Annotated in this window: 58 protein-coding genes and 1 pseudogene (2 of these 59 only partly in view); 33 read left to right on the top strand and 26 right to left on the bottom strand. The window is 63.9% G+C overall.

Translation table 11 applies throughout. The features are described 5' to 3' along the window. The 3 genes from treS to K4A76_RS12740 all read left to right on the top strand — a co-directional run. A protein-coding gene (treS, locus tag K4A76_RS12730) for a maltose alpha-D-glucosyltransferase (protein WP_274410386.1) crosses the window boundary here: on the top strand, positions 1–68 show its end. The gene continues 1,999 nt to the left of window position 1, outside the view; only the last 68 of its 2,067 coding nucleotides appear in the window; its start codon lies beyond the left edge, outside the window; it ends in the stop codon at positions 66–68. Between the two features lie 125 nt (positions 69–193). Continuing rightward, positions 194–823: a riboflavin synthase subunit alpha gene (locus tag K4A76_RS12735; protein WP_274410387.1), complete on the top strand. Its 630-nt coding sequence runs from the start codon at positions 194–196 to the stop codon at positions 821–823. A 9-nt stretch (positions 824–832) separates the two neighbouring features. Further along, positions 833–1,534: a YoaK family protein gene (locus K4A76_RS12740; protein WP_274410388.1), complete on the top strand. Its 702-nt coding sequence runs from the start codon at positions 833–835 to the stop codon at positions 1,532–1,534. Here K4A76_RS12740 and proP read toward each other — a convergent pair whose 3' ends face one another. The 3 genes from proP to K4A76_RS12755 form a co-directional block, all read right to left on the bottom strand. Continuing rightward, positions 1,535–3,037 (bottom strand): glycine betaine/L-proline transporter ProP, encoded by a 1,503-nt coding sequence (gene proP / locus K4A76_RS12745; RefSeq protein ID WP_009682151.1) that lies wholly within the window; start codon positions 3,035–3,037, stop codon positions 1,535–1,537. It lies immediately after the preceding gene. A gap of 140 nt (positions 3,038–3,177) precedes the next feature. Further along, complete coding sequence (gene hemB, locus K4A76_RS12750) at positions 3,178–4,152, bottom strand: porphobilinogen synthase (RefSeq protein WP_274410389.1); 975 nt, start codon at positions 4,150–4,152, stop codon at positions 3,178–3,180. A gap of 174 nt (positions 4,153–4,326) precedes the next feature. After that, positions 4,327–5,220, bottom strand: coding sequence for a PA4780 family RIO1-like protein kinase (locus K4A76_RS12755; RefSeq protein ID WP_274410390.1), 894 nt, complete (start codon positions 5,218–5,220; stop codon positions 4,327–4,329). A gap of 181 nt (positions 5,221–5,401) precedes the next feature. Here K4A76_RS12755 and K4A76_RS12760 point away from each other — a divergent pair, with 181 nt between their 5' ends. After that, positions 5,402–6,082 carry a response regulator transcription factor gene (locus K4A76_RS12760; protein WP_047149773.1) on the top strand — a complete coding sequence of 227 codons (681 nt, stop codon included), beginning with the start codon at positions 5,402–5,404 and terminating at the stop codon, positions 6,080–6,082. After that, positions 6,060–7,451, top strand: a complete 1,392-nt coding sequence (locus K4A76_RS12765) for a sensor histidine kinase (protein WP_274410391.1) — start codon at positions 6,060–6,062, stop codon at positions 7,449–7,451. The genes K4A76_RS12760 and K4A76_RS12765 overlap by 23 nt, the downstream gene beginning before the upstream one ends. Before the next feature lie 1,129 nt (positions 7,452–8,580). Here K4A76_RS12765 and cysS read toward each other — a convergent pair. Further along, a complete protein-coding gene (cysS, locus tag K4A76_RS12770) occupies positions 8,581–9,963 on the bottom strand; it encodes a cysteine--tRNA ligase (protein WP_144188439.1) in 1,383 nt (460 codons plus the stop codon). 9 nt (positions 9,964–9,972) lie between these two features. Next, on the bottom strand, positions 9,973–11,676 hold the full coding sequence (locus K4A76_RS12775; RefSeq protein ID WP_009682158.1) for a glutamine--tRNA ligase/YqeY domain fusion protein: 1,704 nt from the start codon (positions 11,674–11,676) through the stop codon (positions 9,973–9,975). Positions 11,677–11,924: 248 nt separating this feature from the next. Here K4A76_RS12775 and K4A76_RS12780 point away from each other — a divergent pair, with 248 nt between their 5' ends. Both K4A76_RS12780 and K4A76_RS12785 read left to right on the top strand, forming a co-directional pair. Then, entirely contained in the window at positions 11,925–12,425 is a 501-nt protein-coding gene (locus tag K4A76_RS12780; protein ID WP_009682159.1) for a peptidylprolyl isomerase, read from the top strand. After that, positions 12,422–13,144, top strand: a complete 723-nt coding sequence (locus K4A76_RS12785; RefSeq protein WP_274410392.1) for a UDP-2,3-diacylglucosamine diphosphatase — start codon at positions 12,422–12,424, stop codon at positions 13,142–13,144. Before K4A76_RS12780 ends, K4A76_RS12785 begins: the two co-directional genes overlap by 4 nt. A gap of 100 nt (positions 13,145–13,244) precedes the next feature. Here K4A76_RS12785 and pvdQ read toward each other — a convergent pair whose 3' ends face one another. Beyond that, a complete protein-coding gene (pvdQ, locus tag K4A76_RS12790; protein ID WP_274410393.1) occupies positions 13,245–15,554 on the bottom strand; it encodes a bifunctional acylase PvdQ in 2,310 nt (769 codons plus the stop codon). A gap of 196 nt (positions 15,555–15,750) precedes the next feature. Between pvdQ and K4A76_RS12795 the strand changes: the two genes are divergently transcribed. Further along, positions 15,751–16,125, top strand: coding sequence for a hypothetical protein (locus K4A76_RS12795; RefSeq protein WP_009682163.1), 375 nt, complete (start codon positions 15,751–15,753; stop codon positions 16,123–16,125). Between the two features lie 36 nt (positions 16,126–16,161). Here the strand turns inward: K4A76_RS12795 and K4A76_RS12800 are convergent, their stop codons facing one another. Beyond that, a complete protein-coding gene (locus K4A76_RS12800; protein WP_003248064.1) occupies positions 16,162–16,350 on the bottom strand; it encodes a hypothetical protein in 189 nt (62 codons plus the stop codon). Positions 16,351–16,501: 151 nt separating this feature from the next. Between K4A76_RS12800 and K4A76_RS12805 the strand changes: the two genes are divergently transcribed. From K4A76_RS12805 to K4A76_RS12820, 4 genes are all read left to right on the top strand, one after another. Further along, complete coding sequence (locus K4A76_RS12805) at positions 16,502–16,960, top strand: hypothetical protein (RefSeq protein ID WP_274410394.1); 459 nt, start codon at positions 16,502–16,504, stop codon at positions 16,958–16,960. Between the two features lie 249 nt (positions 16,961–17,209). Further along, entirely contained in the window at positions 17,210–17,590 is a 381-nt protein-coding gene (locus K4A76_RS12810; protein WP_029884845.1) for a Mor transcription activator family protein, read from the top strand. A gap of 59 nt (positions 17,591–17,649) precedes the next feature. After that, entirely contained in the window at positions 17,650–18,357 is a 708-nt protein-coding gene (locus K4A76_RS12815) for a DUF2589 domain-containing protein (RefSeq protein WP_054913514.1), read from the top strand. 84 nt (positions 18,358–18,441) lie between these two features. Next, positions 18,442–18,996 carry a DUF2589 domain-containing protein gene (locus tag K4A76_RS12820; protein ID WP_009682168.1) on the top strand — a complete coding sequence of 185 codons (555 nt, stop codon included), beginning with the start codon at positions 18,442–18,444 and terminating at the stop codon, positions 18,994–18,996. A gap of 19 nt (positions 18,997–19,015) precedes the next feature. Here K4A76_RS12820 and K4A76_RS12825 read toward each other — a convergent pair whose 3' ends face one another. The 3 genes from K4A76_RS12825 to K4A76_RS12835 are packed head-to-tail and all read right to left on the bottom strand — an operon-like array spanning position 19,016 to position 25,132. Beyond that, a complete protein-coding gene (locus tag K4A76_RS12825) occupies positions 19,016–22,690 on the bottom strand; it encodes a translocation/assembly module TamB domain-containing protein (RefSeq protein ID WP_274410395.1) in 3,675 nt (1,224 codons plus the stop codon). Next, positions 22,687–24,429 (bottom strand): autotransporter assembly complex protein TamA, encoded by a 1,743-nt coding sequence (locus tag K4A76_RS12830; RefSeq protein WP_274410396.1) that lies wholly within the window; start codon positions 24,427–24,429, stop codon positions 22,687–22,689. Before K4A76_RS12830 ends, K4A76_RS12825 begins: the two co-directional genes overlap by 4 nt. A 52-nt stretch (positions 24,430–24,481) precedes the next feature. Further along, positions 24,482–25,132, bottom strand: a complete 651-nt coding sequence (locus K4A76_RS12835; RefSeq protein ID WP_274410397.1) for a GNAT family N-acetyltransferase — start codon at positions 25,130–25,132, stop codon at positions 24,482–24,484. 162 nt (positions 25,133–25,294) lie between these two features. On the opposite strand from K4A76_RS12835, the gene xthA reads away from it, so the two are divergent. Then, positions 25,295–26,107: an exodeoxyribonuclease III gene (gene xthA / locus K4A76_RS12840; protein ID WP_274410398.1), complete on the top strand. Its 813-nt coding sequence runs from the start codon at positions 25,295–25,297 to the stop codon at positions 26,105–26,107. A gap of 69 nt (positions 26,108–26,176) precedes the next feature. On the opposite strand, the gene K4A76_RS12845 is transcribed toward xthA, so the two are convergent. Together K4A76_RS12845 and K4A76_RS12850 are read right to left on the bottom strand one after the other, a co-directional pair. Continuing rightward, on the bottom strand, positions 26,177–26,929 hold the full coding sequence (locus K4A76_RS12845) for an anti-sigma factor family protein (RefSeq protein ID WP_274410399.1): 753 nt from the start codon (positions 26,927–26,929) through the stop codon (positions 26,177–26,179). After that, positions 26,926–27,447: a sigma-70 family RNA polymerase sigma factor gene (locus K4A76_RS12850; RefSeq protein ID WP_009685428.1), complete on the bottom strand. Its 522-nt coding sequence runs from the start codon at positions 27,445–27,447 to the stop codon at positions 26,926–26,928. The genes K4A76_RS12845 and K4A76_RS12850 overlap by 4 nt, the downstream gene beginning before the upstream one ends. Positions 27,448–27,575: 128 nt before the next feature. Between K4A76_RS12850 and K4A76_RS12855 the strand changes: the two genes are divergently transcribed. From K4A76_RS12855 to K4A76_RS12875, 5 genes are all read left to right on the top strand, one after another. After that, positions 27,576–28,622 (top strand): catalase family peroxidase, encoded by a 1,047-nt coding sequence (locus tag K4A76_RS12855; RefSeq protein WP_274410400.1) that lies wholly within the window; start codon positions 27,576–27,578, stop codon positions 28,620–28,622. Further along, positions 28,619–29,152: a cytochrome b gene (locus tag K4A76_RS12860; protein ID WP_274410401.1), complete on the top strand. Its 534-nt coding sequence runs from the start codon at positions 28,619–28,621 to the stop codon at positions 29,150–29,152. Before K4A76_RS12855 ends, K4A76_RS12860 begins: the two co-directional genes overlap by 4 nt. A 72-nt stretch (positions 29,153–29,224) precedes the next feature. Further along, entirely contained in the window at positions 29,225–30,430 is a 1,206-nt protein-coding gene (locus K4A76_RS12865; RefSeq protein ID WP_274410402.1) for an MFS transporter, read from the top strand. Positions 30,431–30,511: 81 nt separating this feature from the next. Beyond that, positions 30,512–31,057: a cupin domain-containing protein gene (locus K4A76_RS12870; RefSeq protein WP_003248033.1), complete on the top strand. Its 546-nt coding sequence runs from the start codon at positions 30,512–30,514 to the stop codon at positions 31,055–31,057. A 4-nt stretch (positions 31,058–31,061) separates the two neighbouring features. Further along, positions 31,062–31,379 carry a DUF7693 family protein gene (locus tag K4A76_RS12875; protein ID WP_154211170.1) on the top strand — a complete coding sequence of 106 codons (318 nt, stop codon included), beginning with the start codon at positions 31,062–31,064 and terminating at the stop codon, positions 31,377–31,379. On the opposite strand, the gene K4A76_RS12880 is transcribed toward K4A76_RS12875, so the two are convergent. Continuing rightward, entirely contained in the window at positions 31,316–31,930 is a 615-nt protein-coding gene (locus K4A76_RS12880) for a 2-hydroxychromene-2-carboxylate isomerase (RefSeq protein WP_274410403.1), read from the bottom strand. The genes K4A76_RS12875 and K4A76_RS12880 overlap by 64 nt on opposite strands. Positions 31,931–31,956: 26 nt before the next feature. Further along, positions 31,957–32,688, bottom strand: a complete 732-nt coding sequence (locus K4A76_RS12885) for an SDR family NAD(P)-dependent oxidoreductase (RefSeq protein ID WP_274410404.1) — start codon at positions 32,686–32,688, stop codon at positions 31,957–31,959. Positions 32,689–32,777: 89 nt separating this feature from the next. Between K4A76_RS12885 and K4A76_RS12890 the strand changes: the two genes are divergently transcribed. Further along, positions 32,778–33,338 (top strand): TetR/AcrR family transcriptional regulator, encoded by a 561-nt coding sequence (locus tag K4A76_RS12890; RefSeq protein ID WP_274410405.1) that lies wholly within the window; start codon positions 32,778–32,780, stop codon positions 33,336–33,338. Here the strand turns inward: K4A76_RS12890 and K4A76_RS12895 are convergent, their stop codons facing one another. Then, a complete protein-coding gene (locus K4A76_RS12895; protein WP_144188453.1) occupies positions 33,339–34,373 on the bottom strand; it encodes a bile acid:sodium symporter family protein in 1,035 nt (344 codons plus the stop codon). A gap of 119 nt (positions 34,374–34,492) precedes the next feature. Here K4A76_RS12895 and ampC point away from each other — a divergent pair, with 119 nt between their 5' ends. Together ampC and K4A76_RS12905 are read left to right on the top strand one after the other, a co-directional pair. Beyond that, positions 34,493–35,635, top strand: a complete 1,143-nt coding sequence (gene ampC, locus K4A76_RS12900) for a class C beta-lactamase (protein WP_274410406.1) — start codon at positions 34,493–34,495, stop codon at positions 35,633–35,635. A gap of 300 nt (positions 35,636–35,935) precedes the next feature. Beyond that, a complete protein-coding gene (locus K4A76_RS12905) occupies positions 35,936–36,268 on the top strand; it encodes a hypothetical protein (RefSeq protein ID WP_029884829.1) in 333 nt (110 codons plus the stop codon). A gap of 45 nt (positions 36,269–36,313) precedes the next feature. Here K4A76_RS12905 and K4A76_RS12910 read toward each other — a convergent pair whose 3' ends face one another. The 5 genes and pseudogenes from K4A76_RS12910 to K4A76_RS12930 form a co-directional block, all read right to left on the bottom strand. Then, positions 36,314–36,625: a hypothetical protein gene (locus K4A76_RS12910; protein ID WP_054904382.1), complete on the bottom strand. Its 312-nt coding sequence runs from the start codon at positions 36,623–36,625 to the stop codon at positions 36,314–36,316. Positions 36,626–36,754: 129 nt separating this feature from the next. Continuing rightward, positions 36,755–36,943, bottom strand: coding sequence for a hypothetical protein (locus K4A76_RS12915; RefSeq protein ID WP_003253897.1), 189 nt, complete (start codon positions 36,941–36,943; stop codon positions 36,755–36,757). 138 nt (positions 36,944–37,081) lie between these two features. After that, positions 37,082–37,401, bottom strand: a pseudogene (locus K4A76_RS12920) (YbjQ family protein). Between the two features lie 131 nt (positions 37,402–37,532). Continuing rightward, on the bottom strand, positions 37,533–38,417 hold the full coding sequence (locus K4A76_RS12925) for an EamA family transporter (protein ID WP_110675952.1): 885 nt from the start codon (positions 38,415–38,417) through the stop codon (positions 37,533–37,535). Between the two features lie 252 nt (positions 38,418–38,669). After that, positions 38,670–39,281, bottom strand: a complete 612-nt coding sequence (locus K4A76_RS12930; RefSeq protein WP_009685442.1) for an FMN-dependent NADH-azoreductase — start codon at positions 39,279–39,281, stop codon at positions 38,670–38,672. A gap of 133 nt (positions 39,282–39,414) precedes the next feature. Between K4A76_RS12930 and K4A76_RS12935 the strand changes: the two genes are divergently transcribed. Both K4A76_RS12935 and K4A76_RS12940 read left to right on the top strand, forming a co-directional pair. Then, positions 39,415–40,317, top strand: coding sequence for a LysR substrate-binding domain-containing protein (locus tag K4A76_RS12935; RefSeq protein ID WP_009685443.1), 903 nt, complete (start codon positions 39,415–39,417; stop codon positions 40,315–40,317). Positions 40,318–40,325: 8 nt separating this feature from the next. Then, entirely contained in the window at positions 40,326–40,670 is a 345-nt protein-coding gene (locus K4A76_RS12940; protein WP_009685444.1) for an MmcQ/YjbR family DNA-binding protein, read from the top strand. Positions 40,671–40,700: 30 nt separating this feature from the next. Here K4A76_RS12940 and K4A76_RS12945 read toward each other — a convergent pair whose 3' ends face one another. Together K4A76_RS12945 and K4A76_RS12950 are read right to left on the bottom strand one after the other, a co-directional pair. Further along, on the bottom strand, positions 40,701–41,114 hold the full coding sequence (locus K4A76_RS12945) for a DUF1294 domain-containing protein (RefSeq protein WP_274410407.1): 414 nt from the start codon (positions 41,112–41,114) through the stop codon (positions 40,701–40,703). Next, the gene (locus K4A76_RS12950) at positions 41,107–41,937 is read right to left on the bottom strand and encodes an undecaprenyl-diphosphate phosphatase (protein ID WP_054913654.1); all 831 of its coding nucleotides are present in this window, start codon (positions 41,935–41,937) and stop codon (positions 41,107–41,109) included. Before K4A76_RS12950 ends, K4A76_RS12945 begins: the two co-directional genes overlap by 8 nt. Before the next feature lie 298 nt (positions 41,938–42,235). Here K4A76_RS12950 and mcpP point away from each other — a divergent pair, with 298 nt between their 5' ends. From mcpP to K4A76_RS13000, 10 genes are all read left to right on the top strand, one after another. Then, positions 42,236–43,870: a methyl-accepting chemotaxis protein McpP gene (gene mcpP, locus K4A76_RS12955; protein WP_054912282.1), complete on the top strand. Its 1,635-nt coding sequence runs from the start codon at positions 42,236–42,238 to the stop codon at positions 43,868–43,870. 86 nt (positions 43,871–43,956) lie between these two features. After that, complete coding sequence (gene pnuC, locus K4A76_RS12960) at positions 43,957–44,523, top strand: nicotinamide riboside transporter PnuC (RefSeq protein ID WP_274410408.1); 567 nt, start codon at positions 43,957–43,959, stop codon at positions 44,521–44,523. After that, on the top strand, positions 44,520–45,089 hold the full coding sequence (locus K4A76_RS12965) for an AAA family ATPase (RefSeq protein WP_274410409.1): 570 nt from the start codon (positions 44,520–44,522) through the stop codon (positions 45,087–45,089). Before pnuC ends, K4A76_RS12965 begins: the two co-directional genes overlap by 4 nt. A gap of 338 nt (positions 45,090–45,427) precedes the next feature. Continuing rightward, positions 45,428–45,829 carry a hypothetical protein gene (locus tag K4A76_RS12970; protein WP_104148483.1) on the top strand — a complete coding sequence of 134 codons (402 nt, stop codon included), beginning with the start codon at positions 45,428–45,430 and terminating at the stop codon, positions 45,827–45,829. 1 nt (position 45,830) lies between these two features. Beyond that, positions 45,831–46,409, top strand: coding sequence for an adhesin (locus K4A76_RS12975; RefSeq protein WP_110675939.1), 579 nt, complete (start codon positions 45,831–45,833; stop codon positions 46,407–46,409). A gap of 50 nt (positions 46,410–46,459) precedes the next feature. Further along, positions 46,460–47,908 (top strand): heme utilization protein, encoded by a 1,449-nt coding sequence (locus tag K4A76_RS12980; RefSeq protein WP_274410410.1) that lies wholly within the window; start codon positions 46,460–46,462, stop codon positions 47,906–47,908. 60 nt (positions 47,909–47,968) lie between these two features. Next, a complete protein-coding gene (locus K4A76_RS12985) occupies positions 47,969–48,649 on the top strand; it encodes a C39 family peptidase (RefSeq protein WP_009685453.1) in 681 nt (226 codons plus the stop codon). Positions 48,650–48,694: 45 nt separating this feature from the next. Beyond that, the gene (locus K4A76_RS12990; protein WP_274410411.1) at positions 48,695–49,447 is read left to right on the top strand and encodes a hypothetical protein; all 753 of its coding nucleotides are present in this window, start codon (positions 48,695–48,697) and stop codon (positions 49,445–49,447) included. A 46-nt stretch (positions 49,448–49,493) separates the two neighbouring features. Then, complete coding sequence (locus K4A76_RS12995) at positions 49,494–50,774, top strand: hypothetical protein (RefSeq protein WP_054912286.1); 1,281 nt, start codon at positions 49,494–49,496, stop codon at positions 50,772–50,774. A 136-nt stretch (positions 50,775–50,910) separates the two neighbouring features. Further along, positions 50,911–53,112, top strand: a complete 2,202-nt coding sequence (locus K4A76_RS13000) for an LTA synthase family protein (RefSeq protein ID WP_274410412.1) — start codon at positions 50,911–50,913, stop codon at positions 53,110–53,112. 54 nt (positions 53,113–53,166) lie between these two features. Here the strand turns inward: K4A76_RS13000 and ureG are convergent, their stop codons facing one another. The 4 genes in view from ureG to ureE are tightly spaced (at most 18 nt apart) and all read right to left on the bottom strand, a layout consistent with a single transcriptional unit that may run on beyond the window. Then, positions 53,167–53,790, bottom strand: coding sequence for an urease accessory protein UreG (gene ureG, locus K4A76_RS13005; RefSeq protein WP_009685457.1), 624 nt, complete (start codon positions 53,788–53,790; stop codon positions 53,167–53,169). An 11-nt stretch (positions 53,791–53,801) separates the two neighbouring features. After that, the gene (locus K4A76_RS13010; RefSeq protein WP_009685458.1) at positions 53,802–54,476 is read right to left on the bottom strand and encodes an urease accessory protein UreF; all 675 of its coding nucleotides are present in this window, start codon (positions 54,474–54,476) and stop codon (positions 53,802–53,804) included. Then, positions 54,476–55,021, bottom strand: coding sequence for a HupE/UreJ family protein (locus K4A76_RS13015; protein WP_009685459.1), 546 nt, complete (start codon positions 55,019–55,021; stop codon positions 54,476–54,478). Before K4A76_RS13015 ends, K4A76_RS13010 begins: the two co-directional genes overlap by 1 nt. Before the next feature lie 18 nt (positions 55,022–55,039). Next, positions 55,040–55,277 carry the final stretch of an urease accessory protein UreE gene (gene ureE, locus K4A76_RS13020; protein ID WP_274410413.1) on the bottom strand. 260 nt of this gene lie beyond the right edge of the window, so only the last 238 of its 498 coding nucleotides appear in the window; the start codon falls outside the window, past its right edge; its stop codon occupies positions 55,040–55,042.

The raw sequence follows: 55,277 nt of genomic DNA on the forward strand, positions 1-55,277 counted from the left end.
TGCTGGTGAACCTGGACCCGTACGAAGCGCTGTGCCTGCGGATCGTCAACAGCACCGGGCATGTGTGAGCCGGCCAGCGCCCTGGGTGTGCCCGGCCGCATGCCTGGGCAGCACCAGGGCGCTGGCGCCTTGCTTTTGAGGCCGTACAGGCATAGCGTTCGGGTGTTTTCTTTTCGCGCCCAGGAGCAACACCATGTACACCGGCATCGTCCAGGCCGTCCGCCCACTGCTTGATGTGACCAGCTACCCGGGCCACAACCAGTTCACCATCGACCTCACCCCGGAACTGCTCGATGAGTTGAAGATCGGCGCCAGCGTCAGCGTCGAGGGCACGTGCTTGTCTGTCACCGAGATCGACGGCAGCCACGTCAGGTTCGATGCAATGACCGCCACCCTGGAACGCACGAACCTGCGCAATTTCAAGGCCGGCCAAGGGGTGAACATCGAGCGTTCGGCGAAGATGAACGCCGAAGTCGGCGGCCACCTCATGGCTGGCCACATTGCCACAACCGCAGAAATAGTCGAACTGTCGATCGAGCAGACCGGCGCCTTCATCCGTTTCCGCATGCCGCCGCCATGGGGCAAGTACGTGTTCCCGCGGGGCTTCATCGGGGTCAACGGCTGCAGCCTGACCGTGGCCGACGTGGAAGACAACCTGGTCACCATCAACCTGATCCCGGAAACCCTGCGCCAGACCACGTTCGCCAGCTACGCTGCCGGCGATCTGCTGAACATCGAGGTCGATCACCAGACCATGGTGCTGGTGGATGTGGTCGAACGCACCATCAAAGGCACCCTGGCCCGCGAAAACCTGTCGCCTTGAGGCCTGCCGGTGCTACCTCATCCCCTTACTACCCGCACAGCCAGGCGCTTGCGCCTGCAAGTGCTGCGTGGCCGCGTGGGCCTTGGCCTGGTGGCCGGCCTGTCGGTCCTGGCAGGCATGACCGACGCCATTGGCCTGCTGGCCCTGGGCGACTTCGTCTCGTTCATGAGCGGTAATACAACGCGCCTGGCGGTGGCGATCAGCCAGGCTGACCTTGCCCTGGTGCTGCGCCTGAGCGGCGCTTTGCTGGGCTTTGTCGCGGGTAACACGTTGGGCGTAGTGCTGGCGCGCAGCTTCCGTCGCCGGGCCTGGCCCGTGCTGGTGGTCGTGGCGGCGTTGCTGGCCGGCGCCGCAGCGTGGCCACTGGCGGCCACCTTCCCGGCATTGCTGGCCGCGACCCTGGCCATGGGCATGATCAACGCAGTCGTCGAGCAAGTGAACGGCCTGCCCATCGGCCTGACCTACGTCACCGGTGCACTGTCACGCTTCGGCCGCGGCCTTGGGCGCTGGTTGCTGGGCGAGCGGCGCCACGGCTGGCGGGTGCAACTGGTGCCGTGGGCAGGGATGCTGGTGGGCGCCGCGTTGGGCGCCTGGCTGCAACAGCACCTGGGCCTGCAGGCACTGGCCGGCAGTTGCGTGCTGGCGTGCCTGCTGGCCCTGGTGTCGGGGTTCATTCCACGTGCCTGGCAGCGTGGCTACATGCCGCGCTGATCAATCGATGCGCGGGTGCTGCTGGACCAACAACTTGCGCTTGGCCTCGAGCTCGGCGATCTGCTCGTCGATGTCCTCGATCTTCTGCTCGATGTTGTCGTGGTGCTCCTGCAGCAGCTCGCGCGCCTCGTCGATGTCCGATGCCGCCGGTGCGGCACCGCGCAACGGTTTGTTGGCGGTTTCCTTCATGGTCAGGCCGGTCACCAGGCCCACCGCGGCGATCACCATCAGGTAGTAGGCGGGCATGTACAGGTTGCCGCTGCTTTCCACCAGCCAGGCGGCGATGGTCGGGGTCAGGCCGGCGATCAGCACAGAAATGTTGAAGGCACTGGCCAGTGCGCTGTAGCGGATGTGAGTGGGGAACATCGCCGGCAACGTCGAAGCCATCACACCGATGAAGAAGTTCAGCAGCACCGCAATGATCAGCAGCCCCGAGAAGATCAACCCCAGCACACCACTGTTGATCAGCATGAACGCCGGAATGGCCAGGGCGAACAGCCCGATACTGCCGACCACGATAAATGGGCGACGGCCGAACTTGTCGCTCAGCAGGCCGATGATGGGCTGCACGAACAGCATGCCGACCATGATCGCGATGATGATCAGTACGCCATGGTCCTCGCTGTAGTGCAGGTTGTGCGAGAGGTAGCTGGGCATGTAGGTCAACAGCATGTAGTAGGTGACGTTGGTGGCGATCACCACGCCAATGCAGGTCACCAGGCTACGCCAGTGCTTGGTCGCCACTTCCTTGAACGACACTTTGGGCCCCGACGCCAGGCCCTCGCGGTCACCCTGCTCCATCTTGTCGACGTGCTGCTGGAACGCGGGGGTTTCCTCCAGAGCGTTACGCAGGTAGAGGCCGATGATGCCCAGCGGCAAGGCCAGGAAGAACGGCAGGCGCCAGCCCCACTCAAGGAACCTTTCTTCGCCAAGCACCGTGGAAATCAGCACCACTACCCCGGCGCCCAGCACGAAGCCGGCGATCGAGCCGAAGTCCAGCCAGCTGCCAAGGAAGCCGCGCTTGCGGTCAGGCGCATACTCGGCCACGAAGATCGAGGCGCCGGTGTACTCGCCGCCCACCGAGAAGCCCTGGGCCATTTTCGCCAGCAACAGCAGTATCGGCGCCCATATGCCGATACTGGCATAGGACGGTATCAAGCCAATGGCAAAGGTGCTGAGGGACATGATGACGATGGTGGCGGCAAGGATTTTCTGCCGGCCGAACTTGTCGCCGAGGGCGCCGAAGAACAGCCCGCCCAGGGGGCGAATGAGGAATGGCACCGAAAAGGTGGCCAACGCCGCGATCATTTGCACACTGGGGTCGGCGTTGGGGAAGAACACCTTGCCCAATGCATAGGCGACGAAGCCATAGACACCGAAGTCGAACCACTCCATGGCGTTACCCAGTGCAGCGGCGGTGATCGCCTTCTTCATCTTGGCATCGTCGACGATCGTGATGTCCTTGAGGCCAATAGGTTTGACGCTTTTCCTGCGAGATTTCATGCCTGTATCCCTGTCGATCAATGCTCTATGGCATCTGATACAACGGGACACAAAATAATTCAGCGCTCAATGAATTTTTGTAGGGAATTGCGCTGGGGGCGGGTAAGCCCGCCCCCAGGCCAGGGGAGCTGCTTTGCTGCTCAAATGCCTTCGCGGGCCAGGTCCATGGCGAAGTAGGTCAGGATCAGGTCGGCACCGGCGCGCTTGATAGCGCCAATGCTTTCGCGCACCACGCGGCCTTCGTCAATGGCACCGGCCAGGCCACCGAACTTGATCATCGCGTACTCACCGCTGACTTGGTACGCCGCCAGCGGCAGGCGCGAGGCCGCACGAATGTCGGCGATCACGTCAAGGTAGGCACCGGCCGGCTTGACCATCAGCACGTCTGCACCTTCCTGCTCGTCAAGCAGCGATTCGCGCACGGCCTCGCGGCGGTTCATCGGGTTCATCTGGTAGCTCTTGCGGTCACCTTTGAGCGCAGTGCCGCCTGCTTCGCGGAATGGGCCGTACAGCGACGAGGCGAACTTGGTCGAATAGGCCATGATCGCAGTGTCGTGGAAGCCTGCACCGTCCAGCGCGCTACGAATGGCCTGGACCTGGCCGTCCATCGCCGCCGAAGGTGCGATGAAGTCGGCACCGGCAGCGGCGGCGATCACCGCCTGCTTGCCCAGGTTGACCAAGGTGGCGTCGTTGTCCACGCCGTGGTCATGCAGTACGCCGCAGTGCCCGTGGCTGGTGTATTCGCAGAAACAGGTATCGGACATCACCACCATTTCCGGCACGGTGTCCTTGCAGATACGCGACATGCGCGCCACCAGGCCGTTTTCGTTCCAGGTGTCGCTGCCAACCGCATCCAGGTGGTGAGACACACCGAAGGTCATCACCGATTTGATACCGGCGCGGGCATAGCGCTCGATTTCCTGGGCCAGCCGCTTCTCAGGGATGCGGTTCACGCCGGGCATGCTGCTGATGGGCACGAAGTCGTCGATGCCTTCTTCCACGAAGATCGGCAGGATCAGGTCTTCAAGGCGGAATTCGGTTTCCTGGAATACGGTGCGCAGGGACTCGCTCTGGCGCAGGCGGCGAGGACGAACAGAGGGGAATTGGTTGGACATGACTGCTCCAGGGAATTTGAACGGCGTATACCTTATGCCTGTCAGGGGCCAGTGAAAAGGCCGGATGACGAGATATTGTCCTGCATCAAAGGTAATGGCCGCGCAGGGCACTGGCTGAGCCGGTGGCGCCCGCTTCGGTGGGGAACCTGCGAAGCGGGCTGCACCGGCAGCACATCATTGCAGCCAGGGCGGTGTCGGCTCCTCGGCCTTGGCCGGGCCGTTATCCGCCTCGGCACGCGCTGCCCGGCGCCGGGCCTCGTCCAAGCGGGCGGCGTCGATTTCCCGCATCACCCCGCCAACGTCGGCCTCATGCTCGTCGTCCTGGAATACCCCGGTCAACACGGTATCAGGCAGCAACTTGCCAGCCTCGTACAACGCCCACATTTCCTGGGCATAGCGCGTGCTCTTCAGCTCTGGGGCAAAGCGCCCGAAGTAGTGGGCCATGTTGTCCACGTCACGCTGCAGCATGTTGAATGCGTGGTTGTTGGCGGCGGCGTCCACGGCCTGCGGCAGGTCGATGATCACCGGCCCGTCCGGGCCGAGCAGCACATTGAATTCGGACAAGTCGCCATGGACCAGCCCGGCACACAGCATCAGCACGATCTGGCGAATGACGAAGGCATGGAACACCCGCGCCTCCTCGGCCTCCAGGTGCACGTCGTTGAGCCGGGGGGCGGCATCGCCATCGGCGTCGGTCACCAGCTCCATCAGCAACACGCCGTCCTGGAAGTCATAGGGCTTGGGCACCCGGACCCCGGCGCCGGCCAGGCGGAACAGTGCCGCCACTTCGGCGTTCTGCCAGGCGTCCTCGGCCTCTTTGCGGCCGTACTTGCTGCCCTTGGCCATGGCCCGGGCCTGGCGGCTATTGCGCACCTTACGGCCTTCCTGGTATTCGGCGGCCTGGCGGAAACTGCGCTTGTTGGCTTCTTTATAGACCTTGGCGCAGCGCACCTGGCTACCGCAACGCACCACGTACACGGCGGCTTCCTTGCCACTCATCAACGGCCGCAGTACTTCGTCGACGAGGCCGTCTTCGATCAGGGGTTCGATTCTTTTGGGTGTCTTCATCAGGCTGCGTTCGGGGTCCTGGCTGTGTTGACGGACATCCTCTCACAGCCTGCTGCGACATGCTCGTCTGTCTTCACAATGGGTGAAGCCAGGCGGGTTGTGGCAAGATGAATTTTTCTTAAATCGCCGGTTGTCTATTCTTTGGCACAATCGAGTCTCCATTAGATGCCCAGGAACCAGCATGCCTCGCGTACTGACCATCGAAGACGACGCCGTCACCGGCCAGGAAATCGTCGCCGAACTTACCAGCCATGGCCTTGAGGTGGAGTGGGCCGACAATGGTCGTGAAGGCCTGGCCAAGGCCATTGCCGGCGGTTACGACCTGATCACCCTGGACCGCATGCTGCCCGAGGTCGATGGCCTGACCATCGTCACGACCCTGCGCAACCTCAAGATCGCCACGCCGATCCTGATGATCAGCGCCCTCTCCGACGTCGATGAGCGGGTGCGCGGCCTGCGCGCCGGCGGTGACGACTACCTGACCAAGCCATTCGCCTCCGACGAAATGGCCGCACGGGTCGAGGTGCTGCTGCGCCGCAACAGCGTGCCGATGACCCAGACCCGCCTGCAGGTCGCCGACCTGCAACTGGACCTGATCAGCCACGAAGCGCGCCGCGGCGACAACACCCTCAACCTGCTGCCCACCGAGTACAAACTGCTGGAGTACCTGATGCGCCACAGCGGCCAGGTCATTACGCGGATGATGATTTTCGAGGAAGTGTGGGGCTACCACTTCGACCCGGGTACCAACCTGATCGACGTGCATATCGGCCGCCTGCGCAAGAAAATCGACTCACCCGGCCAGTCGCCGCTGATCCGTACGGTGCGGGGCTCCGGCTATGCCATTGCTGAACCCGTCTAAAGGCTGGAGTTCGTCCACCAGCCGGCTGCTGGCACTGTACAGTTTTCTGTTCGTGGCCTGGAGCAGCATCCTCATGGGGGTGCTGTACTTCGAGGTTTCCAGCTACCTGAACAAGCTCACCCGCCATTCCATGCTGCAGCGTCAGCACCTGTTCGCGCACATGAGCGGCAAGCAGCTGGACGACGCCCTGATCGCCAGCCAGGCTTTCGAGGAACGCAGCTTCGATGCCTATGGCCTGTTCGATGCACAACTCAACCCGCTGGGCGGCAGTGTTCGTGCCCTGCCCCCTGGGCTGCGGCTGGACGGCAAGATCCATGAGCTGAAGCGTTGCCTGGACGCCGATGATCCGCGCATGCCCCGCGACAGCTGCGATGCCGTGGCCATCAAGGTGCAGGATGGGCGCTGGCTGGTGCTGTTCCGCGATAACGGCTCATTGTTCGTCGTCACACGGATCATTCTCGATGCCTTGCTCTGGGGTATCTCGTTCACCCTGATCCCCGGGTTCGCCGGCTGGTACCTGCTGCGCCGCCGCCCCCTGAAACGCATCCGGGCCATTCAGGCCCAGGCCGAGCTGATTGTCGCCGGCGACCTCACGCACCGCCTACCGCTGTCGGCCCGGCGCGACGAACTGGACATGCTGGCCGCCATCGTCAATGCCATGCTTGACCGCATCGAGCGGCTGATGCACGAGGTCAAGGGCGTGTGCGACAACATTGCCCACGACCTGCGCACCCCATTGACCCGCCTGCGCGCCCAGCTGTACCGCATCCGCCAGCAAAGCGACAACGATTCCGCGCAAGCCGAGGCACTGGACCAGGCCATCAGCGAAACCGACACCCTGATGGCGCGTTTCCGCGGGTTGTTGCGCATCAGCGAACTGGAAGACCGCCAACGCCGGGCCGGCTTCGTGCAGCTTGACCCGCATGATTTGCTGGTAGAGCTGCACGACTTCTACCTGCCGTTGGCCGAAGATGGCGGCATTCACCTGGAGCTGCTCCAGCCGGGGCACTTGCCGGCACTGCACGGCGACCGCGAGCTGTTGTTCGAGGCGCTGGCCAACCTGGTGGGTAACGCGATCAAGTTCACCCCGGAAGGTGGGCAGGTGCGCGTGGCCGCCACCCAGGACGACGCTGGCGTGCACGTGGCCATTGAAGACAGCGGGCCGGGTATTCCGGAAGAAGAACGCACGGCCGTACTGAAGCGGTTCTACCGCAGTGATGAAGGCCACCGCCACGCCGGCTTCGGCCTGGGGCTATCAATCGTTGCGGCGATCGTCGACCTGCATGGGTTCGGCCTGGAAATTGGCGAGAGCCCTTTGGGTGGGGCCAAGCTGGTACTGCATTGCCCATTGGCCGGGCTGGCCAAATAACCATCGGGGCTGCTTTGCAGCCCATCGCGACACAAGGCCGCGCTGTAAGAGCAACTGTCTTTCTCAAAAATTTGAAAAGCCTGCGCGATTCACCTGTGGGAGCGGGCAAGCCCGCGAAGCAGGCGACGCGGAGTCTGGCACCGGCTTTGCCGGTGTTCGCGGGCATGCCCGCTCCCACAGGGGGTCTGCGCTGGCTTGGAGGCGCCGCCGTACCTGCAGGAGCAACTGTCTTCCTCAAAATTTGAAAAGCCTGCGCGATTCACCTGTGGGAGCGGGCAAGCCCGCGAAGCAGGCGACGCGGTGTATGGCACCGGCTTTGCCGGTGTTCGCGGGCATGCCCGCTCCCACAGGGGGTCTGCGCTGGCTTGGAGTTGCCGCCGTACTTGCAGGAGCAATGTCTTTCTCAAAATTTGAAAAGCCTGCGCGACTCACCTGTGGGAGCGGGCAAGCCCGCGAAGCAGGCGACGAGGTGTCTGGCACCGGCTGCGCCGGTGTTCGCGGGCATGCCCGCTCCCACAGGGGTCTGCGCTGGCTTGGAGTTGCCGCCGTACTTGCAGGAGCAACTGTCTTTCTCAAAATTTGAAAAGCCTGCGCGATTCAACCTGTGGGAGCGGGCAAGCCCGCGAAGCAGGCGACGCGGTGTATGGCAACGGCTTTGCCGGTGTTCGCGGGCATGCCCGCTCCCACAGGGCCTGCGCTGGCTTGGAGTTGCCGCCGTACTTGCAGGAGCAACTGTCTTTCTCAAAATTTGAAAAGCCTGCGCGATTCACCTGTGGGAGCGGGCAAGCCCGCGAAGCAGGCGACGCGGGATCTGGCACCGGCTGCGCCGGTGTTCGCGGCGGTTCGACGCCTCGGCATGCCCGCTCCCACAGGGCCTGCGCTGGCTTGGAGTTGCCGCCGTACTTGCAGGAGCAACTGTCTTTCTCAAAATTTGAAAAGCCGACGCAGTAAGCTGTGGGAGCGGGCATGTCGAGGCGTCGAACCGCCGCGAACACCGGCGCAGCCGGTGCCATGCAGCGCGCTGGTTTCTTCGCGGGCACGCCCGCTCCCACAAAGACCGTATAATCTTCGAGTCCTGCATTGCGGCCTTGTGTCGCGATGGGCCGCAAAGCGGCCCCAATTGCACCGATCAGTCAGCCAGACGCCAGGTAGTGGCACCCTTGCTGTCTTCCAGCACCACGCCCATGGCGGTCAGCTGGTCGCGAATGCGGTCGGACTCGGCCCAGTTCTTGTCTGCCCGCGCCTGCAGGCGCGCCTGGATCAAGCCCTCGACCTCGGCCGCATCGACCTTGCCTTCGGCGCCCGCACGCAGGAAGTCATCGGCGTCCAGCTGCAGCACACCCAGCACATCACCCAGCTCCCGCAGGCGACCGGCCAGGCCGGCAGCAGCGTCTACATCACTGTCGCGCAGGCGGTTGATCTCACGCACCAGGTCGAACAGCACAGCGCAGGCCTCGGGCGTGCCAAAGTCGTCATTCATCGCCACGCTGAAGCGCTCGACAAAGGCCTCGCCGCCCTTGGCCGACACGCGCGGCAGGCCGCGCAAGGCATGGTAGAAGCGCTCCAGGGCGCCCTTGGCGTCGCGCAAGCTGTCTTCCGAGTAGTTGATGGCACTGCGGTAGTGGCTGGCCACCAGCAGGTAGCGAACCACCTCCGGGTGGTACTTCTCGAGCACATCACGGATGGTGAAGAAGTTGTTCAACGACTTCGACATCTTCTCGCCATTGATACGGATCATGCCGCAGTGCATCCAGGCGTTGGCGTACTGCTTGCCGGTGGCCGCCTCGCTCTGGGCAATCTCGTTCTCGTGGTGCGGGAACTCCAGGTCGCTGCCGCCACCATGAATGTCGAAGCTCTCACCCAGGCAGCAGGTGGACATCACCGAGCACTCGATGTGCCAGCCCGGACGGCCCGGGCCCCATGGCGACTCCCAGCTTGGCTCGCCCGGCTTGACGCCCTTCCACAGCACGAAATCGAGCGGGTCTTGCTTGGCCTCGTCGACCTCGATGCGGGCGCCGATGCGCAGGTCTTCGATCTTCTTGCGCGACAGCTTGCCGTAGCCCACGAACTTGCCGACGCGGTAGTACACGTCGCCATTGCCCGGCGCGTAGGCATACCCCTTGTCGATCAGGGTCTGGATCATCGCGTGCATGCCGGCGATATGGTCGGTGGCACGCGGTTCCTGGTCTGGCGGCAGGATGTTCAGGCGGCGCTCGTCTTCGTGCATCGCGTCGATCATGCGCGCCGTGAGGGCGTCGAAGCTTTCGCCGTTCTCGTTGGCCCGGTTGATGATCTTGTCATCGATGTCGGTGATATTGCGCACGTAGGTCAGTTCGTAACCGCTCTTGCGCAGCCAGCGGGTGACCAGGTCGAACGCCACCATGCTGCGGCCGTGGCCCAGGTGGCAGTAGTCGTACACGGTCATGCCGCAAACGTACATGCGCACCTTGTTGCCATCCAACGGCTTGAAGGTTTCCTTGGCTTTGGTCAGGGTGTTGTAGATGGTTAGCACGGCGGTTCCTCAGCTGCCCCAGGAGTCACGCAGGGTGACGGTGCGGTTGAACACCGGGCGGCCCGGCTGGCTGTCTTTCAGGTCGGCGCAGAAGTAGCCTTCGCGCTCGAACTGGAAGCGGTCCTCGGGCTGCGCCTGGGCCAACGACGGCTCGGCACGGCAACCGCTGAGCACTTGCAGCGAGTCGGGGTTGATGTTGTCGAGGAAGCTGCCGCCCTCTTCGGTCTTTTCCGGGTTGGCCGAGCGGAACAGGCGATCGTACAGGCGTACTTCGCACTCGACGCTGCCTTCGGCCGGCACCCAGTGGATCACGCCTTTGACCTTGCGGCCTTCCGGGTTCTTGCCCAGGGTGTCCGGGTCGTACGAGCAATGCAGCTCGACGATGTTGCCGTCGGCGTCCTTGATGGCTTCGTCGGCACGGATCACGTAGCTGCCCCGCAGGCGCACCTCACCGGCTGGCTCGAGGCGCTTGTAGCCCTTGGGCGGCGTTTCCATGAAGTCGTCGCGGTCGATGTACAGCTCGCGGGAGAACGGCAGCACACGCACGCCCATGTCTTCCTTCGGGTGGCGTGGCAGCTCCAGTTGCTCGACCTGGCCCTGCGGGTAGTTGGTAATGACTACCTTCAGCGGGCGCAGCACGCACATGGCACGCGGTGCGGTGCGGTCCAGGTCGTCACGAATGCTGAACTCGAGCATCGACATGTCCACTACGCCATCGGACCGGTTGGTGCCGATCATTTCGCAGAAGTTGCGGATCGAGGCCGGGGTGTAGCCACGGCGGCGGAAGCCGGACAAGGTCGACATGCGCGGGTCGTCCCAGGCGTCGACGTGCTTTTCGTCCACCAACTGCTTGAGCTTGCGCTTGGAGGTGATGGTGTAGTTGAGGTTCAGCCGGCTGAACTCGTACTGGCGCGGGTGTGCCGGCACGGGCAGGTTATCAAGGAACCAGTCGTACAGCGGGCGGTGGCCTTCGAATTCCAGGGTGCAGATCGAGTGGGTGATGCCCTCGATGGCGTCCGACTGGCCGTGGGTGAAGTCGTAGTTGGGGTAGATGCACCACTTGTCACCGGTCTGGTGGTGGTGGGCATGGCGGATGCGGTACAGGATCGGGTCGCGCAGGTTCATGTTCGGCGAGGCCATGTCGATCTTGGCCCGCAGCACGCGCTCGCCGTCCTGGAATTCGCCGGCTTTCATACGGGCGAACAGGTCGAGGTTTTCTTCCACGCTACGGTCGCGGAACGGGCTGTTCTTGCCTGGCTCCTTGAGGTTGCCGCGGTATTCCTTGGCCTGCTCGGGGGTGAGGTCGCAGACATAGGCCTTGCCGCGCTTGATCAGCTCGACCGCCCAGTCGTGCAACTGGTCGAAGTAGTCGGAGGCATAGCGCACATCACCGGCCCAGTCGAAACCCAGCCATTTCACGTCGCGCTGGATGGCGTCGATGTACTCCTGGTCTTCCTTGGCCGGGTTGGTGTCGTCGAAACGCAAGTGACAGGCGCCACCGAATTCCTTGGCCAGGCCAAAGTTGACGCAGATCGACTTGGCGTGACCAATGTGCAGGTAGCCATTGGGTTCCGGCGGGAAGCGGGTGACGATGCTGCTGTGCTTGCCCGAATCCAGGTCGGCCTGGATGATCGGCCGCAGGAAGTTCGCAGGGACAGCGGGGGCGCCTTTGGCAGCGGCGTTGGGCGCGTTGTCGGCAGTGGGCTTGCTCATAGGATCCTTGAATGCACGTGTCCGGCCTGGGTAGGCCGATTGAATCAAAGGGCCTATCATAGCCGAAGCAGTCAAGCTGCTGACAGTCGGGCCCGGATAAACTGGCGTGATTTATCACGGCTTTTTGCCGCGGCGTGGCAAAATGGCCGGTGCGCGCCATGTGTCGCGAGCGCCCGAGCCTGCGTCAGGTGTAAGCACGCGCCCTGCGCGCCCTCATTCCCGTATGCCTTGAAAGAGCGAATTTCAGCATGTCCAAAGTCAAACTGAGCACCAACCACGGCGATATCGTCCTGCAACTGAACGCCGAAAAAGCTCCGCAAACTGTTGAGAACTTCGTTCAATACGTCAAAGACGGCCATTTCGACAACACCGTGTTCCACCGTGTGATCAAAGGTTTCATGATCCAGGGCGGTGGCTTCGAGCCTGGCATGAGCCAGAAGAAAACCCGCGCCAGCATCCAGAACGAAGCTGACAACGGCCTGAAGAACACCAAGTACAGCATCGCCATGGCCCGTACCATGGAGCCGCACTCTGCCTCGGCCCAGTTCTTCATCAACGCTGCCGACAACGACTTCCTCAACCACAGCGGCAAGAATGTGCAGGGCTGGGGCTACGCGGTGTTCGGTGAAGTGATCGAAGGCCGTGAAGTCGTCGATGCCATCGAGAAAGTCGCCACCGGTTCCAAAGCCGGCCACCAGGACGTGCCGAAAGACGACGTGGTCATCGAGAAAGCCGAGATCATTGAGTGATTCTGCTGATCTCTGATCTGCACCTGCAAGAAGAACGCCCGGACATTACCCGGGCGTTTCTTGATCTGCTCGATGGCCGCGCGCGCCACGCCCAGGCGCTGTACATTCTTGGCGATTTCTTCGAGGCCTGGATAGGCGACGATGCCATGACGCCGTTCCAGCAGTCGATCTGCCGTGCCCTGCGGCAGCTGGGCGACAGCGGCACGGCCATCTACCTGATGCATGGCAACCGTGACTTCCTGCTTGGCCAGCGCTTCTGCGAGGCGGCCGGCTGCACGTTGCTCGACGACCCCTGCGTGATCGAGCTGGGCGGTGAGCAGGTATTGCTGATGCACGGCGACACCTTGTGCACCCGCGACGTGGGCTACATGAAAATGCGCCGCCTGCTGCGCAACCCGCTGAGCCTGTGGGTTCTGCGCCACCTGCCGCTGTCGGCTCGCTACAAACTGGCACGCAAGCTGCGCAGCGAAAGCCGCACCCAGGGACGGATGAAATCCACTGAAATCGTCGACGTCACGCCAGAGGAAGTGCCCAAGGTAATGGCGGCGCATGGCGTGCGTACCCTGGTGCATGGCCATACCCATCGACCAGCGATTCACAAGCTGGTCGTGGACGGCCAACCGGCCCGGCGCATCGTGCTGGGCGACTGGGACCGCCGGGGCTGGGCCTTGCAGGTTGACGAGCAAGGGTTTCAGCTGGCGCCGTTCGACTTTTCCTGAAGGCAACGTCGCCGGCAAGCCGGCCCCCAATTCCCACCAGGCCTTCAATACGGTGGGGAGCTTGTGGGCGCTGGCTCGCCGGCGATCGGGCCAAACGCCCTTAGTGCTGTACCACTGCGCCCTTGTCGGCTTCACTGATCACCATTTCGCGGTACTGCGGGTCAGCCTTGATCTGAGCCTCGGTAAAGGGAATTACCGCCAGTTGCTTGGCCGCAAAGGCCTTGGTCTGATCGCTGGCGTGTGCCGATGCCGCCTCGCTGGACTGCGAAAACGCCAGTAACCCGCGGGCCTCTGGCCCCTTGTCGGTGAAACTGACCAGTTGCAGATAGCTGGTACCACTGACCACCAGGCGCTTGCCCTGCCCGTGCGGCACACTGTACATCGCGTTGTACACCCCCAAGGCCTGCGGGCCGCCCGGCACCGGCGTGCCATCGAGTGCCTGCTGCACCTGCCCCCACTTCACCTGTGGCGCCATACCGCTCTCGGCCACCTGCTGCAGTGAGGCCAGTGCCGCCTCGTGCACCCGCTTGCGCACGGCGGCCTGCTCCACGGCCAGCCCGCGCGGGGTGTGTTGCGGGTCGGCCGGGTCGAACGCCACCCGCCAGCTGTCCGGGTGCTCAGCCAAGGCGGTGAGCAGGTTGTGGAAATGCACCAGGCCCACGCCGCTCTCGAGGTCGGCCTTGCCATCCCAGTTCGCCAGGCTGGTGCATAGGGCCTGCACGTCTGCACTGGCGCCCTGGCACCACTGCAGCAAGTCGGGCAGCACCAGGCTGGCCAGGTAGACTTCGTCGTCGGTGACCATGCGCTGCAGGTCATCGACGCCCAACCGCGCTTTGCCCTGCAAGCGCTGCAGGGCAAAGCGGCCGCGCATGCCCAGCGGCTGGTCACTGCGGCTGACCAGCGGCGAAAACCCGGTCAGGGGCTGCGCCGGGTTGGCCAGCCAGGCCGGGTCGTTGGAGTTTTGCACGTAATCCTCGCGTTCAAGGCTTGGCAGCAGCCTTGCCGGGAAAATACCCGGTTGTGCCGCCTGGGCATCGACCTTCCACTGGCAGGCGCTGCGTGAGCCGTCCAGCACCACCAGGCTGCCCGGCGCTTGCGGGTTGCTGCAACTGTCGAGCATCTGCTGGTCCACATAAGGCATCACTGACTGGTTCAGGTACAAGGCCCTGCCCGCCTGGTCCACCGCAATGGTGTTGACCCACGGGATACCCTGCAATTGCTCGACCGAGCCGCGCAGGGCCGCCAGGCTTTCGGCGCGGTTGATCTGGTTCCATTGCTGCAGCACGCGGGTATTGTCCAGGTTGGCGTCACGCAGGCTGTAGGCCGCATGCGTGTCCCAGTCCAGGCGGCCAGGCCATTGCACCACCGGACCGAACTGCGAGCTGTAGACCTCACGCTGTACCTGGCTCAGTTGCCCATCCTCACCTTTGACTGCCACGCTGACGGGTTGCCGGGCCAGCGGCAATGACTTGCCGTCGAGCAGGTAACGGGTCGGGTCCTTGGGGTCGAGCTGCAGGCGATAGAGGGTGAAGTGCGTGGAGGTATCGACGGTATGGGTCCACGCCAGGTGCTGGTTGAAACCGATATTGATCAGCGGCAGGCCTGGCAGCGCCGCGCCCATGACATTCAGCTGGCCGGGGATGGTCAAGTGCATCTGATAGAAGCGCATGCCACCCATCCACGGGAAATGCGGGTTGGCCAGCAACAGGCCATGGCCATTGGCCGAGCGCTGGGCACCCACCGCCACGGCATTGCTGCCACGCTCCGTGGCAAACCGCGCCTGCCGGGCCAGGGCGGTGGCATAGCCAGCGGCCGCGAGCTGGCTGCCGGCCCCTGGCGGTTGCGCCCCCGCCAGTGCCTCCACGAACTGCCCAACCCCGCCTTCGGCCAGCAAGCGGCGGGTCAGCTTGACCAGGTCCTGGCTGCTGATCGGCCGCACCCACTCACCCGTTCCGCACTCGGCAGGCAAGCCCTGGCGGCGGCGCTCGGCCAGCGCGCGGTTATAGCCACTGGCATAACCGGCCAGCAGTGCCTGTACCGGCGCCGGCTGCGCCTGGAGGAACGCGTCGACAGCGGCCGGGCTGTTGAGCCAGGTGAAGAACAGGTCGCTGCTGAGGTTGTCGCGTTGCTCCAAGGTCTTGCCCGTGGCGCCGAAGTACCGGGAGCGCTCGCCATTGACGGTCAACACTTCGTTGGCCAGCAGGCACAGGTTGTCCTGGGCGTAGGCATAGCCGACACCGTAGCCCAGGCCGCGCTCGTCCTTGGCCACGATGTGCGGCACGCCGAAGCTGGTGCGGCGTATCTGGGCGCTGGCGTCGGCTGCAGCAGGTTGCGCCGGCGCAGTGGCACTCCAGGCCACCAGGGCGGCCGCCAGGCTGGCGCAGGTCATGGGACGGGACAGTGAAAACACGGGCATTCCTCGGGTTCGCGGGTTATCCCGTTCAGACGAATGGCCAGATGAAAATTTTACGTTTTACAGGGCGATGGAACGTCTTGATGAAAAACAGCCATTTTTTTAACGCGTGCGTTGCAGTTTTTGCGATCTCATTCGTCCTAGTAAGTGAGGCAACCACATTTCGGGTTCGTCCACGAAAAGGAGCATTCACATGTACAACCCGCAACCCTCATTACTGGCTGGGCGCGCCCCAGGCAAGGCGCCCAAGGGACAGGACGCATTTGCTGACGAGCGCACCGGCAACGAGCAGATCCGCGAATTGCTGCGCACCTTCGGCCTGCGCACCAGCCTGATCCGCCTGAAGGTGATCGACGCCCTGCACGCCGCCGACCGCAATGGCCGCAGCATTGGCGTGCGTGGCGTGCACGCGCAACTGGAGCAGCTGGATATTCCGCTGTCGTTCCTCAGCGTGCGCGAAGTGCTCAAGCGCCTGTGCAGCGAGGGGGTGATCCAGCTGGGCAGCGACAAGTGCTACAGCCTTGCCCCCCAGGCGCGCGCCATACTGGAACAAGCGCCCGCTCGCTGAGCGCCTGGCCGGCCAGGCTTGGCCGGCCCGCGCAGGTCAAGGCTTGACCTTGCGCCGCAGGATGCCATTGATCACCACCACCACCACGGCAATGGCGATGGCCAGCATCTGGAACGTCTGTTCACTGATAGTGCCCTGCTTCTGCAGGTGGGACAGGCCCAGCATCAGGCCCAGTACGACCAGTATGATCAGAAGTGAATATTTGAGGCGCTGCACGTGTGTCATCGAAGGTTCCTTGCAACATCAGGGGCAAATGGCTCGCAATGAGCCGCGGCAATGATACAACGGGCACCGGCCCCGGCGCTGCATTTCCTGCTGGGTCAGGCGGTGACAGCCTGAAAGCATGAAACCTCCAAGCACCCATGCCGGAGGCACCGTGTACAAACCCTTGCTCCTCACTTCGCTGTTTTTCTCCCCCGTCTACGTTCACGCCCTGGATACCCAGCAGGTACCCGCCGAGCACCTGCTGGAGCTGGGCCGCGAGCTGGCGACCCACGCCGGCACCAGCCAGTGGCAGCAACTGTGGCAACGGGTACGCCAGGCCGGCTACTTGGGCGGAGACAACAGGCCGCTGAACTTCACCGTGGCCACCACCCGCCTCCCCCACCTGGCCCGGGAAACCCTGGCCCAGGCCGACCAGGTGCAAGCCGTACGCCAGACCCAGGCCCTGTACCGGCGCAGCTTTGACGGGCAGGTGATCGGCCAGCGCGATGGGCAGCCCCTGTACACCCTGTGCCTGCTGGTGGATTGGCGAACGTTGCCTGCAAGCATGCGAACGGCGCCCCAAGCCTACCTGCACAGCGCCAGCTTGCTGAGCAGTTTCCCCTGCGACTAAGGGTTCAGCACCCTTTCGTTGAGAACGGCAGTGAGCGAGCGAGAAATTACCCTATGCAGCCTACCAGCAACGCCATTTCCTACATGCGCGGATATTGCTGCCTGCAAAACCTGTTCACCGAAGCTACAGCCGCCAACCCATATGCCGCCTAGCGACACGCCTCGGCTGTCGCACAGAATTTGCTCACACCCTCCGACATAACGCCACGGTGATCGGGTCGCATATCCCCTTATCCCGAAGGAGCGCCACATGCAAACGCCAGACTTGAGCCAGATCGATATCAGCCAATTGCCCCACTCGTTGCAGGCACTGATCACCTGCATCGGCATCGACAACGCCTACCAGCTGACCTGCGCGTTCGGCGGCAGGCCCAAATACATCCCCAAGCACCGCGAGCGCACCAAGCTCGCCGACGTACTCCCGCCCGAAGCGCTCGATGCGCTGATCAAGCGCTTTGCCGGGGTAGCCCTGGAGATCCCCAAGGCGGACCACTTCCTGCGCCAACTGCGTAACCAGCAAATCCAGAAAGAAAGCGCCAATGGCCTGTCCCGCAGCCTGCTGGCCAACAAGTACGGCCTGAGCCTGCGCCAAATCGGCAACATCCGCCGCCAGGAGGCGTGCGCCCGCTGACCCCCCTGCCGCCCAGAGCACCCTCGGCGGCCCCAACCCACTAGAAAGAGCATCCCACTATGTCGATAGACAACAGCCTCATTGGCTCGGTCATCAATGCCCTGCCCATGGATCGCATGATCGCCGGCCCCCTGCAAGCCATGGTCCAGGCGCAGGTTACCGCGAGTAAATCGTACGCCGACTTCCTGATGCAGGTCTGCATCCAGAACGGCAAGGCCGTAGCCATCCAGTTCGACTATGACGAAACCATCGTCGACGAACAGGGCGAATACAAAGGTGTGGTCAGCAAGACCATGAAGGTGCCGCTGCTGGCGGCCATCACCCACCCGAACATAACCATCGAGGAGGGTAATGTCGAGTTCGAGCTGGTCATCAACCAGATGTCGGAGGACGTGACCAGCAAGGACATGAACGCCACCGCCAGCGGCTCGCTCGGCTGGGGGCCGTTCAAGCTCAACGTCAGGGGCAGCGTCAGCCACAAATCCACGCAAACCCGCAAGACCGATACCCGCGCCCGCTATGCATTCAATACCACACTCAAACGCCAGGAGCCGCCGGAAGCGGTCATGCGCTTGATCGAGTTCCTCACCGACGCTGCGACCAAACCTACGGTGGTCAAAAACGCCGCCCTGGAAAGCCCCGACCAGATCTCGCAGCGCGACACCCTCAAGAACCCGGCAGCCGACACACCGGGGCTCAAGGTGGAAAACGACAAAGCACCCGGCGCTGCAAACAAACCCACGGACAAAGCTGACAAAAAAGGTTGAACCAAACCTTGATGTTTTTCGCTCACTTCCGCCTGGCCCCTTGATGAGCAACAAGGGGCCATTCTGGCCTGAGGAACCCACGCAATGGACAAGGCCCCCGCGCCCATGACTTCAATCGACCTGCGCGAGATCACTCGCGGCCTGCAAGAAGCCGCCAGTGCCACCAACAGCCTGATCGCGCAGCAGTACATCAACCTGTTCGACCAGTTCTTCGAGTGTGACAGCGAAGCGTTGGGCGCCCCCATGAAAGCCAAGATGGTGGAAGTGGCCATGGACGGCCAGCACATCATGCGTGTACCGCTGTTCGCCCTGGTGTCGCCCAAAGGCCTGGCGCTGGAGCGCATGCAGGTTGACCTGTCGGTGCGTGTCAAAGGCACCGAAGCACAGCCAGCATTACTGCCTACCAGCGAGAACAAGGCCGCCAGCTTCAAGGTCACCATCGGTGGCCAGGGTCGCCAAGGCGACAGCCGAGACCCTGACGAAGTGCAGATCCGCATGCAGTTCCAGGCCAGTGAGCCGCCTGAAGCGCTGAACCGGCTGATCGAGGAGTACACCAGCCTGATCACCCCGGTACGCGCCCCCACCCCGCCACCCTCACCCGACAGCAATGAGTTCATCGACGCGGCCACCGTCCGTTGACGTTGCCGCCGCGTTCAACCTAGAAGTCGCGCTTGTAGAAGATATCCAGGGAGCTGGCCAAACCGCTGGCCGCCTCCAGGTAGACCTTCTTGCTCAACTTGTAACGCAAAGCGATGGTGTTCGCTGGCTCGAACACCCCTACCCCGTAACGAAGGCTCAGCTTCTCGGTGAGGTTGCCACTGGCGACCACGCTGGTGGTATTGCCCGAGCCTTCGGTATCCAGCTGGAAGTCGTCGATGCCCAGGCTGGAGGCCAGGCTACCGGTGATACCGGCGCTGCCTGCCAGGCCAAGGCCCAGTGCCGCTTCGGCGAGCATGTTGTTGTCCTCGCCGGAGGTGCCCAACGGCCGCCCCAGCACCAGATAGGACAAGGCCTGCTCCTGGCTCATGGCCGGCTCCGAAAACACCTGGCTGGTCGGCTGTTCGGCACTGCCACTCAAGCGAATACCGGCAATCACATCGTCTACCTTGCGGATGGCTTCGATGTCCAGGTAAGGCTGGTCGATCGGCCCGGCGAACAGCAGGCGCGCGCGGCGGATGGTCAGGCGCTGGCCGTAGGCGCGGTAGCGACCGTCTGCCAGGCTCAGCTCACCGCGGGTGTCGAGGTTGTCACCGATGTGCACATGGCCAAGCAGGTTGGCGGTAAGGCCAAAGCCGGTGAACGACAGCTTGTCCTGGCCCACTTCGACGTCAATGTCCATGGCCATCGCCATGGGTGGCTTGCCCTCCTCGGTCTGGCGGCCAACGATGACGGTATCGTCCGAGACCTTGACAGTAGAGGGCGGTAATTCGCGCACGGTGATCTTGCCTTTGGGCACCAGCACTTTGCCGGTGACCGCCAGTTTGTCGTCGATCAAACGCAAGGTCAGGTCCGGGGCGACCTCCAGCGTGGCGTAGGGCTCCACCGTGATCGGCAGTTGCTGGCCTTGCAAGCGCACGTCCATGCCCAGCGCCTGGCCCCAGGTGAGGTTGCCGCTCAACTGCCCGCGCCCTGCTTCGCCACTGCGCCAATTGCCTTCCAGGCGCACCTGCTCACCGGCGATCTGCGCCTGCACAGACAGTGCCTGCAGGCTGGCTGGCAGCTCCGCGCCGCTGACTTCGCCGCCACTGAGCGCCAGGTTGCCGTTGACCTGCGGTGCCAGCAAGGTACCCGAGAGCTGGCCGCTGCCATTGAGCTGGCCGGCCAACCGCTCGACCATCGGCACGAAGGGCCGGGCCACCGAGAGGTCCAGGCCCGCCAGGCGGAAATCACCCGACAGTGGCTTGTTCTTGCCCAGCGGGTCGAGCCGGGTGTTGACGTTCAGCTCACCCAGCCGCTCGCCACGGAATACCAGGCGCGTGTCGATACGCCGCGGTGCCAGGGTACTGTCCAGGCGCAGGGCCTGATACGGGAAGTCGATCCAGCGGCCTTTGTCGCGCACGCGCAGGGTGCCGCCACTGGCATCGACCACCACGCTACCCTTGGGGCCACTGGCCGGTATATCCAGGCTGATGTCGGCGTTGAGCAGCCCCTGCCAGGCGAAGTCCTTGGGCAGCCACTGCGCCAGGCTGCCCAGCGGGAACTGCTTGAGGTGGTAGCGCAAGCGCGGCTCCGGCGCCAGGCGTTGGTCATCGCCACACAGGCTGGCCTGGCCAGAGCGCCAGCAGTGGGCACCGAAATCGAGCTGGCCGTTGGCCAGCCGCTGCAACCGCGCCGGGGCCTGCAACTGCCAGTCCTGGCCACCGGCCTGGACTCGCCCGCTGGCCAGTCGCCCGCGCCAGTCGCCCTTGCTCAACTGGCCATCCAGCCCCAGGTCAAGCTTGAGCTGCGGGCCGTTCAGGGCCAGGTTCAGGGCCTGCTGGCGAATGTCACCCTTGCCGCTGGCCTGCAACGTGCCCAGTGCCGTGTCACCCAGGTGAATGCCGGTGGCCTTGAGCTCGACCACCCCACGCTGGGCGCTGTCGAGCTTGGCATCCAGGTTCAGTTGTTGCAGGCGGTTCTCAGCCTGGGCCAGGCGCTGGCCCTGCAACGTCAGGGTGCCTTGCGGCGCCTGCAGCGTGCCGGCGACATCCACGCGCCCCTTGACCTGGCCTTGCAGCCGGGGCCACAGCTGGCCCAGGCGGGGCAAGTCGAGGTCGATGCGCCCGGCCAGGCGCTGCTGCAGGCTGCCACTGCCATTGATACGGTTGTCCCCCAGCTGGATCGCCAGCGCACCCAGTGTCCAGCGCTGCCCGGCCCCTTGTGCCTCGGCCTTGAACACAGCCGGCTGGCCGCGCAAGCGCCCCTTGAGGTCAAGCTGGGCATCCAGGCTCAGCACGTCATCCTTCAGCTCGCCTTTGGTACGCAATGGCCCCGCAAGGGTGCCAGGCAGCTCGGCCAGCCAGTAGGCCGGGTCGAGTGCAGACAGTTGCAAGTCGACATCCCACGCCAGGGTATCGGCAAAGCGCACTGCAACACTGCCGGCAGCCTTGCCCTGGCCGGCGGTGAGCGCCAATTGTGGCAGCCTGACCTGATCCAGGTCGCCTTCAAAAGGGCTGGCCAGGGTGAACGCCCCTGCCGGGCCGTCAAGATCACCGGCAAAGGTCCCCTGATACTTGCCATCACGGTAATGCACACGGGTATTGAAGCGCTTGAGGGTAACCTGTGGCGGCGTTTCCAGCGGATACAGGCGTAGCCAGGGAAAATCCTGCCAGTCCAGCTGAGCATCGGCGGTCAGGCCTTGCTGCCAGTCTGCCGTGGCTTGCAGCTTGACGCGCTGGGTGTCGCTGGCGGTAAGGTCGAGGGCATCGAGCCTGGCCCCCTTGCTGTCGACCAGGCCGGACAACGCCAGGGCGATCGGCGATTGTTCTGCGGGCAGGTTGGCGGTACCTGACAGCTGGTAGCCCTTGAGCAGGTCGCCCTTGGCTGCCAGGTCGAGCTGGTTCAACTGCAAGGTGTCAGGCAAGGAAGCGGTAGGCTTGAACGCTTCGGAACGGATCTGCAGCGTCGCAGGCAGGTGCTCGGCCAGGGCCTGCAGCGTGCCGCTCAACGTGGCGTCCAGGTAGCCGCTGCTGGCTCCCGTGAGGTTCAAGGTCTTTTGCAGTTCACCCTCGGCGTTCAGCGCCAGCTGCCAGGGCTTGCCCCCTACAGCCGGCAGTTGCAGTTGCGCCTGCAGCGTTGTCGGCCAGTCGCCTTCGGGCTGGATATGGCCTTGCAGGTTCAGCAGCAGGTCGTCGCGCTGCAGGTGCAGGCTGTCGATCTGCATCCCGCCGCGGGTCCAGTGCGCTGCAAGCTGCACGTCGCCCAGCAGGTCACTGCCGTCCAGGCGCAGTTGCCCCACCTTCACCTCGCCCAGTTCGATGGCCACCGGCAGGCGCAGTGCCGGCAATTGCAGGGGGCCGCTGTCGGCCGGCTCGGTGCTAGGGGCAAAGGCCATGTCGATGCGCTGTGCCTGCAAGCGGTCGATGCACAAGGTGGCGCGCAGCAGGCAGGCAGGCGACCAGGCCAACTGCGGGGCCTGCAGCTCGACCTTGCTGCCGGCGTCGGCCCAGCTTACCCGGCTGGCTTGCCAACTGCCCCCCAGCCGGCCCTGGAAGTCGGTGACCTGCAAACCGGGAACCTTGCCCAGCGCCCAGCGGCTGCCGGTCTCGGTACCCAGCAACAAGCCGAGGGCCAGGCCCAGGCCCGCCAGCAATCCAGCCAGGCCCAGCAGGGTATATCTGATTACGCGTTTCACAACTCGGGCCCCATGGAAAAGTGCAGGCGAATGCCACCGTCGTCATCCAGCGCCTTGGCCAGGTCCAGGCGCAGCGGCCCCACTGGCGACACCCAGCGCACACCAAAACCGACCCCGGTTTTCAGGCTGGGCAATTCCAGGTCGTTGAACGAGTTGCCTTGGTCGACGAATGTGGCAAGCCGCCACTTCTCGGTCAGCGAGTACTGGTACTCGACACTGCCGGCCACCAGGTAACGCCCGCCAATACGGTCACCGTCGCTGTTTTCGGGCGAGAGGGTCTGGTAGTCATAACCGCGCACGCTCTGGTCGCCGCCGGCGAAGAAGCGCAGCGACGGGGGGATATTGTTCTTGAAACCGTTGGTTGCGCTGCCGCCGAACTGCACGCGGCCAAGCAAGCGGTGGTTGTGGCCCAGGGTGGTCAGGCCCTTGAGCAGCACGTTGCCGTGCAGCAGGTTGGTGTCCGACACCAGCCCTTCCTTGGCCACCTGCACATCGAATTGCAGGCGGTAGCCATTGTGCGGGTCGATGCGGTTGTCACTGCGCAGGAACGAGTAGCTAACGCCGGGCATCAGCAGGTTACTCAACCCGCTGTCGTCGCCCAGGCGGTACTCTTCGCGTTGGTATTTCAGCGAGATGACCCGTTGCCAACCGCTGGGCAGCTTGCTGTGCCACTCGGGGCCCACCGTCAGCAGCTTGCTGAGGGTGTCGGTACCGGCAAGTTCTTCATTCTGATAGCCGCCGGCAAAGCGCAATTTGTCGGTCAACGGCGGATCGAGGGGAATGTCGTACCACAACCCCACGTTCTGCCGCGGCGCCGACAGCTCGGTTTCCCAGCCATAGCTGTGGCCTTGCGGGTTGACCCAGTGGCGGGTCCAGTTGGCCTTGCCGCGCGGCCCGACGTCGGTGGAGTAACCCAGGCCCAGCCCCATGGTGCGGGGTTTGCGGGTTTCCAGGCGCACGTCCACCGGTATGTCTTCACCCACCGCGGCGGTGGGCGCCGCATCCACCCGTACCCCTTCGAAATAACCGCTCGACTGCAGGTCGTTGTTCAGTTCGGCGATCAGCTCCGAGTCGTACGGGGTACCTGGCTTGAACGACACCATGCGCTGCAGCAGGTCTTCGTCCAGCGGCGTGTCGCCGCCAAAGGTGACTGCGCCAAGGCGGTAGCGCGGGCCGCTCTGGTAGACCAGTTCGATATCGGCCACCCCGGCCTGCGGGTCCACCGCCAGGCGCTGGCGGCTGAAGCGCCCGCTGAAGAAGCCGTAACGCGACGCCTGGTTCTGGATCAGGCGCTTGGCATCCTCGTAGGTACCGTGGTTGAGCTGTTCACCCGGGCGCAGCGCCCGGCTGTCGGGTACCCGAAAGGCCTTCATGTCACTGGCCGGGCCCTCGATGCGCACCGTGACGTTGCGCAGCCGAATCGGCTCGCCCGGGTTGATGCTGAGGATCAACTGCGGGGAGTGGTCGGCATCGCTGGCAGGCTTGACCTCGCTGTCGATCTGCGCCTGATAGTAGCCAAGTGCCTGCGCAGCTTTGCGCGCCTGCTCCTCTGCACCACGACTGAAGCGCAACAGTGCTTCCTCATCGCGGTCACCCAGTGAGCCTATATAGCCTTCGACATTGGCCTTGAGCGCCTTGTTGGCCGGTTTCACCTGCACCAGCAACTCGCTCTGGCCCCATGCTGCAAAACTGGCGGCCCAGATAACCAAGCCCCAGGTCAATCTTCCTGAATACGTCATGCGGCGAATGCTACCAGACCCGAACGCTCAAGGGAGCCGTCTTGCGGCCTGTTCAGGCCAAAGCGGATGTCGAAGCCACCGGGTTGGGGTGAAAGAATACCCGTTCCCGGATCGGCCCTATGGCCACCTCACCAATTTCCTCGTAACCCTGGCGCTGGTAAAACGCCAGATAGTGCTCATTGCCCGTGTCCAGCACCACGCCTTGGGTGCCCGGGTCTTCGGCGCACCAGTCATGCACAGCTTGTAACAATTGTTCGCCGTACTGCTTGCCTTGAAACTGCGGGTGCACCCCCAGCAGTGGCAGCACATGCACCTGATCACTGGGCAGGCAGGTCGACAAAGCGGCCTGGTAGTCCATGTAGCGCCGCGTGCAGCGCAGGCCGGTGCCGAGCATCATGCGCAGGCGCCAGGCCCAACTGTCCGCCACACCCAAGCGTCGCAGCGGCGGCACGATCAGGGCCACGGCCACCAGGCGATCGTCCACCAGCAAGCCGATCGCAGGCAGTTGCAGGTAGAAGTGCTGGCGTACCCATTCACGCACCATCACCCGCAGGCGCCGTTCATAGCCTGGGCGCTGGGCTTGGAAGATATAGGCAAAAGTGGGTTCGTGCCGGTAGGCGTTGTACAGCAGGGAACGTACCTCGCGGCTGTACCCATCATCGAGCAGGCAGACACGGGCCGGAGCGGCTGTGGTTTCGGGCATTGCGGGCAGACCTCCTGGAATGGGCGTTCAGAGCCTTGGAGGTTGCGCTCCGCGCTTCGTTCCACCCTTACAGCACGTTAGCAGCAGGCCTTTGGCCCCGCCACGCTGGTGATCGCCGGCAATGTCCGCTAGCATCGCGCCTTTTACCGGGATTGTCTTTCCATGAAGATCGTCTGTTTCAACATCAACGGCCTGCGAGCCCGCCCGCACCAGCTGGCAGCGCTGATCGAAAAGCACCAACCAGACGTGATCGGCCTGCAGGAAACCAAGGTCAGCGACGAGCAGTTCCCGTTGGCCGACGTACAGGCGCTGGGTTACCACGTGCACTACCACGGGCAGAAGGGCCACTACGGCGTCGCCCTGCTCTCGCGCCAGGCGCCGCTCAGCCTGCACAAAGGCTTTGCCGGCGATGAAGAAGACGCCCAGCGCCGCTTCATCTGGGGCACCTTCGCCGACGCCCAGGGCAACCCGATCGCCATCATGAACGGCTACTTCCCCCAAGGCGAAAGCCGCGACCACCCCACCAAGTTTCCGGCCAAGCAGCGCTTCTACAGCGACCTGCAGGCACTGCTGGAAAGCCAGTTCCGCAACGACCAGCCAGTGCTGGTGATGGGCGACATGAACATCTCGCCGCAGGACGGCGACATCGGCATTGGCCCGGACAATGCCAAGCGCTGGCTGAAGACCGGCAAGTGCAGTTTCCTACCGGAAGAGCGCGAATGGATGGAGCGCTTGAAAGGCTGGGGCCTGGTAGACAGTTTCCGCCACCTGTACCCGGACGTGAACGACCGTTTCAGCTGGTTCGATTACCGCAGCCGCGGCTTTGAAGACGAGCCCAAGCGCGGCCTGCGCATCGACCTGATCATGGCCTCGCACGCGCTGGTGCCGCGGATCAAGGCAGCAGGCGTGGATTATGAACTGCGCGGGATGGAAAAGCCGTCCGATCATGCACCGATCTGGCTTGAGTTGAGCTGACCGTGTGAGCGCAACATGCCTGCCGGGGCGGCTCGATCGCGACACAAGGCCGCGCCGGCAAAGCCTGGGTTACAAGCCCAAGCGCAGCACTTCGCCTACCCCCGCCCCACGCACATCGTCCGCCGCGCTGACCAAGGCAAAGTTGTACGCCCCATGCGACCAGTACCGCGCCTCCAGCTGGCCATCGACCCGTTGGCCGTTCGGCATGCGCCGAAAGCCTTCGCTGGGTGAACGCATGAACAGGCTGATACGCTGGCCCTTGCCGTCCTCGAACACCAGCAGGGCTGCGGGCCCTTGCTCGTTGCTGAGCAACCGCGCTCCAACCGGCCTGAAGCCATAGCCGGCCAGGTCTGGCAACTGCCCGACACGGTTGAAGTGCCGGCCCAGCCAATCGCGCAACTGGGCCGGGTCGCTGGCCTGAATATCCAGCGCCTGGCTGGCGGCGAACAACTTGTGCGCCTGCACGGCATCGGCCATCGGCAGCTCGGCATTGGCCAGGGTGGCATCGCGGGCCTGCCAGCCGCCCAAGCCCCCTACACCCAGGGCCAGCACCATGGCCGCTGCCGCCGCCCAGCGCCGCTGCCGGCGTTGGCGCAGTTGCCGCCGCAGCTGGCCCAGCTCAAGCGCGGGGGCACCGGCTGGCTCGCCAAGCCCGGCCAGCGCCGCGCGCAGCCGCCGGGCATCGGCGCGCCAGCCTTCCACACGTGCCGCCGCCTGCGGGTTGGCCGCCAGCCAGGCCTGCACCTCGGCGCGCCGCGCCGGCTCCAGGCGCTCATCGACATAAGCGTGCAGTTCATCTTCGGTGGGGATAAGGCGCGTCATTTCAATCTCCGCAAGGCCGGTGGCTGGGGTGAGCCTTCGGTCAGTTCACGCAAGGCATTGCGCGCCCGCGACAGGCGCGACATTACCGTGCCGATAGGAATGCCCAAGGCCTGGGCGGCCTCCTTGTAGCTCAGGCCCTCGACGCTGACCAGCAGCAGCAAGGCACGCTGCTCGGCACTCAGCCGGGAAAACGCTTGCAAGTCGGCCTGGGCCAGGATGATCGCTTCAAGGTTGTCACCAACGGGTTCGTCATCGCGCTCGGCACGGCCGAACCAGGACAGCCAGCGCGCATGCAGGCGCTCGCGGCGTTTGCCGTCCAGGTACAAGCGATAAAGGATGGTGAACAGCCAGGCACGCAGCGCCTGCGCGTCGCGTTGCTGGTCTCGTCGGCTCAGCGCGCGCTCGACGGTAGCCTGCACCAGGTCGTCGGCGCTGCCCGGTTCACGGGTCAGCCATACGGCAAAGCGGCGCAAGCGGGCGAGCAGTTCGCGCCACTGCTGGTTGTCCAGGTCGTGCATGGTCAGGTCCGGCCTATGGGGCAGTCATTGTAAGGGGCAGACGCGTGCAGGCCTATTTTATTCCCCCGTGGGAATAAATAGCGCGCTACCCCGTCGTACTCGCACCTTCACTGAACCGGACGCACACCATGAACTCACCTTTGCACGGCCCGGCCAATGCCCTGCGCCTGGCCGCCATCGGCGCCGTGATGCTGGCCGCAGGTGCCGGCTTCGCGTATGCCGCTGGCTGGCTGGGCCAACCGCAGTTGACCCCGCAACGCATCATCGACACCTTCGAAGCCCAAGCCGGGCACTACCCCGGCTACCGCAAGAACCACGCCAAAGGGCTGTGCGTCAGTGGTTACTTCCAGCCCAGCGGCCAGGCAGCCAGCCTGTCCACGGCACGCGCATTCAGCCAGCCACGGGTGCCGGTCATTGGCCGTTTCGCCATCGGCGGGGCCAACCCGTTCGCCCCGGACACCAGCATACCGGTCCGCAGCCTGGCAATTGAGTTGAGCACCGATGACGGCCAGGTCTGGCGCACCGGCATGAACAACCCGCCGGTGCTTGCCGTCAGCAACCCCCAAGGGTTCTACGAGCAGGTGCTGTCCAGCGCACCGGTCAAGGCCACCGGCAAACCGGACCCTGCCAAGCTGCAGGCGTTCTTCGCCGCACACCCGGAAAGCGCAGCGTTTCGTCAATGGGCGGCCAGTTACAAACCCAGTGACAGCTTCGCCAGCACGCAGTACCACAGCATCAATGCCTTCCGCCTGATCGACGCAGCCGGCGCGGCCCACCCGGTACGCTGGCAGCTGGAGCCACAGGCGCCGTTCGCCGCGTTGCCTGGGCAGGTCGACGACAAGTTGTTCCTCCAGCACGATTTGCAGCAGCGCCTGGCCCAAGGCCCGTTGCGCTGGACCCTGCGCCTGGTGCTGGCGGAACCGGGCGATGCGGTGGATGACCCGGCCCGCCCCTGGCCTGCCGAGCGGCGCAGCGTGGACGCCGGCACCCTGGTGCTGGAGCAGGTCGATGGGCCCGAACAAGGGGCCTGCCGCGACATCAACTTCGACCCCCTGATCCTGCCGCAAGGTATCGAAGCCTCCAACGACCCGATCCTCGCCGCCCGTTCCGCCGCCTATTCGGAATCTTTCAACCGCCGCAGCCGTGAATCGCTCGGCACCGGAGCCCGCCCATGAAGCCCGAAGCCTTCCACCCCCTTGCCCGCGCGCTGCATTGGTTGATGGCCGTGCTGATCCTGGCCATGCTGTTCATCGGCGTGGCCATGGTTGCCGACCTGTCGTTGCGCCACCCTGTACTGATCAGCCTGCACAAGGCCACCGGCCTGGCGTTGCTGGTGCTGGTCGTGCTGCGTATTGGCGTGCGCCTGGCCGTACCCCACCCGCCGCTGCCTGCAGACGTGCCAACCGTGCAGCGCTGGGCTGCCGGCGCATCGCACCTGGCGCTTTATGGCCTGATGCTGGCGATGCCGCTGCTGGGCTGGGCCATGCTGTCTGCCGGCGACTACCCGCGCCCGCTGGGCCTGCCCGCGATCGCGCCGCACAACCTGCAGCTGTATGCCGTGCTGCGCCAGGCCCATGGTTGGGCGGGCTACTTGCTGTTCGCCACCGTATTGGTGCATGTCGGTGCGGCGCTGATGCATGCCTGGGTGCGCCGCGACGGCGTGTTGCGTAGCATGTGGCCTGGCCCCCTGCGCCGCAATCAATGACCTGAGGCAGCCCAGGGCGGTCGACCTCCATCAATGACCGGCTGTCACCGGCCCTACTGCCCTGGAAACCCCATGACCCTCGCAAAGGATCCTGCAACGCTCAGCCCAGCCAGCACCCTCGATCTACGCCCGCTGCTGCTGGCCAACATGGCCTGTACGATGTCGATGATGGCCTTCGTCGCCTTGATCGGCCCGATCGCCCGCCAGTTGGGCATGGCCACCTGGCAAGCCGGCGCCGCCATTACCGTGGCCGGCGTGGTCTGGGTATTGCTGGCCCGCCCTTGGGGCCGCGCAGCTGACCGCCTTGGCCGTCGGCGCGTATTGCTGCTGGGTAGCGCGGGTTTCACCTTGGCCTACTGGCTGTTGTGCCTGTTTGTCGAAGGTGCACTGCGCTGGATGCCAGGTGCAACAATGGCCTTCATCGGCCTGATGGTCGCCCGCGGTTGCATCGGTGCCTTCTATGCCGCCATTCCGGTCGGCTGCAACGCCCTGATCGCCGACCATGTCGGGCCGCAGCAGCGGGCACGGGCCATGGCTTCGCTGGGGGCGGCCAACGCCGTGGGCCTGGTGGTCGGCCCAGCCCTGGCAGCGCTGTTGGCGCGGCAGAGCCTGAGCCTGCCGTTTCTGGTCATGTCGCTACTCCCTGCCAGTGCCTTCGTGGTGCTGCTGTTGGCCCTGAAGCCACAGGCGCTTGCACACAGCCACGCGCCCACCCCGGTCAGGCTCAACGACCCCCGCCTGCGCCGGCCGTTGCTGGTGGCATTCAGCGCCATGCTGAGTGTGACCGTGTCGCAGATCACCGTCGGCTTCTTCGCCCTTGACCGCCTGCACCTGGGGCCAGCCCAGGCCGCCCAGGCTGCCGGCATTGCCCTCACCACCGTGGGTGTGGCGCTGATGCTGGCCCAGGTCCTGCTACGCCAGCTGCAGTGGCCACCGCTGCAGATGATCCGGGTCGGTGCCACGGTTTCGGCGCTGGGCTTTGCCAGCGGCGCGCTGGCGACCACCGCCCCTTGGCTATGGGCCTGCTACTTTGTGGCGGCGGCGGGCATGGGTTTTGTATTCCCGGCGTTTTCGGCCCTGGCCGCCAATGCCATGCAGGCCAGCGAGCAAGGCGCCACGGCCGGCTCCATAGGTGCAGCCCAGGGCATGGGCGCGGTCATCGGCCCGCTGGCCGGGACCTTGGTTTATGCCGTGGACCCGCGCTTGCCATTCCTGGCCGTGGCAACGCTGTTGTTGCTGGTCGGGCTGTGGCCAATCCCGCGTGAACAAAGGCGTTGAGAAGCACAGCGCGCAACGCGGCAGAGTATGTTTTAATGCGCATCGCTCGTTATTTTAAACACCTCTGATTACAAGGCGGCTATGGACACGGGGACGCGACTCAAACTGGTGCGGGAACGCAACAACCTCTCCCAACGGGAATTGGCCCGCCGTAGCGGGCTGACCAACTCGACGATCTCGCAGATCGAACAGAACCGCGTGAGCCCTTCGGTCAGCTCCTTGAAAAAGCTCCTCGAAGGCATTCCCATGAGCCTGGCGGAGTTTTTCAGCTTCGACGAGCCGGTACGTGAAGAGCGCTATGTGTTCCGCGGCGGCGAACAGCCAGACCTGGGCCGTAACGGCCTGCGCATGCTGTTGGTCGGTGCCAGTGTCGAAGGCCGGCAGATGCGCATGTTGCGTGAGCTGTACGCGCCGGGCGCAGACTCCGGCGAACCGATCGTGCATGCCGAAGGCGAAGAATGCGGGCTGGTCACGCGGGGGACTGTGGAGCTGTGGGTCGACGGCCAGGTCAGCGTGCTCAACTCGGGTGATGGCTACTACATCCCCACCACGCTGCCGCACAGCTTCAAGAACATCGGCCCGGACGAGGCCGAGATCATCAGCGCCAATACCCCGGCGAACTTCTGACGGCATGAACAGCCGGGTGGTCTATCAACGCCTGCGTGACGCAGCGCTCGGTATCCATACCCTGTCGATAGCCCAGCGCCATGACCACGCCCTGGTGGACGTGATCATCGACGGCTGGCAACTGACCCTCGCGCTGGACAGCGAGGGCCTTGCCCAGTGCATCCACTGCACGGCCCCGTGCGGGGCGCAGGCCGGGCTCGATGCCTGGCAACGGTATGGAAGCAACCCCTGCGATCTGCTCAGCCAGTGGGAACGCACTCAGCTGGAAAGGCTGCTCGCCCCCTGCTGCAGCGCTGCCTCGACGAAGTCCAGGCGGTCCTGACCGAAGAACATCTCTTCGCCGACAAAGCACGTCGGCGCACCAAATACCCCCCGCTGCACCGCTACCTCGGTCGCCTGCCGCAGTGCTGCCTTTATTTCGTCATCTGCTGCCAGTGCGTGAAACGCGTGTGGGTCAAAGCCGCCTTCACCCAGGGTGGCGTCCAGTAACGCCACATCGCTCAGGTTGCGCTGCTGGGCAAACAAACCCTTGAACAACACCGCCAGCAGCCCCTCGAAACGCTCCGGCGCGCGTAACTGCGTACCCATGACGCCTCGCATCAAGTGCAGCGTATTGACCGGAAAAGCCGGCGGCAGCCCAAACGGCACCCCGTAGCGAGCGGCAAAGCGCGCCAGGTCGGTGAACATATAGCGCCCCTTGGCGGGGATCATCGCTGGCGAAGCGTTGCCCGTGGCCTGGAATACGCCGCCCAGGAGCATTGGCCGGTAGTGCAGCGTTGCCCCGTGGCGGGCGCATAGCGCCGGCAGCTGGGTCCAGGCCAGGTAACTGGCTGGGCTACCCAGGTCAAAGTAGAAATCGACGTGCTTGTGCATGGTCATGTCCTTGCAAGGAAAAGGGTTTACCAGCCTTCCATCCAGGGCCGCAGGTCCAGCTCGAAGGTCCAGGCGTCGCGGGGCTGGGCGTGCAGGAACCAATAGCTGTCGGCGATGTGTGCAGGGTTGAGGATGCCACCCTCATCCTTGAGGGCGTAGCGCTCGGGGAAGCTGTCGCGAATGAAGGCAGTGTCGATGGCCCCGTCCACCACCACATGGCCGACATGAATATTGCGCGGCCCCAACTCGCGGGCCATGCTCTGGGCCAATGCGCGCAAGCCATGCTTGGCGCCGGCGAAGGCGGCAAAACCGGCCGCGCCACGGGTTGCGGCGGTGGCGCCAGTGAACAGCAGCGTGCCGCGCTCGCGCCGGACCATGCGCCGGGCCACCGCCTGGGCAGTCAGAAAGCCGGCGAAGCAAGCCATTTCCCAGATCTTGAAATACTTGCGTGGGGTTTCGTCCAGAATGCTGCATGGCACATTGGCGCCAATGTTGAACACAAAGGCTTCGATCGGGCCGATATCGCGCTCGATGGTTTCGACCAGTTCCGCCACGTCGTCTTCCTTGCGCGCATCGGAGCCGAACCCGTAGGCCTGGCCACCGGCAGCGCGTATTTCTTCCAGCAACGGCTGCAGCTTGTCAGCCTGGCGCCGGGTGACACAGGCGATATAGCCCTCGCGGGCGAAACGCTTGGCAATCTCGCCGCCGGTGGCATCCCCCGCACCAATCACCAGCACGACTTTTTGTTGTTCTGACATGCCTGCACCTATTGGTAAATGATCGTTTAGTAAACGAACGCTATGCTACGATGCCGGCTTTCGTCAAGCCGTCTTGCAGAGGCACGCCCATGCGCTACTCAAACGAACACAAGCAGCAAACCCGTGAACGCTTGCTCGCCAGCAGCGGTGCGCTGGCCAAGCGCGGGGGCTTTGCCAGCACGGGCGTTGCCGGCTTGATGAAAGCCATTGGCCTGACCGGGGGGGCGTTCTACAACCACTTTCCGTCCAAGGATGACCTGTTCACCGAGGTGGTCCGGCAGGAACTCTGCAACAGCCCACTCGCCCGGCTGGCCAGCCAAGGGGCCAGCCGCGAGCGGCTGGCCCGCTGCCTGCAGCAATACCTTAGCCTGGCGCACCTGCACAACGCCGAGCAGGGTTGCCCGTTGCCGCCGCTAGGGGTGGAGATAGCCCGCGCTGACGCCCCTGTGCGGGAAGTGGCCGAGCACTGGTTACTGCAGCTGCACCAGGCCTGGAGCGCCACCCTGGAGGATGAGCAGTTGGCCTGGGTATTGATCAGTCAGTGCGTGGGCGCGCTGCTGGTTGGCCGAATGCTGGTCAGCGAAAGCGTGCAACGTCAGGTGCTTGGCGCCAGCCGCGCGTTTGTCGAACGCGCGCTGGAGGGCGACTGATCACGGGTTGGCTGGGGGTTGGCGGGGGCCCGCCGCAGCACGTTCAGCGCCTGCCAGAGCCTCTGGCAAACCTTGCTCACGGCTGGCATAACGCTGCGCCAGCACCGCGCACACCATCAACTGGATCTGGTGGAACAGCATCAGCGGCAGGATCATCGCGCCAATGCCACTGCCCACGAACAGCACCTGCGCCATGGGTACACCGGTGGCCAGGCTTTTCTTCGAGCCGGCGAACAGGATGGTGATACGGTCCTCGAGGTCGAAGCCCAGCGCCTTGCCCAACAAGCGGGTAGCGAACAACACCACCGCCAGCAGAATGCCGCATACCGCGAACAACCCGGCCAGGTGCTGCGACGAAACCGTGTGCCACAGGCCGGTCACCACTGCCTCGCTGAAGGCGGTATACACCACCAGCAGAATCGACCCCTGATCGACCACCTTGAGCCAGCGGGCATTGCGCTTGACCCAGGCGCCAATCCAGCGCCGCGCGATCTGCCCGGCCACGAATGGCACCAGCAGTTGCAAGGTGATCTTGAGGACCGCATCCAGGCCGGAGCCAGTATCGCCACTGGCGCCCAGCAACATCACCACCAGCAATGGGGTGAGGAAGATACCCAGCAGGCTGGACGCCGCCGCACTGCAGATGGCCGCCGGCACGTTGCCGCGGGCCAGCGAAGTGAAGGCAATGGCCGACTGCACGGTTGCGGGCAAGGCGCACAGGTACAGCACACCCAGGTACAGCTCAGTGCCTACAAGTGGCACGAACAGCGGCTTGAACGCCAACCCCAGCAGCGGGAACAGCACGAACGTGCAGGAGAACACCAGCAGGTGCAGGCGCCAATGCCCGGCGCCTGCGATGATCGCCTCACGCGACAGCTTGGCACCGTGCAGGAAGAACAGCAGGCCGATGGCAAGGTTGGTCAGCCAGCCGAAGTACACCGCGCCGTCGCCCGAACAAGGCAATACGGTGGCAATGCAGACCACCCCGAGCAAGGCCAGGGTGAAATTGTCGAACAGCATGCGCAAATACTTCATCACGGCTCCCGTCTTGTCATTGTGCAAGGGCAGACGATAATGTTTCCGGCTTTTCAGCGCTAACGCCGGAACCCCCTGGGGTATCGCTCAACGGACACCATGCACACAAGGAACCGCCCATGCCGCGCTTGCGCAAGGCTTTGATTGCCACCACCATCACGCTTGCCTTGGGCCATACCACCGCCCAGGCTCACGACCCGTTGCAGGCCAAGGTCGACCAGGTCGTCCGCCCGCTGATGCAGGAGCAAGGCATCAGCGGCATGGCGGTGGCCATTTATGCCCACGGCCATGCGCACTATTTCAGTTACGGCGTGGCCAGCAAGGCCGACAACGTGCCGGTAAGCCGCGACACGCTGTTCGAAATCGGCTCGTTGAGCAAGACCTATACCGCCACCTTGGCCGCGCTGGCCAGCGCGCAGGGCAAGCTGGACCTGTCGGCGCCGGCCAAGCGTTACCACCCGGCGTTGGCAGGCGCCCCTATTGGCGAGGCGTCCGTTCGCGACCTCGGTGCCTACAGCGCGGACTGCCTGCCGCTGCAGTTCCCGGATGACGTCCAGACGCCGCAGCAGGTCGTCGATTTCTTCCGGCACTGGCAACCACGCGCCAAACCCGGCACCCAGCGCTGCTACTCCAACCCTAGCCTGGGCCTGTTCGGCGACCTGGCCGCCCGCGCACAACAGCAATCGTTTTCGACACTGATGAGCGAAGGGCTGTTGGCACCGATGGGCCTGCGCGCCACCTATCTGCAGGTGCCCGCCAGCGCCCAGGGCCTGTACGCACAAGGTTACGATGCCGCCGACAAGCCGGTACGCGTCGGCCCCGGCCCCTATGCCGACGAAGCCTACGGGATCAAGACCAGCGCCCGCGACCTGCTGCGCTACGTGCGCCTGCACCTGCAACCTCAGGGCCTGCCACCGGCGCTGCAGCAAGCCTTGAGCATTACCCGCCAAGGCTACTTTCAGGTCGGCGCCATGACCCAGGGCCTGGGTTGGGAGCGCTACCCCTACCCGGTCGCACTGGACACGCTGGTCGATGGCAACAGCCCGAGGCTGATCCGTGAACCACAGCCAGTCACGCGCTTGCAGCCAGCCCAGCCGGCGCTGCCTGCGGCCTGGTACAACAAGACCGGCTCCACCAATGGCTTTGGTGCCTACGCTGCGTTCGTGCCCACCGAACAGCTGGCGGTGGTGTTGCTGGCCAACCGCAATTACCCCAATGAGGCCCGGGTCCGTGCCGCCTTTGCGATCCTTTCCGGCCTGTAGAAAGGCCGCGGATTGTCGAACAAATCGACACTATGTAGTGAAAAAAAATATTCACTACAAAATGGTTGACGCCGTTCATCGCCCTTGTGCATGATGAAGCCGTCCCCCTGATCGGGGGCGGTGGCAAGGGTATTCCAGACGGTCTGCGCGGTAACGCGGGCCGTTCGTGGAGCGGGAAACTGTCCAAAAGGCAGCGTGAGAAAGCCCCTGTTGCGATGCTGCTGTAGCAGCGTTGGTAGTGCGCTACACCGTGGTAGCGCCAACTGTGAAAATCACCTACGAATGGGTAATGGGGGCTTTATGATGAACTTGAACAACAATCCGACCATCGACCAATTGGCCCAGCTGTTCGCCGGCCGCAAAGACAGCCTCGACGACCACCTGCTGTGGGTCAGCCAAACCGGTGAAGTGCGCCTCGATCGCCTGCCACCGAATACCGTCGAAGCTGAATTTGAAGAGCACCTGCCCAGCATGCGTGCCCGCTTCAAGGTCTACCGTCGTGGCCAAGGCTACGTTGGCAAGAAGGCCGCCGCCGACACCGAGTTCGTTGGCCGTGTGCTGCAGACCCTGCAACAGGAGTGGCCCGCTGCCCGTGAGCAGCAGGCAGTCAAGGTGATCGAACCGCTCAATTGAGTTTGCCACCGTTAGCAAAGCCCGGCCTGAACAGGCCGGGCTTTTTCACGCCTGGCGCCGCTGGCGGCGGGCGGGCGGCAACGGCAGTGCCCCTGTCGCCATGGCCCTGGCGCGGTCGACACCCCAAACCATGGCACGGGTCATGGTCTCGCCCGGCCGCGCGGGGTAGTACTCCTCCACCAGCGCCCGCCCATCCCCGGCATACAACCCCAGGAACAATTGCGTTGCGCCCAGGCGCGACAAGCGCACCTGAACGTCCAGTGTGGTGCCATCGCTGAGCGCTTCGTCGTGGCTGCGGCTGTGTAGTTGGGCGTCCGCCCAGTGCCAATAAGTCTCTTCCCTGACGCGCATGAGCATCCAGTCCTCCGTTGCTCGAATGTGGCGTCAGCAAAGCACAGGCTTGGCGATCCGGCGAGTGTTACCCAATCATTTCATGAGGCGGGTCAACGAATGGCCATAAAAAGTCCGCCGTCGGACAGCGCGGGGTTACTTCTTCAGCGGCACCCGTGGCATGAAGCGGCCCTTTTTGCTGCGCTGCAGATGGGCAGGCTGAAGCTGCTCGGAATCATCCAGGGTCATGTGGGCGAACCCAAGCCGGAATGCCGCCTGGCCGCAACGCACCTGGCTGTTGATCGGAAACGCATCGTTAAGGTCTTCGAAAAAAGATTCGCTCATGCCCTCTCTCCCTTCAGCGGCAACGCGCCGGCAACCAGAAAAGTTGCCAAGTGACGCGGCCTGTAAAAGTGAGACTAGCCGGTCATTTACAGACCATTCGGGCAAAACCCAGGCAGCCGACCAGTGGCAAACCGGCCTTCAGCGCAGGCGCACTGCGGTGCCGGTGACAAACACGACGACCATGCCGCCTTGTACCGAAGGCATGCTGATCTCGTAATCCACACCGACCACCGCGTCGGCTCGCAACTGCTGGGCGCGCGCCTTCAGCTCTTCGGTGGCCTGCTCGCGGCCTCGCGCAGTGCGCTTTCCAGGGTCTGAGAGCGACCACCCAGCACGTCGCGAACACGGGTAAAGAAATCGCGGACGAAATTGATGCCCTGGACCGATTCGGCGCTGACCACGCCGAGGTATTCGGCAATCGGGCGGCCTTCAAGTTGACTGGTAGTGGAAATGATCATGCAAACGCTCCGTTGGCCTGGTCTCGAACAATGAGGCCGAGTCTAACAGAGCCGCACCTGAGCAAACGGCAATGGGACCTTACCACCCGGTCAACGCTTCAGCCGTCACCACGCCCCCCACTACCCTCCTGTCAGGCGCTGGCCGCACGCAAGCGCTGGCCGATCCGCGCGCCGAATACGTTCACCAGCAGCCCGGCCATCACCAACACGGCGCCCCAGCCCTGAACTGCGGTCAGCCGTTCGCCCAGCAGCAATGCCGACGAACTCAAGCCGATCACCGGCACCAGTAGCGAAAAAGGCGCGACCTTACCGGCCGGGTGGCGCGACAACAGCTTGCTCCACAGGCTGTAGCCGATCATGGTGGCGACAAAAGCCAGGTACGCCAGCGCCAGCACCGAGCTGAGGCTGATGTTGGCAAGCGCATGGCCAATACGCTCTGGGCCTTCCAGCCACCAGGACAACGCCAGGAACGGCAACGGCGGGATCAACCCACCCCAGATCACCAGCGCCACCAGGTCAACCGAGCCAAAGCGCCGGGTAATGATGTTGCCCAGCCCCCACATGGCCCCGCCACACAATGTCAGCAGCAGCGCCACCATCGGCACGTGGCCACCGTCTTCGCTGCCGATCAGGGCCAGGCCACTGGCCGCCACCAGTAGCCCCAGCACACTGGCCAGGCGCAGCCGTTCACCGAGGAATAGCGCGGCGAAGCCGAGCGTGAAGAATGCCTGCGATTGCAGAATCAGCGAAGCCAGCCCTGGTGGCATGCCGCTGTACATGGCCTGGAAGAGAAAGGCGAACTGGCCCAGAGAAATGGTTGCGCCGTAGGCGATGAGCCAGCGCCAGGGCAATTTGGGGCGCCTGACCAGCAACACCGCGGGAAACGCCACCAGCAAAAAGCGCAGTGCCCCCAACAGCATCGGCGGCAAGCCGTCGAGGCCAACCTTGATGACTACAAAGTTGACTCCCCAGGCAACAATCACCACCAGGGCGATGAGCAGGTCCTTGAGCGGCACGGCAGCTTCCTTCTTCAGGCGTTCTAGACATATTTCGTTACAGCATAAGGCTATAACTCTGAAGAGGACCAGCACAGTTGTGGCCTAGGGTGGCGCAACAGTCCGACTGTTGCGTCAACCTGTAACGTTGATGCATAACGCAGAAAACCCGCGAACACTGCGTATTCGCGGGTTTCCAGTGCCCTTGAGCAGGGCTCGATCAGCAGCGCGGACTTTCCGGCACCTCAGCCTTGCAAACCTTATCGCTGTGCATCAAGCCGCTGCAAACAGCTCATTGGCGATCTGCGCCTGTGCCGCGTCAAGCGCCTGTGTACGCTGCTCCGGGCCGTAGGCCAAGCCGTGAGCGCGCACGATTTCCAGGTCGGTGACACCAATGAAGCCCAGGAACACCTTGAGGAAGTCTTCATGCCCAGCACCCGTTGGCTGGCCAGCGTGCAGGCCACCCGCGGTGGAAACCAGCACTACCTTCTTGTTACCGCAAAGCCCCTCAGGGCCCGCCTCGGTGTAGCGGAAGGTCTTGCCGGCCACCGCAACGCGGTCGATCCAGGCCTTGAGCTGGGTCGGCACGCTGAAGTTGTACATCGGTGCGCCTATCACCACGGCATCGGCGGCCAGGAATTCCTCCAGGGTCTCGGCACTGAGCTTGGCCTCGAATGCCTGGGCGGCGTCGCGTACGTCTTCCGGGGTGCCAGCGGCTACCAGCGTGGCAGCAGAGAAGTGTGCAATGGCATCGGCAGCCAGGTCGCGGTACACGACTTCAACGCTCGGGTCTGCGGCTTTCCAGGCTTCGACCACCTCGCGGCTCAACTGGCGGGATGCGGAATTGTCACCCAGGATGCTCGAATCGATGTGCAACAGTTTCATGGGACTCTCCTGTGAATGAAGACCGCATCTCTTGGCGATCACGATGGGCAGAATCCTACCGGAGAGATTAATGACTGATAAGCCGCAGAAAATGCGTTAGTTTGTCTCATGAGTGGAACAATGAGACCTGTTCATGCAAGACCTCAATGACCTTTTCTATTTCGCCCGCGTAGTGGAAGCCGGCGGTTTTGCTGCAGCGGGGCGCCAGCTGGGCATTCCCAAGTCACGCTTGTCCCGGCGCATCGCCGAGCTCGAAGAGCGCCTGGGCACCCGCCTGCTGCAGCGCACCACCCGGCAGTTGAAACTCACCGCAGTGGGCGAGCGCTACCTGCATCACTGCCAGGCCATGCTGCTGGAGGCAGAAGCCGCCGATGAGACGGTGGCCAGCATGAGCAGCGAACCACGCGGGCGCTTGCGTGTGTCCTGCCCCGTGGCGCTGGCCCACGCGTTTCTGCCGCAGGTGATCAGCCGCTTTCTCGAGCAGTACCCGCTGGTGCAGTTGGACATGGTACTGCTCAACCGCCGGGTGGACCTGATTTCCGAAGGTATCGACGTTGCCCTGCGCGTGCGCGACCTGGGCGATGAAGACCCGGCCTTGGTCACCCGCCGCCTGCGCCAGGCGCAAATGCAGCTGGTTGCCGCCCCAGGCTTCGCCGACCACATTCGCGACCCTGCCGAACTGGCGACGTTGCCGGTACTGGGCGCCGCCGAGGCAGACCGGCTGGTGCACTTTCGCCTGCTGGGCCCCAACGGCAAGCAACAGGACCTGGCCCTGGAGCCGCGCCTGGCGATCGACGATTTCGTAGTACGTAATGCCGCTGTACGGGCTGGCCTGGGCTTTACTGCATTACCCAGCATGTTTTGCGAGGCGGAGCTGGAACGCGGCGAGCTGGTACGCCTGCTGCCTGAGTGGTCGCTGCCAGGTGGCTACCTGCAGGCGGTGTACCCGCACCGGCGCGGCCTGTTGCCGGCTGTACGGGTGTGGATCGACCATCTGGCGGCATCATTCGAGGCGTGTGGGGAGCGATACGTATGAACGCGAACATGAGCGAAGCCGAAGTAGCGGCATTCTGCCTGGAGCTGCCGGGTGCCCAGGAAGACTACAAGTGGGGCGGTATCCGGGTGTTCTCGGTGGCCGGCAACAAGATGTTCGCGGTACTCGACCTGGCCGGCGCAGGGCTGTCGTTCAAGGTGGCCGACGATTTGTTTCTCGGCTATTGCGACCGCCCTGGAGTGCGACCTGCGCCTTACCTGGCACGGGCACGCTGGATCAGCATGGCGCCGCCCTACCCCATGGGCCGGGACGAATTGCGTGACTTGCTGCAGCGTTCGCACCAGCTGGTGGTGCGACGGTTACCGAAGCGGTTACAGGTGGGTTTGCTGCTGTAATACCGCCTGCCCCCGCTTCGGTGCCGCACTTCACCCTAAAGGCAGAAAGCGCCCATCGAAAAACAGCCAGTCGGCCCAGAACACCTGGTGCAACAGCACAATCGCCCAGAACAGCAGCTGGTACGAAAGCTTGCGCGTCTTATGCCGGAACAGCTGCTGCGCCAGCAACGCACCCGGCCAGCCACCCAATAGCTCGCTGGCATGCAGCACTTTCTCGGGCGTGCGCCAGCCCTGCTGACGTGCCTGGTGTTTGTCCTGCCAGTACAGCATGACGCTGACCAGGCTCATCGCCGGGTACAGCGCCAATGGCCACCAGGCCTGGTCGAGCCAGGCCATGCGAGCCGCGCCCAGCCCTGGCAGCACGCACAGCACGGCCAGCACCAGCAGTTTCAGGCGCAGGTTGCGTACCCCGTCCAGCGGCGCGGCACGCCGCAGCTCAGCCATGAACCGAGGTCCAGTTGACCCAGCCGAACTGCCAGGTCGCCAGGATGAACAGGCCGAACACGATGCGATACCAGGCAAACGCGGCATAGCTGTGGTTGGCAATGAACTTGAGCAGCGCACGCACTGCGATCATGGCGAAAATGAACGACGTGACGAAACCGATGGCGAAGACCGGCAAGTCATCCGGCTGGAACAGGTGGCGGTACTTGTAGCCCGAATACACGGCCGCGCCGACCATGGTCGGCATGGCGAGAAAGAACGAGAACTCGGTGGCCGCTTTGCGCGACAGACCGAACAGCAGCCCGCCGATGATGGTCGAGCCCGAACGCGAGGTACCCGGGATCATCGCCAGGCACTGCACGAAGCCTATTTTCAGCGCATGGCTCCAACGCATATCGTCGACATGGTCAACCTCTACCCGATGCGTGCGCCGCTCGGCCCACAACATGATCACCCCACCCACCACCAGCGCTGCCGCCACGGTGACCGGGTTGAACAGGTACTCGTGGATCAGGTCGGCGAACAGTACGCCCAGTACGACCGCAGGCAGGAATGCCAACAACAGGTTACCGGTAAAGCGCCGTGCCTTGGGTTGGCTGCGCAAGCCGAAAACCACTTCGCAGATCCTGCTGCGAAACTCCCACATCACAGCCAGGATCGCTGCCAGCTGGATGATGATGTTGAAAGCCATGGCCCGTTCACCGCCAAAACCGATCACGTCGGCGACGATGATCTGGTGGCCGGTGCTGGAAATCGGCAGGAACTCCGTCAGCCCCTCTACTACGCCCAAGATGATTGCCTGGAAGGCAGTCCAAAAATCCATCATTCCCCCGGTGGAGCGCTGCTCGCAGCAGGCTCCTTGTTCTTGATCTATTGACGATTGCCGCACGCGGACCGGCTTTTTACAGCGACTGTTGGGACCAGCGCCAGTGGAAAAGTTCACGGCGGCTAAAGGTTTCATCTTGCGCGGCCGAAATCCTGTCAGAGCACCTTTGCAAATCCGTTACGCAACCTTCTGCAGACTGTGACAAAGATAGCACTTAGCCATTAGTCGAGTGGGGCATGGCTGCAAACCGTGCTTGGATGCAGCTGAATAAAAAGAACAATGGGGGAGCGGCTGGATGAACACTTTGAGATCAATGTCGATCAGCCAACGCCTGTGGCTGATCCTGGTGGTGGCGGTGGCCATGCTGGTGGTGCTGGGGCTGCTGATGCTGCGCCAGATCCACGGCGACCTGTACCAGGCCAAGGCCGAAAAGACCCGCCATGTGGTACAAACCGCTGCTGGGGTACTGGCCTATTACCAAGGGCTGGAGGCAGCCGGCACGCTCAGCCGTGAAGCCGCCCAGCAGCAAGCGCTGCAAGTTGTCCGGGGGCTGCGCTACGACCACGACGATTATTTCTGGATCAACGACCTGGGGCCGAAGATGATCATGCATCCGACCAACCCAAAGCTCGACGGCCAGGACCTGTCAGCCATCCGCGACCCCGACGGCTTTGCCGTGTTCAATGAGATGGTCGCCCTGGCGCGCCAGCACGACGCGGGCCCGGTCAACTACCGCTGGCCCAAGCCCGGGGCGAGCGAGCCGGTGGCCAAGACCTCCTACATACAGCTGTTCAAGCCATGGGGCTGGATCATCGGGTCGGGCGTGTACGTCGATGACGTGCAGGCCGAATTTGCCCGCCAGTTGCGCGATGCCTCGCTGGTTGGCCTGGGCATTGCCCTGCTGATGGCGCTGGTGGTGATGCTGATCGCCCGCAGCATTGCCCGCCCCCTTCAGGAAGCGGTGCAGGCCATGGGCAACATCGCCAGTGGTGAAAGTGACCTGACCCGGCGCCTGGACACCCATGGTCGCGACGAAATCACCCGCCTTGGTGAACACTTCAACCGCTTCAATGGCAAGCTGCAGGGCGTGGTCGGCCAATTGCAAGGGGCCGCCCATGCGCTGGCCCAGTCGGCCGGGCACGTGGGTGACAATGCCGGGGCCGCCGAGCAGCGCAGTGCCCAGCAGTCGTTGCAGATGGACCAGGTGGCTACCGCCGTGAACGAAGTGACCTACGCCGTGCAGGACGTGGCCAAGACGGCCGAACAGGCTGCCGGGGAAATGCACAGCGCCCAACTGCAGGTCACGCAGGGCCAGCAAGCCATCCACGGCAGCCTGGCGCAGATCGACCGGCTGTCCCTGACCATCGACCAGGCTGTGCAAGTGATCCGCGACCTGGCCGGGCACAGCACGCGCATCGGCGGCGTGCTCGACGTGATCCGTTCCATTGCCGAGCAAACCAACCTGCTGGCGCTGAACGCCGCCATCGAGGCGGCCCGGGCCGGGGAGCAAGGCCGCGGCTTTGCCGTGGTCGCTGACGAGGTGCGCCTGCTGGCACAGCGCACCGCGCAGTCCACGGCCGAGATCCATACCATGATCGAGCACCTGCAAAGCCAGTCGGACGCCGCTGTACGGGCAATCGACACCAGCAGCGAGGCCTCGCGCCAGACCGTCGAACAGGCCCGCGAGGCCGGCGCCAGCCTGGACGCCATCAATCAGGCGCTGAACAACCTCACCGCCTTGAATGCGTCCATTGCCAGTGCCACCCTGCAGCAGGCGCATGTGGTCGAAGAGATCAACCGCAACGTACTGGACACTGCCGGGCTGTCCCAGCAAACCGCCGATGCGGCGCGCCAGTCCAGCGATGCTGGGGTGGCCTTGGGCCAGTTGAGCGAAGAACTGGAGCAGTTACTGCGCCAGTTCCGCGTGTAGTACGGGCTGCCGGCGGGCGCGGCTACACCTTCGCCCGCCGAACAGCTACAATCGCGCCCCTTCCCCGCAGCCTCCAAGGATCGCCGATGTCCGGCCTTGAACTCATCGCCGCCGTCCTCGGCGTCATCGCTGTCTGGCTCACGGTCAAGCAGAACGCCTGGTGCTGGCCGATCGGCCTGGTCATGGTGCTGATCTATGGCTGGCTGTTCTATGAGGTGAAGCTGTATTCGGGCATGTTGCTGCAACTGGCCTACGCCCTCCTGCAACTGTACGGCTGGTGGCAATGGCAACGCCCCGACCGCGCGGAAGACGCCCGCCAGGTCTCGCGCTTGCAAGGCCCGGCGCTATTTGCCGGCCTGACCGTCGGGGTGCTGCTGAGTGCCGCCTTGGGCGCGGCCATGGCCCACTGGACCGACGCCGCCATGCCGTGGCTGGACGCGACCCTGACCGGCTTCAGCCTGGTGGCACAACTGTGGATGGCGCAAAAGCGCCTGCAATGCTGGGCCCTCTGGGTTGTGGTCGACACCCTGTATGTCGGCCTGTACCTGCACCAGCAGCTGTATTTCACAGCAGGCTTGTTCGCCGTTTTGACCCTCATAGCCGTACGCGGCTGGCTGGAATGGCGGCGAGACCCGGCATTGGTGCAGCCATGAGCACGGTGCAGGCGACGAAAGTACTGGTGCTGTGCGGCCCTGAGTCCAGCGGCAAAAGCTGGCTCAGCGGGGTGATCCAGGCGCATTTTGGCGGTTTGGTGGTGGCCGAATACGTGCGTCACTTCATCGAGCAGGAGCGCCGCGATACCTGCTACGCCGATATCCCCAGCATTGCCCGTGGCCAGCTGGCATGGGAAGACCAGGCCCGCGAGCAGGCGCCCCCCTTGCTGATCCTCGACACCCACCTGCTCAGCAACATGCTCTGGAGCCAAACGCTGTTCGGCGACTGCCCGGCCTGGCTGGAACAGGCCCTGCTCGCCCGGCATTACGACCTGCATCTTTTGCTAAGCCCACAAGGCGTGGAATGGGTCGCCGACGGCCAGCGCAGCCAGCCGGACGTGCGCGACCGGCAACGCTTTTTCGAAGACAGCCGGGCCTGGTTGCAGCAGCATGGCCAGCCTCACCAGATAATTGAAGGGAGTTGGCCACAGCGCCAGTTGTTGGCCCTGGAAGCGGTGGCTAGGCTCCTTGATAGCGATAAGCCAGCCTGCCCTGCCGAGTGTTAAGCCACTGACACAGCCCCCTGCGGTACAACCCCCGAAACCAGGCGGCTGCTCCCACTAGCAGGGTGAGTGTCAAGCGGGTGAAACACCGCTGCGAAATCTGCCTTCAGGCGACGCCACAGCAGGCCCGCCCGGCCATGCCGGTGTGCAACTGTTTCACGGCTGACACACCACACCCCACCTGCGTCTTAGCTGTCATCGCCAAGCGCCTGATTTTCATACCAATTCAAAAAGCGGCACACCTTCTGCTCTGTCCTTCGCATCGCTGATCAGGCCCAGCGCTCAAAGAAGGAAGTGCCGTCGTGAGGAAAACAGCCAACCACCTTTATCACGCCTTGCTGATGGGCTGCGTACTGGGGTCACTGAGCCTGACGGCGCAGGCCGACAAGGGGATCATCACCATCACCCGCGACGTGCAGGTGCGCAACGCAACCGTTCCCCCCCTGCGGCCCGATCCCAATCCGACCACGGTCAACGCCAACCCCTCTGCCTATGTGCTCAAGCAGACCAACGAGCTGAGCGACGGCGACTTCGCCGCCATCAGCAGCGGCGCTGGCATCAGCAACATGATCACCCAGCAGACCAACAACCTGGGCGGCAACCTCGGCAACCAGAACCAGTTGCCCAACCTGGCCGGCGGCCGCGGTACCGGTGGTTCCGGTAACGGTATCGCCAACATGGTCAACTCCAGCGTGCAACGTGGCCTGGCGCCGCTGCAAATCCTGACCGGCGGGGGCAAGTGAGATGAAGTACATGCTGCTGATGCTGGCTGCGGTGTGCAGTGCGCCCGCCTTCGCCCAGTCCCCCGTTCCGGTCATCAACAACGCTGACATCGACAGTTCCGGCAGCCGCTACCAGGGCAACCTCAGCGTCAACCAGGCCGCCGGGGACCAGCAGCAGCAGGCCAATGCCCGCGCCATCGCCGTTGGCCCCGAGGCCAACGCCAGTACCCAGATCCGCCAACAGCTCAATACCCCCGCCGACCCGAGAATGGACGCCCGCGCGACCATTCAGGGCAACGCTTTCAGTAACGGCAGCGGCGCCTTGGGGGTGAACCAGAGTGCAGGCGCCAACACCCAGCAAGCCAATGCCATGCGCATCAGCATTGGCGCACAACCGCAAAGCATCGACGACAGCGTCCTCATGCAACAGAACGTGACGCTGCTCAACAACTCCGGAGCAACGGATATCCCAGCCGGCTATCGCCAGGTCACCACCAGTGACCAGGCCTTCACCGGTAGCCGTGGGGTGATCCAGTTGAACCAGAGTGCCGGGGTGGGAAACCGCATGGCCAACACCTTGAGCATCCGGGTCGCGGACTGACCCTTTCAGTTAAGAACGACACTTAACCTACTAGAGTACGGAGAATCACCATGAAACCCTCGATGGCAATCAAGCCTCTGGTTTTCGCAATTGCTGCGGTCATGGCTGTTGCTGTACAAGCTGGGCAAAACGACCGGCGCGGTGACTACCATAATGGCAACAACAATGGCCAGCACACGCCTCCTGCCACCAAGATCCCGGTGTATGCAACCGCCAATGCCTGGGACACTCAAACCAGTACCAACAACCGCATCACCAACCAAGGCACCATCAACGAAGCCGAGATGAGCGACTCGGGCACCGGCTCCAGCGGCAACGTCGGCATCAACGTCGCGGCCGGTAACGGCAACCAGCAGGACAACGCTGCAGCCATCGCCAACGCCGGCTCCGAATCGAGCCTGGACAACAGCTTCGTGTTCGGCATGGCCAACGCCACGGCCGACGTGGTGCAAACCAGCCGCAGCAACCGGGTAGACAACTACTCGACGCAATCGTCGGCGCTGATGAGCGGCTCGGCCAGCGGGGCTGAAGGCAACATCGGCATCAACGTGGCCGGTGGCGACCTCAACCAGCAGAAAAACACCATGGCCATCGCCAACACCGGCGCCCCATTGGGCAACGCCACGGCGACCGCCTCCGCCAACCAGTCCGGCCCAGGTCTGACGGTGAACAACAGCGCCGACCGCACCTACCGGGTAGACACGCTGACCTTCACCACTTCGGCCAGCGGGTCGAGCTCGCGTGACGGCACCTTCAACTCGACCGATGACCGCAGCGCGTCGTCGAGCTTCAGCGTGGCGGGCTCGCAAAGCGCCAGCAACAGCGGCTCCAGCGGCTGGAACTCCAGTGGTTCGAGCAGCGCCAATGCCAGTGGCTCCAACAGTGCCAGCGCCAGCGGTTCCAACAGCTGGGGCATGAACGGTTCGGCCAGCGGTTCCAACAGCTCGTCCAGCAGTGCCAGCCTGAACGCCAGCCTGGCTGCAGCAGCCGACGCGACCCGCACGGTCACCACCGACGACGGCCGCCGCGAACGCTCGCGCACCAGCAGCTTCGATGGTTCGCTGAACGCCTCGCTGAACGCCTCGATCGACAAGTCGCACGAAAGCGCTTATGACTCGTCCTTCGAGAAGGCATTCGACTCGAACTACGACAAGTCGCACCAGTCCTCCTACGACAAGTCGCGTGATTCTTCGTACACCAAGTCTCATGACTCCTCGTACGAAAATGCTTCCGCCTCTGACTTCTCCAAGTCTGGCGAGCAATCGCATCAGTCCTCCAACGACGTCGCCAAGAGCTACAGCGAAAGCAGTGCTTACGACTTGAGCAATACCGTGTCCTTCCAAGTGCTGACCCCGACCGGCTGGGCCAACCCTGTTACCAACACTGCAACCCTTAGCGGTTCGGTCAACGGTGGCAGCGGCAACCTGGGCGTGAACGTGGCCGCCGGTGTAGGCAACCAGCAGAGCAACTCGCTGGCCATCTCCAACACCTCGTTCTAACGCTGCAATCAAGGCCCCCTTCGGGGGCCTTTCTTCAACAGAACAAGAAGGCATCCGATCATGCGCATTATCGCCTTGGCGTTTTTGCTGTGCCTGGCCAGCGTGAGCGAAGCTGCACAAATGCCGCTGGCGGTATTGCCGGGCGGCGCCGTGGTGTTCAAACCCCTGCAAAGCGTGCGCGAGCGCAAGTTCGCCGACCTGGTGCAACAGAAAACCGACTTCAGCTGCGGTGCTGCTGCCTTGGCGACCATCCTGCGCCAGGCCTACTGGCTGGATGTGGACGAACACCAGATCATCGAAGGCATGCTGGCCCACGCCGACCAGGACCTGGTGCGCACCCAGGGCTTTTCGATGCTCGACATGAAGCGCTACGTGGAAAGCCTGGGCATGCGTGCCCGCGGCTACCGTGTAGCGCCCGATACCCTGCACAGCGTGCGCATTCCGGTGGTGGTGTTGATGGATGTGCGTGGCTACAAGCACTTCGTGGTCATGCAGAAAGTCGACAAGGGCTGGGTGTATGTCGGTGACCCGGTGCTGGGCCACAGGCGCTACAAGGTAGACGACTTCCTCAAGGGCTGGAACGGCATCATCTTCGCCGTGATCGGCCAGGGTTATGACAAGAACAATGTCTTGCTCGACCCGCCTCTGCCGCTGACCGCCAAGGGTCGAGTGAACAACTTCACCCCGGTGCAGGACGCAGAGCTGCTGGACTTTGGCTTCATCAAAAGCGACTTCTTCTAACGATACGTCCAATGATAAGGAGCATGACGCTCCCGGGAGCCCGCCATGAACAACCCCTTCCTGCTGGCATTGGCCTGCCTGGCTGCCAGCCTGCCGGTTCATGCAGAAACGTTCAAACCCATCGAACTGAAGGACCAGGAACTGGCAACTTTGCGTGGTCGCTACGTGATGCCCGGGCGCATCGTGAGCTTCGGCATCGTCATGAGCAGCACCTGGCAAAATGCCAAAGGCGACGTGATTGGCGCCAGCAGCAGCCTGCAGGTGCAAGCGTCGACAATCAAGCCACAATTTTACGTGTCGACGATCAATGAAAAAGGCACCGGCAGCGCGGCTGGGGCGGCCGCTGCGCCCGGGACCGGCAGCGTGACCGGCGGTGCCGGGCTGGCCACCAGCGAGGGCGTCACCCAGGTAGTGCGCGCCGCCGGTGATAACAACGGCGCATACAACAACGTCGACATCAACGTCATCAAGGCAAACCAGGCACCGGTGGTGCAACAGCAGGGCCAGGCGCTGGCCGCAGGCCAGACCGTGAACGCAGAAAACGGCGCCGGTTCGCTGAGTGTCTCGGCCAGCGGCGTGGGCATGCAGCTGAACATCAACGCTAGCAACAACCAGGGCAGCAGCATGCAACGCCTGGCCCAGGGCGGCCTGATGCAGAACACCACGCTGCTGGGCAACGGCAACCTGGTCAGCAATGTCACCTCCCTCAATGTGGTCATGCGCGAGAGCGTGCCGACAGCGGCTTCGCTCAATGGCAGCCTCGATCAGCTCAAAGGCCTTCGCACTTTCGGATACTGATCTACGCTCAGTCTCATCAAAAGTAGTTGGAAGGGACGGCAACTCCATGCACCGATCTTTTACGCTCAAGGCTTTTGTTTGTCTGACTACCCTGGCCCCGGCCACATTGCTGTATGCCGCTGCCGACCCGCAGGTCGAGGCACTGAAGCAGGAACTGACCGAACTCAAGCGCCGGTATGAGGCCCAGCAGCAAGCGTTGATGGTGCTGGAACAACGTGTGCGCCAGGTTGAAGAAGCCCCGGCGGCGGCCCCACCCAAACGCCTGGTCAAGTCGCCTGCCGAAGGCGTGAAGGGTGGCCAGACAGTAGCTTCCGGCGCCCCTGGCACCACCGGCAGTTCCTATGGCCAGGCCCTGACTGCCGACTCGGAGCCGGCGCAGAGCGTGTCCAACCTGTATGACGAGGCCAGCGGCTTCTTCGGTGGCGGCAAGTTCAGCTTCGAGACCGGCCTGACCTATACCCACTACGACACCCGTGCACTGACCCTCAACGGGTTCCTGGCGCTGGACTCGATTTTCCTGGGCAGCATCAACCTCGACCGCATCAAGGCCGACAACTGGACCTTGGACATGACCGCGCGCTACAACCTGGCGCAACGTTGGCAGTTCGACATCAACGTGCCGGTGGTGTACCGCGAATCCACCTACTCGTCCGGCGGTGCCGGCGGCTCGGGCGCGGCCACCTCCGATGCCACCGTCACGCGTGACCCGGAAATCGGCGATATCAACGTTGGCGTGGCCTACAAGTTCCTCGACGAAGACGAAACCTGGCCGGATGCCGTGGCCACCCTGCGGGTCAAGGCGCCGACCGGCAAGGACCCCTATGGCATCAAGCTGCGCGAGGTGGACGGCAACAACAACCTGGCGGTACCGGACAGCCTGCCGACGGGCAACGGCGTGTGGTCGATCACCCCAGGCATCTCGCTGGTCAAGACCTTTGACCCGGCCGTGCTGTTCGGCAGCCTGTCCTACACCTACAACATGCAGGACTCGTTCAGCGACATCAGCCCGCAGGTCAACAGCAAGGTGCCGGGCGACGTCAAGCTTGGCGACTCCTGGCAAATCGGCGGGGGCATCGCGTTCGCGCTCAACGAGAAGATGAGCATGTCGTTCTCGGTGTCGGACCAGTTTGCCCGCAAGAGCAAGATCAAACCGGATGGCGGTGACTGGCAGTCGATTTCCAACAGTGACTACAACGCCGCCAACTTCAACATCGGCCTGACCTTCGCCGCCAGCAACAACCTCACCATCGTGCCCAACTTGTCCATCGGACTGACCGACGACGCCCCGGACTTTTCCTTCAGCCTGAAATTCCCCTACTACTTCTGAACCTCGCCATCAGCCAGGCCCGCGACTACGGGCCCGGCTTTTGGTAACCACCCTTGTAGCGCCCGCCTTCCCGCCCGCTCGCCTGTTATCATTCAGCACAGTTTCATGACGATTCAATGGCAAAAGGGAAGTTTTTGTGAAGAACCTGTCCGACCACCCACAGGCCCGGTTTGCCGCTCTGGCAGGCCTGCTGTTGGTGATCCCACTGGGTGCGCGCGCCATGCTGGGTTGGTCCAACCCACTGGGCTACCTGTCAGACCTCGCCATTGGCAGCCTGCTGCTGTTACTGCTGCAGCGCCGCCCGTGGTGGCTGGCGCTGCCGGTGTTGCTGGCCTGGGCGGCCCTGTGGGTCGCCTCGGCCGAACTGGTCAGCGCGGTGGGCCGCTTGCCCACCAGCGCCGACCTGGCCTACCTGGCCGACCCGCAGTTCATGGAAAACTCCACCGGCGGCGGCCTGGCCCATGCCTGGCTGCCCTGGCTGATGGGTGGCGGCCTGCTGGCCTGGCTGGTGCTTGCCTGGCGCGGCCGTGCGCAGCGCGGCCTGGCGCTGCCGCGCAAGGCCTGGGCCATCCCGGTCGTGCTGTTCGGCGCCCACTGGGGCAGCCAGCAACTGGCCCCTTCCGATGCCGACCAATGGCGGCAATACAACCTGGGCCATCAATTGCTGTCTGCCGGGGTGGGCCAGGTACAGCGCCAGGCCGATGAGTGGCTGGGCACTTCCAAGCCCTTCACCCCCCTGCCCAGCACCGGCCTGACGCAATCCGACCTGCACGGGCAACGCCTGCTGGACGGCCCGGGCCGTGCGCGCAATTTGCTGGTGATCACCCTGGAAGGCATCCCCGGCGCTTACCTGCGGCCCAACCGTCAGGCGTTGAACAGCCCCTTCGACGAAGAGCTCATGCCCAAGCTCAGCAGGTGGGCCGAGCGCGGCATGAATACCCCGGACTACGTACTGCACACACACCAGACCATTCGTGGGCTGTACGCCATGCTGTGTGGCGACTACGACAAGCTGGCCAACGGCACCCCCAAGGGCGTTGAGCTGCTGACCCAGAACGAACGTAACCAGGCCTGCCTGCCGGCGCAGTTGCGCCAGGCCGGGTTCACCACCCATTACCTCCAAGGTGCGGGCCTGCGCTTCATGGCCAAGGACCGCATCATGCCGCATGTCGGTTTCGAGGCTGTGCATGGCCTGGAGTGGTTTGCCAACAAGAACTACCTGGACTTCCCCTGGGGCAAGGATGACCGCGCATTCTTCGAGGGCGCATTGAGCTACGTGGGCCATTTGCAGCAGCAGGACAAACCCTGGATGCTTACGTTGCTGACCGTCGGTACCCACCAGCCCTATTCCGCGCCGGCCGAGTACCTCGAACGGTTCGACACGCCGAAACAGGCGGCAGTGGCCTACCTGGACGACGCGGTTGCGGCGTTCCTCGACAGCCTCGAACGCCAGGGTGTACTCAAGGACACGCTGGTGGTGCTGACCTCCGACGAGTCGCATGGCATCGACGGTGTGCGCCTGGCGTCCTCCTGGGGCTTCAACCTGACCCTGGCCCCGGAGCAGGCCCAATTGCCACGCCTCAAGCAAGGGACTTATGGCCACATCGACCTTGCCGCTTCACTGCTCGACTACTTCTCGCTGCCGATCCCCATGGCCCTGGGCGGTCGCTCGCTGTACCGCGACTACGACACCGGCCGCGAAATGATCGCCTACACCAACGGCATGCTGCGCTACCACAACGGCCAAGGGGTGTTTACCGAGTGCGATTTTCAACAACGGTGCCGGCGTTACGCCAGTGAGGGCTTCATCGCCGGGCAGGCCCGCTACCTTGGCAGCGGCGATAACCTGCTCGGGCAGCAGATCGGTGCCCTGGCCGGCGTGCTCGACCAGTCGCTGCTGCAGACGCCGCTGAACCTGCGCTACCAGTTTGGCGGCCCTGCGCCGATCAGGCTGCGCAAGCGCATTCAGGATGATTGGGCCGACAACCTGATCGGTGCCCAGTACCTGGAAATGCCAGGGGGCTCGCGTACCCGGGTACGCATCAAGGTCCGCTCGCTGGACCCAAGGCACGTGGCCTATATCCAGCTCAAGGCCAAGCAACTGGAACAGGACGTACCGCTGGGCCTGCCTGCCGAGGTGCAAGTCACCACCGATCAGCCACTGGAGATGGACTTCCGCTTCGACAACCCGACCGATCGCAAGGCGTTTTCCTTCCACTTGCTGGGTTATGGCGGCGGCCAGGTGGAAGTCAGCGACTTCAGCGTGATAACCGCGCTGCCTGGCGATGAAGAGGCAGCCGAGGAACTGGGTGACGAGCCTATCGCCCATTCTGGCTGAACAGGCGACAGCTCTGCGGTGCGTGGCACCGCCTACGCGGGTGTGCGCGGCGGTTTAACCGCGCACACCCAGCATTCCGCGTTCGACAATGAAATCGATCACTGCCTGTAGCCCCTCGCCTTTCTTCAGGTTGCTGAAGGTCCATGGGCGCTGTGGGCGCATGCGCTGGGTATCGCGCTCCATCACCTCCAGCGAAGCCCCCACATACGGTGCCAGGTCGGTCTTGTTGATCACCAGGAAGTCGGACTTGGTGATGCCCGGGCCACCCTTGCGCGGAATCTTCTCGCCCTCGGCTACGTCGATCACGTAGATGGTCAGGTCGGCCAGCTCCGGGCTGAATGTGGCGCTGAGGTTGTCACCGCCGCTTTCCACGAAAATGACTTCGAGGTTGCCGAACTTGCGCGCCAGCGCCTCGACCGCCGCCAGGTTCATGGAGGCGTCTTCGCGAATCGCCGTGTGCGGGCAGCCGCCGGTTTCCACCCCGACGATGCGCTCCGGCTCCAGCGCGCCGGCTTCGGTGAGGATGCGCTGGTCTTCCTTGGTGTAGATGTCGTTGGTGACCACGGCAATCTGGTAGTGATCGCGCATGGCTTTGCACAGGGCTTCGAGCAGTGCGGTCTTGCCGGAGCCGACCGGGCCGCCGACACCGACGCGCAGGGGTTGTTGATAGCTATGCATGCAGGCAGTCCTCAGGAACGGAACAAACGGGTGTATTGGGTTTCGTGACGCGATGAGGCAATGGCCAGCAACGGCAGGCCACCCCCGAGCTGGTCGTCGCCCAGGGTCAGGGCCTGGTCGATGGCTGCGGGCAAATCGGTGGCCAGGTCACGGAGCAGGGTCTGGGCCGCCTGCTGGCCGAACGGCACCAACTTGACGCCGGCCATGACCGCGCCCTCCAGCCAGGCAAAGCCATGCCCCAGGGCCAGTTGGCGCAAGGGGATGGCCCAGTGCACAGCCAACCAGGCCATGCCGCCCAACTGGGTCAGCTCGAGGCTGGTACGCCACGCCGGCGCCTGGCCCAGTTGCCAGCCGTCGAGTAGCCGTGCCAGGGCCGCCCCGCGCTGCTGTTCTTCCAGGCGCAGCTCGGCGGTTTCACGGTTGGCCAGCAAAAAGCGGCTCCAATGAGCGAAGGCCTGCGCATCCTCGGCCTGGCAGGCCTGGTACAAGCGGGCGAGCACCGGCCAGTCCAGGCCGACCAGGGTGTCGTGCAACTGCTCACGCTGCCACGCAGTGAACCCGTGCACATCCCTTACCCAGCCCGCCTCCACGGCCCACTCCAGGCCCTGTGAATAGGTGAAGCCACCTACCGGCAGGCCTGGGCTGGCCAGTTGCAGCAGGCGCAGCAACGCCAGATCGCTGTTCATCAGCCGGCCAGTACCAGCGCGGCGCCGGCCAGCAGGCCACCGCCGAAAGCTTTTTGCAGGCCAGCATGGCGGCGCAGCAGGCAACCGACCGCAAAGCCGGCGGCCAGCAACAGCCCGCTGACCGTGACAAAGCCGGCGCTGAACTGCCAGAACGCGCTTGGCGTGGCCTCGACGCCATGCGCCCAGCCATGGAACAGCGCGAACACCGGCATCGCCAAGGCCAGCAGCTGTTGCCGGCCAGGCAGCAGCACGGCACCTGCGGCCACCAGCAGCGACACAGCGATCAGCGTTTCCATGCCCAGCACGTCCCCGAACAGATGACCACATACCGCCCCGCCGAACATCGCGGCCAGGGTCGCCAGTGGCAAGGTCAGGTTGCGCCGGGTCAGCGCCGCCAGTACGCCGGTGCCCAGCAGCATCAGCAGGTGGTCGAGCCCGGTCAGCGGGTGCAGAAGGCCGTCATGCAAGGGGTTGCTGTCATGCCCGGGGTGGGCGAAAGCCGGCACGGCCAACATCAGCAGAAACAGGGCGAAAGTCTTTTTCATCGGTTGCTCCAGGGCAGTTCAGGAATGGGCAGGCAAGCGCACGAACGGGTGATCGTGGCCGTGAGCGTGGCTGTGGCTGTGTGGCGCACTTTGGTAGGCACCCGCTTCGGGCTCGAACGGGGCCTGCTCGGCCTCGACAGTCAGGCCCAGGCCACGCAGCATCTCGTCCAGCACATGGTCGTGCTGGAAGCGCAACAGGCCGGGCTCGATCTGCAGCGGGACATGGCGGTTGCCCAGGTGGTAGGCCGCGCGCGCC

The sequence above is a fragment of the Pseudomonas sp. NEEL19 genome, from assembly GCF_028751975.1.
GTDB classification, from domain to species: Bacteria; Pseudomonadota; Gammaproteobacteria; order Pseudomonadales; family Pseudomonadaceae; genus Aquipseudomonas; species Aquipseudomonas juntendi.

Bases quoted from the DNA above. Each gene is read 5' to 3' on its own strand.
- ampC (WP_274410406.1), top strand. From the start codon at position 34,493: ATGCCGCGCTTGCGCAAGGCTTTGATTGCCACCACCATCACGCTTGCC.
- K4A76_RS12935 (WP_009685443.1), top strand. From the start codon at position 39,415: ATGCAAGACCTCAATGACCTTTTCTATTTCGCCCGCGTAGTGGAAGCC.
- K4A76_RS12965 (WP_274410409.1), top strand. From the start codon at position 44,520: ATGAGCACGGTGCAGGCGACGAAAGTACTGGTGCTGTGCGGCCCTGAG.
- K4A76_RS12795 (WP_009682163.1), top strand. From the start codon at position 15,751: ATGTACAACCCGCAACCCTCATTACTGGCTGGGCGCGCCCCAGGCAAG.
- K4A76_RS13010 (WP_009685458.1), bottom strand. From the start codon at position 54,476: ATGAACAGCGATCTGGCGTTGCTGCGCCTGCTGCAACTGGCCAGCCCA.
- K4A76_RS12890 (WP_274410405.1), top strand. From the start codon at position 32,778: ATGCGCTACTCAAACGAACACAAGCAGCAAACCCGTGAACGCTTGCTC.
- K4A76_RS12780 (WP_009682159.1), top strand. From the start codon at position 11,925: ATGTCCAAAGTCAAACTGAGCACCAACCACGGCGATATCGTCCTGCAA.
- K4A76_RS12910 (WP_054904382.1), bottom strand. From the start codon at position 36,625: ATGCTCATGCGCGTCAGGGAAGAGACTTATTGGCACTGGGCGGACGCC.
- K4A76_RS12915 (WP_003253897.1), bottom strand. From the start codon at position 36,943: ATGAGCGAATCTTTTTTCGAAGACCTTAACGATGCGTTTCCGATCAAC.
- K4A76_RS12945 (WP_274410407.1), bottom strand. From the start codon at position 41,114: ATGGCTGAGCTGCGGCGTGCCGCGCCGCTGGACGGGGTACGCAACCTG.
- K4A76_RS12905 (WP_029884829.1), top strand. From the start codon at position 35,936: ATGATGAACTTGAACAACAATCCGACCATCGACCAATTGGCCCAGCTG.
- K4A76_RS12865 (WP_274410402.1), top strand. From the start codon at position 29,225: ATGACCCTCGCAAAGGATCCTGCAACGCTCAGCCCAGCCAGCACCCTC.
- xthA (WP_274410398.1), top strand. From the start codon at position 25,295: ATGAAGATCGTCTGTTTCAACATCAACGGCCTGCGAGCCCGCCCGCAC.
- K4A76_RS12815 (WP_054913514.1), top strand. From the start codon at position 17,650: ATGTCGATAGACAACAGCCTCATTGGCTCGGTCATCAATGCCCTGCCC.
- ureG (WP_009685457.1), bottom strand. From the start codon at position 53,790: ATGCATAGCTATCAACAACCCCTGCGCGTCGGTGTCGGCGGCCCGGTC.
- K4A76_RS12765 (WP_274410391.1), top strand. From the start codon at position 6,060: ATGCCATTGCTGAACCCGTCTAAAGGCTGGAGTTCGTCCACCAGCCGG.
- pnuC (WP_274410408.1), top strand. From the start codon at position 43,957: ATGTCCGGCCTTGAACTCATCGCCGCCGTCCTCGGCGTCATCGCTGTC.
- K4A76_RS12980 (WP_274410410.1), top strand. From the start codon at position 46,460: ATGAAACCCTCGATGGCAATCAAGCCTCTGGTTTTCGCAATTGCTGCG.
- hemB (WP_274410389.1), bottom strand. From the start codon at position 4,152: ATGTCCAACCAATTCCCCTCTGTTCGTCCTCGCCGCCTGCGCCAGAGC.
- proP (WP_009682151.1), bottom strand. From the start codon at position 3,037: ATGAAATCTCGCAGGAAAAGCGTCAAACCTATTGGCCTCAAGGACATC.
- K4A76_RS12990 (WP_274410411.1), top strand. From the start codon at position 48,695: ATGAACAACCCCTTCCTGCTGGCATTGGCCTGCCTGGCTGCCAGCCTG.
- K4A76_RS12995 (WP_054912286.1), top strand. From the start codon at position 49,494: ATGCACCGATCTTTTACGCTCAAGGCTTTTGTTTGTCTGACTACCCTG.
- K4A76_RS12950 (WP_054913654.1), bottom strand. From the start codon at position 41,937: ATGGATTTTTGGACTGCCTTCCAGGCAATCATCTTGGGCGTAGTAGAG.
- K4A76_RS12970 (WP_104148483.1), top strand. From the start codon at position 45,428: ATGGGCTGCGTACTGGGGTCACTGAGCCTGACGGCGCAGGCCGACAAG.
- K4A76_RS12820 (WP_009682168.1), top strand. From the start codon at position 18,442: ATGGACAAGGCCCCCGCGCCCATGACTTCAATCGACCTGCGCGAGATC.
- K4A76_RS12835 (WP_274410397.1), bottom strand. From the start codon at position 25,132: ATGCCCGAAACCACAGCCGCTCCGGCCCGTGTCTGCCTGCTCGATGAT.
- K4A76_RS12895 (WP_144188453.1), bottom strand. From the start codon at position 34,373: ATGAAGTATTTGCGCATGCTGTTCGACAATTTCACCCTGGCCTTGCTC.
- K4A76_RS12800 (WP_003248064.1), bottom strand. From the start codon at position 16,350: ATGACACACGTGCAGCGCCTCAAATATTCACTTCTGATCATACTGGTC.
- K4A76_RS12850 (WP_009685428.1), bottom strand. From the start codon at position 27,447: ATGCACGACCTGGACAACCAGCAGTGGCGCGAACTGCTCGCCCGCTTG.
- K4A76_RS12855 (WP_274410400.1), top strand. From the start codon at position 27,576: ATGAACTCACCTTTGCACGGCCCGGCCAATGCCCTGCGCCTGGCCGCC.
- K4A76_RS12975 (WP_110675939.1), top strand. From the start codon at position 45,831: ATGAAGTACATGCTGCTGATGCTGGCTGCGGTGTGCAGTGCGCCCGCC.
- K4A76_RS12880 (WP_274410403.1), bottom strand. From the start codon at position 31,930: ATGCACAAGCACGTCGATTTCTACTTTGACCTGGGTAGCCCAGCCAGT.
- K4A76_RS12870 (WP_003248033.1), top strand. From the start codon at position 30,512: ATGGACACGGGGACGCGACTCAAACTGGTGCGGGAACGCAACAACCTC.
- K4A76_RS12885 (WP_274410404.1), bottom strand. From the start codon at position 32,688: ATGTCAGAACAACAAAAAGTCGTGCTGGTGATTGGTGCGGGGGATGCC.
- mcpP (WP_054912282.1), top strand. From the start codon at position 42,236: ATGAACACTTTGAGATCAATGTCGATCAGCCAACGCCTGTGGCTGATC.
- K4A76_RS13015 (WP_009685459.1), bottom strand. From the start codon at position 55,021: ATGAAAAAGACTTTCGCCCTGTTTCTGCTGATGTTGGCCGTGCCGGCT.
- K4A76_RS12940 (WP_009685444.1), top strand. From the start codon at position 40,326: ATGAGCGAAGCCGAAGTAGCGGCATTCTGCCTGGAGCTGCCGGGTGCC.
- K4A76_RS12930 (WP_009685442.1), bottom strand. From the start codon at position 39,281: ATGAAACTGTTGCACATCGATTCGAGCATCCTGGGTGACAATTCCGCA.
- K4A76_RS12775 (WP_009682158.1), bottom strand. From the start codon at position 11,676: ATGAGCAAGCCCACTGCCGACAACGCGCCCAACGCCGCTGCCAAAGGC.
- K4A76_RS12875 (WP_154211170.1), top strand. From the start codon at position 31,062: ATGAACAGCCGGGTGGTCTATCAACGCCTGCGTGACGCAGCGCTCGGT.
- K4A76_RS12830 (WP_274410396.1), bottom strand. From the start codon at position 24,429: ATGACGTATTCAGGAAGATTGACCTGGGGCTTGGTTATCTGGGCCGCC.
- K4A76_RS12760 (WP_047149773.1), top strand. From the start codon at position 5,402: ATGCCTCGCGTACTGACCATCGAAGACGACGCCGTCACCGGCCAGGAA.
- K4A76_RS12755 (WP_274410390.1), bottom strand. From the start codon at position 5,220: ATGAAGACACCCAAAAGAATCGAACCCCTGATCGAAGACGGCCTCGTC.
- K4A76_RS12860 (WP_274410401.1), top strand. From the start codon at position 28,619: ATGAAGCCCGAAGCCTTCCACCCCCTTGCCCGCGCGCTGCATTGGTTG.
- K4A76_RS12845 (WP_274410399.1), bottom strand. From the start codon at position 26,929: ATGACGCGCCTTATCCCCACCGAAGATGAACTGCACGCTTATGTCGAT.
- K4A76_RS12810 (WP_029884845.1), top strand. From the start codon at position 17,210: ATGCAAACGCCAGACTTGAGCCAGATCGATATCAGCCAATTGCCCCAC.
- K4A76_RS12735 (WP_274410387.1), top strand. From the start codon at position 194: ATGTACACCGGCATCGTCCAGGCCGTCCGCCCACTGCTTGATGTGACC.
- K4A76_RS12985 (WP_009685453.1), top strand. From the start codon at position 47,969: ATGCGCATTATCGCCTTGGCGTTTTTGCTGTGCCTGGCCAGCGTGAGC.